The organism is Pseudomonas sp. UBT, assembly GCF_050915955.1.
Classification (GTDB): Bacteria; Pseudomonadota; Gammaproteobacteria; order Pseudomonadales; family Pseudomonadaceae; genus Aquipseudomonas; species Aquipseudomonas antarctica_A.
Window position 1 is genome coordinate 3,337,645 of sequence record NZ_CP168079.1, and the last position, 56,918, is coordinate 3,394,562.

Annotated in this window: 49 protein-coding genes, 8 tRNA genes and 1 pseudogene (2 of these 58 only partly in view); 24 read left to right on the forward strand and 34 right to left on the reverse strand. The window is 60.6% G+C overall.

The genetic code is table 11. The annotated features are described in order from the left end of the window. Nucleotides 1–1,492, forward strand: the 3' portion of a protein-coding gene (locus ACDZ94_RS15230) for an MFS transporter (RefSeq protein WP_432750397.1). The gene continues 20 nt to the left of window position 1, outside the view; the window shows 1,492 of its 1,512 coding nt (coding positions 21–1,512); its start codon lies beyond the left edge, outside the window; its stop codon occupies nt 1,490–1,492. Between the two features lie 79 nt (nt 1,493–1,571). On the opposite strand, the gene ACDZ94_RS15235 is transcribed toward ACDZ94_RS15230, so the two are convergent. The 4 genes from ACDZ94_RS15235 to ACDZ94_RS15250 form a co-directional block, all read right to left on the reverse strand. Next, a tRNA-Asp gene (locus ACDZ94_RS15235) sits at nt 1,572–1,648 on the reverse strand. Nucleotides 1,649–1,667: 19 nt separating this feature from the next. Further along, nucleotides 1,668–1,743: transfer RNA gene (locus ACDZ94_RS15240), tRNA-Val, on the reverse strand. A 176-nt stretch (nt 1,744–1,919) separates the two neighbouring features. Continuing rightward, nucleotides 1,920–1,996, reverse strand: a tRNA-Asp gene (locus ACDZ94_RS15245). 19 nt (nt 1,997–2,015) lie between these two features. Next, nucleotides 2,016–2,091, reverse strand: a tRNA-Val gene (locus ACDZ94_RS15250). Nucleotides 2,092–2,250: 159 nt separating this feature from the next. Here ACDZ94_RS15250 and rdgC point away from each other — a divergent pair. The 3 genes from rdgC to sugE all read left to right on the forward strand — a co-directional run bounded on the left by rdgC (nt 2,251) and on the right by sugE (nt 4,729). Beyond that, nucleotides 2,251–3,171: a recombination-associated protein RdgC gene (gene rdgC, locus ACDZ94_RS15255; RefSeq protein ID WP_003190130.1), complete on the forward strand. Its 921-nt coding sequence runs from the start codon at nt 2,251–2,253 to the stop codon at nt 3,169–3,171. Between the two features lie 171 nt (nt 3,172–3,342). Then, on the forward strand, nt 3,343–4,308 hold the full coding sequence (locus ACDZ94_RS15260; RefSeq protein ID WP_064451660.1) for a bile acid:sodium symporter family protein: 966 nt from the start codon (nt 3,343–3,345) through the stop codon (nt 4,306–4,308). Nucleotides 4,309–4,414: 106 nt separating this feature from the next. Continuing rightward, nucleotides 4,415–4,729, forward strand: a complete 315-nt coding sequence (gene sugE / locus ACDZ94_RS15265; protein WP_017136389.1) for a quaternary ammonium compound efflux SMR transporter SugE — start codon at nt 4,415–4,417, stop codon at nt 4,727–4,729. A 117-nt stretch (nt 4,730–4,846) separates the two neighbouring features. On the opposite strand, the gene ACDZ94_RS15270 is transcribed toward sugE, so the two are convergent. From ACDZ94_RS15270 to ACDZ94_RS15280, 3 genes are all read right to left on the reverse strand, one after another. Further along, a complete protein-coding gene (locus tag ACDZ94_RS15270; RefSeq protein WP_259762814.1) occupies nt 4,847–6,721 on the reverse strand; it encodes an MFS transporter in 1,875 nt (624 codons plus the stop codon). A 63-nt stretch (nt 6,722–6,784) separates the two neighbouring features. Beyond that, complete coding sequence (locus tag ACDZ94_RS15275) at nt 6,785–7,933, reverse strand: TDT family transporter (RefSeq protein ID WP_432750398.1); 1,149 nt, start codon at nt 7,931–7,933, stop codon at nt 6,785–6,787. A 114-nt stretch (nt 7,934–8,047) separates the two neighbouring features. Beyond that, nucleotides 8,048–9,235 (reverse strand): MFS transporter, encoded by a 1,188-nt coding sequence (locus ACDZ94_RS15280; protein WP_432750399.1) that lies wholly within the window; start codon nt 9,233–9,235, stop codon nt 8,048–8,050. A 91-nt stretch (nt 9,236–9,326) separates the two neighbouring features. Here ACDZ94_RS15280 and ACDZ94_RS15285 point away from each other — a divergent pair, with 91 nt between their 5' ends. After that, complete coding sequence (locus ACDZ94_RS15285; RefSeq protein WP_262667453.1) at nt 9,327–9,872, forward strand: TetR/AcrR family transcriptional regulator; 546 nt, start codon at nt 9,327–9,329, stop codon at nt 9,870–9,872. Nucleotides 9,873–10,007: 135 nt separating this feature from the next. Here ACDZ94_RS15285 and ACDZ94_RS15290 read toward each other — a convergent pair whose 3' ends face one another. From ACDZ94_RS15290 to ACDZ94_RS15305, 4 genes are all read right to left on the reverse strand, one after another. Further along, complete coding sequence (locus ACDZ94_RS15290; protein WP_064451655.1) at nt 10,008–10,787, reverse strand: ABC transporter permease; 780 nt, start codon at nt 10,785–10,787, stop codon at nt 10,008–10,010. Beyond that, on the reverse strand, nt 10,784–11,716 hold the full coding sequence (locus tag ACDZ94_RS15295) for an ABC transporter ATP-binding protein (RefSeq protein WP_064451654.1): 933 nt from the start codon (nt 11,714–11,716) through the stop codon (nt 10,784–10,786). Before ACDZ94_RS15295 ends, ACDZ94_RS15290 begins: the two co-directional genes overlap by 4 nt. Before the next feature lie 134 nt (nt 11,717–11,850). Next, entirely contained in the window at nt 11,851–12,468 is a 618-nt protein-coding gene (locus ACDZ94_RS15300; protein WP_221294332.1) for a glutathione S-transferase family protein, read from the reverse strand. A gap of 56 nt (nt 12,469–12,524) precedes the next feature. Beyond that, on the reverse strand, nt 12,525–13,184 hold the full coding sequence (locus ACDZ94_RS15305; protein WP_064451652.1) for a transglutaminase-like domain-containing protein: 660 nt from the start codon (nt 13,182–13,184) through the stop codon (nt 12,525–12,527). Nucleotides 13,185–13,374: 190 nt separating this feature from the next. On the opposite strand from ACDZ94_RS15305, the gene ACDZ94_RS15310 reads away from it, so the two are divergent. Further along, nucleotides 13,375–15,822, forward strand: coding sequence for an acyl-CoA dehydrogenase (locus ACDZ94_RS15310; RefSeq protein WP_432750400.1), 2,448 nt, complete (start codon nt 13,375–13,377; stop codon nt 15,820–15,822). Nucleotides 15,823–15,897: 75 nt separating this feature from the next. After that, nucleotides 15,898–16,305, forward strand: a complete 408-nt coding sequence (locus ACDZ94_RS15315) for a PA2817 family protein (RefSeq protein WP_432750401.1) — start codon at nt 15,898–15,900, stop codon at nt 16,303–16,305. A 127-nt stretch (nt 16,306–16,432) separates the two neighbouring features. Here the strand turns inward: ACDZ94_RS15315 and ACDZ94_RS15320 are convergent, their stop codons facing one another. Next, nucleotides 16,433–17,365, reverse strand: a complete 933-nt coding sequence (locus tag ACDZ94_RS15320) for a LysR family transcriptional regulator (RefSeq protein WP_064454891.1) — start codon at nt 17,363–17,365, stop codon at nt 16,433–16,435. A gap of 89 nt (nt 17,366–17,454) precedes the next feature. Between ACDZ94_RS15320 and ACDZ94_RS15325 the strand changes: the two genes are divergently transcribed. Beyond that, complete coding sequence (locus ACDZ94_RS15325) at nt 17,455–18,081, forward strand: alanyl-tRNA editing protein (protein WP_432750402.1); 627 nt, start codon at nt 17,455–17,457, stop codon at nt 18,079–18,081. Here the strand turns inward: ACDZ94_RS15325 and ACDZ94_RS15330 are convergent. Then, nucleotides 18,078–19,652: an alkaline phosphatase D family protein gene (locus ACDZ94_RS15330; protein WP_064451648.1), complete on the reverse strand. Its 1,575-nt coding sequence runs from the start codon at nt 19,650–19,652 to the stop codon at nt 18,078–18,080. The genes ACDZ94_RS15325 and ACDZ94_RS15330 overlap by 4 nt on opposite strands. Beyond that, a complete protein-coding gene (locus ACDZ94_RS15335) occupies nt 19,649–20,203 on the reverse strand; it encodes a GNAT family N-acetyltransferase (RefSeq protein ID WP_064451647.1) in 555 nt (184 codons plus the stop codon). The genes ACDZ94_RS15330 and ACDZ94_RS15335 overlap by 4 nt, the downstream gene beginning before the upstream one ends. Before the next feature lie 190 nt (nt 20,204–20,393). On the opposite strand from ACDZ94_RS15335, the gene ACDZ94_RS15340 reads away from it, so the two are divergent. The 6 genes from ACDZ94_RS15340 to ACDZ94_RS15365 all read left to right on the forward strand — a co-directional run bounded on the left by ACDZ94_RS15340 (nt 20,394) and on the right by ACDZ94_RS15365 (nt 27,804). Further along, nucleotides 20,394–20,801 (forward strand): ExbD/TolR family protein, encoded by a 408-nt coding sequence (locus ACDZ94_RS15340; RefSeq protein ID WP_064451646.1) that lies wholly within the window; start codon nt 20,394–20,396, stop codon nt 20,799–20,801. Between the two features lie 2 nt (nt 20,802–20,803). Then, complete coding sequence (locus ACDZ94_RS15345; RefSeq protein WP_407017581.1) at nt 20,804–21,538, forward strand: energy transducer TonB family protein; 735 nt, start codon at nt 20,804–20,806, stop codon at nt 21,536–21,538. Between the two features lie 24 nt (nt 21,539–21,562). Then, the gene (locus ACDZ94_RS15350; protein WP_064451644.1) at nt 21,563–23,845 is read left to right on the forward strand and encodes a TonB-dependent receptor; all 2,283 of its coding nucleotides are present in this window, start codon (nt 21,563–21,565) and stop codon (nt 23,843–23,845) included. A gap of 25 nt (nt 23,846–23,870) precedes the next feature. Further along, nucleotides 23,871–24,518 (forward strand): MotA/TolQ/ExbB proton channel family protein, encoded by a 648-nt coding sequence (locus ACDZ94_RS15355; protein WP_064451643.1) that lies wholly within the window; start codon nt 23,871–23,873, stop codon nt 24,516–24,518. A 55-nt stretch (nt 24,519–24,573) separates the two neighbouring features. Then, nucleotides 24,574–25,791: a phospholipase D-like domain-containing protein gene (locus ACDZ94_RS15360; protein ID WP_432750403.1), complete on the forward strand. Its 1,218-nt coding sequence runs from the start codon at nt 24,574–24,576 to the stop codon at nt 25,789–25,791. Between the two features lie 273 nt (nt 25,792–26,064). Further along, complete coding sequence (locus tag ACDZ94_RS15365; RefSeq protein WP_064451641.1) at nt 26,065–27,804, forward strand: dipeptidase; 1,740 nt, start codon at nt 26,065–26,067, stop codon at nt 27,802–27,804. A gap of 247 nt (nt 27,805–28,051) precedes the next feature. Here the strand turns inward: ACDZ94_RS15365 and gltS are convergent, their stop codons facing one another. The 5 genes from gltS to ACDZ94_RS15390 all read right to left on the reverse strand — a co-directional run bounded on the left by gltS (nt 28,052) and on the right by ACDZ94_RS15390 (nt 29,877). Beyond that, entirely contained in the window at nt 28,052–29,263 is a 1,212-nt protein-coding gene (gene gltS / locus ACDZ94_RS15370) for a sodium/glutamate symporter (RefSeq protein ID WP_064451640.1), read from the reverse strand. A 199-nt stretch (nt 29,264–29,462) separates the two neighbouring features. After that, nucleotides 29,463–29,538, reverse strand: a tRNA-Gly gene (locus tag ACDZ94_RS15375). 3 nt (nt 29,539–29,541) lie between these two features. Next, nucleotides 29,542–29,617: transfer RNA gene (locus ACDZ94_RS15380), tRNA-Glu, on the reverse strand. Nucleotides 29,618–29,722: 105 nt separating this feature from the next. After that, nucleotides 29,723–29,798: transfer RNA gene (locus ACDZ94_RS15385), tRNA-Gly, on the reverse strand. 3 nt (nt 29,799–29,801) lie between these two features. Further along, nucleotides 29,802–29,877: transfer RNA gene (locus tag ACDZ94_RS15390), tRNA-Glu, on the reverse strand. 358 nt (nt 29,878–30,235) lie between these two features. Here ACDZ94_RS15390 and ACDZ94_RS15395 point away from each other — a divergent pair. Together ACDZ94_RS15395 and ACDZ94_RS15400 are read left to right on the forward strand one after the other, a co-directional pair. Then, nucleotides 30,236–31,006 carry a hypothetical protein gene (locus ACDZ94_RS15395; protein ID WP_064451639.1) on the forward strand — a complete coding sequence of 257 codons (771 nt, stop codon included), beginning with the start codon at nt 30,236–30,238 and terminating at the stop codon, nt 31,004–31,006. A 116-nt stretch (nt 31,007–31,122) separates the two neighbouring features. Beyond that, nucleotides 31,123–31,935 (forward strand): alpha/beta fold hydrolase, encoded by an 813-nt coding sequence (locus ACDZ94_RS15400; protein ID WP_432750404.1) that lies wholly within the window; start codon nt 31,123–31,125, stop codon nt 31,933–31,935. Between the two features lie 39 nt (nt 31,936–31,974). Here ACDZ94_RS15400 and ACDZ94_RS15405 read toward each other — a convergent pair whose 3' ends face one another. The 4 genes and pseudogenes from ACDZ94_RS15405 to ACDZ94_RS15420 all read right to left on the reverse strand — a co-directional run bounded on the left by ACDZ94_RS15405 (nt 31,975) and on the right by ACDZ94_RS15420 (nt 36,434). After that, nucleotides 31,975–32,892 carry a methyl-accepting chemotaxis protein gene (locus ACDZ94_RS15405; RefSeq protein ID WP_432751506.1) on the reverse strand — a complete coding sequence of 306 codons (918 nt, stop codon included), beginning with the start codon at nt 32,890–32,892 and terminating at the stop codon, nt 31,975–31,977. After that, nucleotides 32,881–33,942, reverse strand: a pseudogene (locus ACDZ94_RS15410) (HAMP domain-containing protein); the annotation flags it as partial. The gene ACDZ94_RS15405 and the pseudogene ACDZ94_RS15410, both read right to left, overlap by 12 nt. A gap of 114 nt (nt 33,943–34,056) precedes the next feature. Then, nucleotides 34,057–35,469 (reverse strand): PLP-dependent aminotransferase family protein, encoded by a 1,413-nt coding sequence (locus ACDZ94_RS15415; protein WP_432750405.1) that lies wholly within the window; start codon nt 35,467–35,469, stop codon nt 34,057–34,059. Between the two features lie 203 nt (nt 35,470–35,672). Then, nucleotides 35,673–36,434 carry an SDR family oxidoreductase gene (locus ACDZ94_RS15420; RefSeq protein ID WP_432750406.1) on the reverse strand — a complete coding sequence of 254 codons (762 nt, stop codon included), beginning with the start codon at nt 36,432–36,434 and terminating at the stop codon, nt 35,673–35,675. A 229-nt stretch (nt 36,435–36,663) separates the two neighbouring features. Here ACDZ94_RS15420 and ACDZ94_RS15425 point away from each other — a divergent pair, with 229 nt between their 5' ends. Beyond that, on the forward strand, nt 36,664–37,671 hold the full coding sequence (locus ACDZ94_RS15425) for an NADP-dependent oxidoreductase (protein ID WP_064451634.1): 1,008 nt from the start codon (nt 36,664–36,666) through the stop codon (nt 37,669–37,671). A gap of 135 nt (nt 37,672–37,806) precedes the next feature. On the opposite strand, the gene pyrF is transcribed toward ACDZ94_RS15425, so the two are convergent. After that, on the reverse strand, nt 37,807–38,505 hold the full coding sequence (gene pyrF, locus ACDZ94_RS15430) for an orotidine-5'-phosphate decarboxylase (RefSeq protein WP_064451633.1): 699 nt from the start codon (nt 38,503–38,505) through the stop codon (nt 37,807–37,809). Nucleotides 38,506–38,765: 260 nt separating this feature from the next. On the opposite strand from pyrF, the gene ACDZ94_RS15435 reads away from it, so the two are divergent. Beyond that, nucleotides 38,766–39,530, forward strand: coding sequence for a response regulator (locus tag ACDZ94_RS15435; protein ID WP_064451632.1), 765 nt, complete (start codon nt 38,766–38,768; stop codon nt 39,528–39,530). Further along, on the forward strand, nt 39,530–40,564 hold the full coding sequence (locus ACDZ94_RS15440) for a sensor histidine kinase (RefSeq protein WP_064451631.1): 1,035 nt from the start codon (nt 39,530–39,532) through the stop codon (nt 40,562–40,564). The genes ACDZ94_RS15435 and ACDZ94_RS15440 overlap by 1 nt, the downstream gene beginning before the upstream one ends. A gap of 28 nt (nt 40,565–40,592) precedes the next feature. On the opposite strand, the gene ACDZ94_RS15445 is transcribed toward ACDZ94_RS15440, so the two are convergent. The 9 genes from ACDZ94_RS15445 to ACDZ94_RS15485 all read right to left on the reverse strand — a co-directional run bounded on the left by ACDZ94_RS15445 (nt 40,593) and on the right by ACDZ94_RS15485 (nt 48,451). Continuing rightward, nucleotides 40,593–41,654, reverse strand: coding sequence for an AI-2E family transporter (locus ACDZ94_RS15445; RefSeq protein ID WP_064451630.1), 1,062 nt, complete (start codon nt 41,652–41,654; stop codon nt 40,593–40,595). Between the two features lie 72 nt (nt 41,655–41,726). Continuing rightward, a complete protein-coding gene (locus tag ACDZ94_RS15450; protein ID WP_432750407.1) occupies nt 41,727–42,545 on the reverse strand; it encodes a DUF4892 domain-containing protein in 819 nt (272 codons plus the stop codon). 114 nt (nt 42,546–42,659) lie between these two features. Further along, nucleotides 42,660–43,514: an alpha/beta hydrolase gene (locus tag ACDZ94_RS15455; RefSeq protein WP_064451628.1), complete on the reverse strand. Its 855-nt coding sequence runs from the start codon at nt 43,512–43,514 to the stop codon at nt 42,660–42,662. Continuing rightward, nucleotides 43,511–44,314 (reverse strand): alpha/beta fold hydrolase, encoded by an 804-nt coding sequence (locus tag ACDZ94_RS15460; protein WP_064451627.1) that lies wholly within the window; start codon nt 44,312–44,314, stop codon nt 43,511–43,513. The genes ACDZ94_RS15455 and ACDZ94_RS15460 overlap by 4 nt, the downstream gene beginning before the upstream one ends. Nucleotides 44,315–44,411: 97 nt before the next feature. Further along, nucleotides 44,412–44,855, reverse strand: coding sequence for a hotdog fold thioesterase (locus ACDZ94_RS15465; RefSeq protein WP_221294323.1), 444 nt, complete (start codon nt 44,853–44,855; stop codon nt 44,412–44,414). A 30-nt stretch (nt 44,856–44,885) separates the two neighbouring features. Continuing rightward, a complete protein-coding gene (locus ACDZ94_RS15470) occupies nt 44,886–46,535 on the reverse strand; it encodes an AMP-binding protein (protein ID WP_432750408.1) in 1,650 nt (549 codons plus the stop codon). Nucleotides 46,536–46,621: 86 nt separating this feature from the next. Continuing rightward, entirely contained in the window at nt 46,622–47,071 is a 450-nt protein-coding gene (gene sixA / locus ACDZ94_RS15475) for a phosphohistidine phosphatase SixA (protein WP_064451624.1), read from the reverse strand. Further along, the gene (locus ACDZ94_RS15480) at nt 47,068–47,415 is read right to left on the reverse strand and encodes a DUF4389 domain-containing protein (protein WP_262667443.1); all 348 of its coding nucleotides are present in this window, start codon (nt 47,413–47,415) and stop codon (nt 47,068–47,070) included. Before ACDZ94_RS15480 ends, sixA begins: the two co-directional genes overlap by 4 nt. A 10-nt stretch (nt 47,416–47,425) precedes the next feature. Further along, nucleotides 47,426–48,451, reverse strand: coding sequence for an NAD(P)H-dependent glycerol-3-phosphate dehydrogenase (locus ACDZ94_RS15485; RefSeq protein WP_064451622.1), 1,026 nt, complete (start codon nt 48,449–48,451; stop codon nt 47,426–47,428). 195 nt (nt 48,452–48,646) lie between these two features. Here ACDZ94_RS15485 and ACDZ94_RS15490 point away from each other — a divergent pair, with 195 nt between their 5' ends. From ACDZ94_RS15490 to fabB, 5 genes are all read left to right on the forward strand, one after another. Further along, nucleotides 48,647–50,779: a TonB-dependent receptor plug domain-containing protein gene (locus tag ACDZ94_RS15490; protein ID WP_432750409.1), complete on the forward strand. Its 2,133-nt coding sequence runs from the start codon at nt 48,647–48,649 to the stop codon at nt 50,777–50,779. 1 nt (nt 50,780) lies between these two features. Beyond that, complete coding sequence (locus tag ACDZ94_RS15495; protein WP_432750410.1) at nt 50,781–51,710, forward strand: ABC transporter substrate-binding protein; 930 nt, start codon at nt 50,781–50,783, stop codon at nt 51,708–51,710. Then, nucleotides 51,707–53,608: an ATP-binding protein gene (locus ACDZ94_RS15500; protein ID WP_432750411.1), complete on the forward strand. Its 1,902-nt coding sequence runs from the start codon at nt 51,707–51,709 to the stop codon at nt 53,606–53,608. The genes ACDZ94_RS15495 and ACDZ94_RS15500 overlap by 4 nt, the downstream gene beginning before the upstream one ends. A 249-nt stretch (nt 53,609–53,857) precedes the next feature. After that, nucleotides 53,858–54,373, forward strand: coding sequence for a 3-hydroxyacyl-[acyl-carrier-protein] dehydratase FabA (gene fabA / locus ACDZ94_RS15505; protein ID WP_032859207.1), 516 nt, complete (start codon nt 53,858–53,860; stop codon nt 54,371–54,373). An 11-nt stretch (nt 54,374–54,384) separates the two neighbouring features. Continuing rightward, a complete protein-coding gene (fabB, locus tag ACDZ94_RS15510) occupies nt 54,385–55,605 on the forward strand; it encodes a beta-ketoacyl-ACP synthase I (protein WP_053255243.1) in 1,221 nt (406 codons plus the stop codon). A 798-nt stretch (nt 55,606–56,403) separates the two neighbouring features. On the opposite strand, the gene ACDZ94_RS15515 is transcribed toward fabB, so the two are convergent. Then, a protein-coding gene (locus tag ACDZ94_RS15515) for a methyl-accepting chemotaxis protein (protein WP_407017894.1) crosses the window boundary here: on the reverse strand, nt 56,404–56,918 show its 3' portion. 349 nt of this gene lie beyond the right edge of the window; only the last 515 of its 864 coding nucleotides appear in the window; its start codon lies off the right edge, out of view — the gene reads right to left on this strand; the stop codon is at nt 56,404–56,406.

Below are 56,918 nucleotides of genomic sequence, written 5' to 3' on the forward strand. Positions count from 1 at the left end.
CCATGGTCGCTATTCGATTCTGGCAGCCATTTGCCTGGCAGCCCTGGTGCTGCCCATGAGCTTTACCGGCGGCGCGGTGGCGACGCCGTTTATCGGCCAGGCATTTGCCGCCCACCCCACGCAACTGGTGTGGGTCACCAACGCGTTCATGCTCAGTTTCGGCAGTTTGTTGATGGCCGCCGGCACCCTCGCCGACCGCTATGGGCGCAAGCGCTTGTTCTTGTGGGGCATGGCGCTGTTTACCGTGGCCTCCCTGCTGCTGGCCGTGGCGCCGGGCATTCTTTGGCTGGATATAGTGCGCGGGGTGCAAGGCGTTGCGGCGGCCATTGCGTTGGCCAGTGGCTGTGCGGCGCTGGCACAGGTGTTTGATGGCCATGCCAGGACGCGTGCCTTCAGCCTGCTGGGCACTACTTTCGGCGCGGGCCTGGCGTTTGGCCCGCTGCTGTCGGGGCTGCTGATCGAACACTGGGGCTGGCGCGCGATTTTCCTGGGCACGGCATTGCTGGCGGGGCTCTCACTGCTGTTCGCCGTGCCCAACATGCGTGAGAGCCGCGACCCGCAGGCGCTGCACCTGGACGTGGCCGGCGTGCTGACCTTTTCGGCCATGCTGGTGAGCTTGACCACGGCGGTCATTCTGGCACCGGAACACGGTTGGGGCTCAGCAACTACCCGGTATCTGCTGGCGGCAGCAGCGGTGTTTTTGCTGGTATTTATTCGGGTTGAAAATCATACGAGCCAACCGATGCTCGACCTGCGGCTGTTTCGCTTTGGGCGCTTTATTGGTGTGCAGTTGCTGCCGATCGGCACCTGTTACTGCTATATCGTCCTGATCGTACTGTTACCGCTGCGGTTTATGGGTGTCGAAGGCGCCAGCGCATTTGAGGCGGGTTTAATGATGCTGGCGCTGTCCGCACCCATGCTGGTCGTACCGATTATTGCCGCAACGCTGACACGCTGGCTGTCGGCGGGCGTACTGTGCGCCGTTGGCCTGTTGATTGCGGCTGCGGGCTTGTACGGGTTGAGCCTGGCCAGGATCGGCCAGCCGTTGCAGACCGTCGCCGCACTGCTGGTCATCGGGATCGGCACGGGCTTGCCGTGGGGTTTGATGGATGGCCTGGCGATCAGTGTGGTACCCAAGGAGCGCGCGGGCATGGCGGCAGGCATTTTCAATACAACCCGAGTCGCCAGTGAAGGGGTGGCGCTGGCAATCACGGTTGCCCTGTTGAGCGCACTGGTTGCCCATCATCTGCCCGCAGGCACTGCGCAGGACGCGGCAGTGCTTGCCCAGCAGTTGGTCATGGGCGACGTCCGAGACGCCAGTGCAAACATCCCACTGGAATTGCTGCGCACGGCCTACCTTGCGGGCTTCAATACCTTGCTGCAATTGCTGGCAGGACTCACCCTATCTACAGCGGCGGTGGTCTTTGTGTTCCTGAGCCGACGCGAAGTTGCGCCAATAGTCGCGGCGCCGACCGTTGAGTCGCTGCGCTGAATCGCAGGCAAAAAAAAGCCCGCTCAATGAGCGGGCTTCTTGTGGTGACCTGGCGTTCAGTGTTCCAGATTACCGAATATGGCGCAGCGGACGGGACTCGAACCCGCGACCCCCGGCGTGACAGGCCGGTATTCTAACCGACTGAACTACCGCTGCGCGTAACACTTGAAGCGAATGGTGGGTGATGACGGGATCGAACCGCCGACATTCTGCTTGTAAGGCAGACGCTCTCCCAGCTGAGCTAATCACCCTTCGTTTCGGTGTGGGCGCATCATACAACAAAAAAACGTAATGTGTTGATTTAAATGCAATTTATTTAAAAAAACTTCATCTCGTGATTGTTTGCCGTATTTCGGACAAAAAAAACCCGCTCAATGAGCGGGCTTTCTGTGGTGACCTGGCGTTCAGTGTTCCAGGTTACCGAATATGGCGCAGCGGACGGGACTCGAACCCGCGACCCCCGGCGTGACAGGCCGGTATTCTAACCGACTGAACTACCGCTGCGCGTAACACTTGAAACGAATGGTGGGTGATGACGGGATCGAACCGCCGACATTCTGCTTGTAAGGCAGACGCTCTCCCAGCTGAGCTAATCACCCTTCGCTTCGGTGTGGCGCGCATTCTACGGAGCGACCCTAAGTCTGGCAAGCACTTTCTTAAATCTTTTTTTTGAGGCCTTCCAATGGCTTAGGCAGGGTTGGCCTCAGCCCTGATCAAGAGAATAATGCCCCCCTTTGTATAAAGGAGAGACTCACCCCATGTGGTTCAAGAACCTGCTTATCTATCGCCTGACCCAAGATCTGCCTGTTGATGCCGAGGCGTTGGAAGCGGCAATGGCCACCAAACTGGCGCGCCCTTGTGCAAGCCAGGAGTTGACCACTTACGGTTTCGTCGCGCCTTTCGGTAAAGGTGAAGACGCTCCCCTGGTTCACGTCAGCGGTGACTTCCTGCTGATCGCCGCGCGCAAGGAAGAACGCATCCTGCCAGGTAGCGTGGTGCGTGACGCACTGAAAGAGAAAGTCGAAGAGATCGAGGCCGAGCAAATGCGCAAGGTCTATAAAAAGGAACGGGACCAGATCAAGGATGAAATCATCCAGGCCTTCCTGCCGCGTGCGTTTATTCGTCGCTCGTCGACCTTCGCCGCCATCGCGCCGAAACAGGGCCTGATCCTGGTCAACTCGGCGAGCCCGAAACGCGCCGAAGACTTGCTGTCGACCCTGCGCGAAGTGATCGGCACCCTGCCGGTACGCCCGCTGACGGTTAAAACCGCACCGACTGCGATCATGACCGACTGGGTCACCACCCAGAAACCGGCCGATGACTTTTTCGTCCTCGACGAATGCGAACTGCGCGACACCCACGAAGATGGCGGCATTGTGCGCTGCAAGCGCCAGGACCTGACCAGCGAAGAAATCCAGTTGCACCTGACCACCGGCAAAGTCGTGACCCAATTGTCCCTGGCCTGGCAGGACAAGTTGTCCTTCATGCTCGACGACAAGATGACCGTCAAGCGCCTGAAGTTCGAAGACCTGCTGCAGGATCAGGCCGAACAGGACGGCGGCGACGAAGCCCTGGGCCAACTGGACGCCAGCTTTACCCTGATGATGCTGACGTTCGGCGAGTTCCTGCCGGCGTTGGTTGAGGCACTTGGCGGCGAAGAGACGCCACAAGGCATCTAAGCCATGTGAAGATCAAAATGTGGGAGCGGGCTTGCTCGCGAATGCGCAGTGTCAGTCACTTAATAGGCTGACTGATTCACCGCATTCGCGAGCAAGCCCGCTCCCACATTTGATTGGGTTTCCAAGCAAACATAAGCACTCCCGAACTTACCTGATAACAAGGACATCCCCATGCGTGCTCTCGCCGCCTTGAGTCGCTTTGTCGGCAATACCTTCGCCTACTGGGTGCTGGTTTTCGCGGTCCTCGCCTTCCTTGAGCCCAGCTGGTTCATTGGCCTCAAAGGCGCCATCGTGCCGCTGTTGGGCCTGGTGATGTTCGGCATGGGGCTGACCTTAAAACTTGAAGATTTCGCCGAGGTCGCCCGCCACCCGTGGCGCGTCGCACTCGGCGTAGTCGCGCACTTTGTGATCATGCCGGGCGTGGCCTGGTTGCTGTGCCAGGCGTTCCACCTGCCGCCGGAAATTGCCGTCGGCGTGATTCTGGTCGGCTGCTGCCCAAGCGGCACGTCGTCCAACGTGATGACCTGGCTGGCGCGGGGCGACCTGGCGCTGTCGGTGGCAATCGCCGCCGTCACCACCCTCCTCGCCCCGCTGCTCACACCGGCGTTGATCTGGCTGCTGGCGTCGGCCTGGCTGCCGGTGTCGTTCATGGAGTTGTTCTGGTCGATCCTGCAAGTGGTGCTGCTGCCGATCGTGCTCGGCGTGGTGGCGCAACGTGTGCTCGGCGAGCGGGTCCGCCATGCCGTGGAGGTGTTGCCGCTGGTGTCGGTGGTCAGCATCGTGATCATTGTCGCGGCGGTGGTTGCGGCGAGCCAGGCGAAGATCGCCGAGTCCGGCCTGCTGATCATGGCCGTGGTGATGTTGCACAACAGCTTTGGCTACCTGCTGGGCTACTTCACCGGTCGGTTGTTCAAGCTGCCATTGGCACAGCGCAAATCGCTGGCGCTGGAAGTGGGCATGCAGAACTCCGGGCTGGGCGCCGCACTGGCCAGCGCGCACTTTTCGCCGCTGGCGGCGGTGCCGAGTGCGCTGTTCAGCGTCTGGCACAATATTTCCGGGGCTTTGCTGTCGACTTACTTCCGCAGAATGAGCGAAAAGGAAGACCGTCGCGCTTTGCAGAACACGCCAAAAACTTGATCGCCTGATCAATATTCGGCACTCTACCGAGCTTCGCGGGGACGACCTCGCGACGCTTTCAAGCGCTAATTCCGGGGACGACCCCAGCTATAGTTTGGAGGTCATCATGTCCTGGATCATTCTGTTTTTTGCCGGGCTGTTTGAAGTCGGCTGGGCGGTCGGCCTGAAGTACACCGACGGTTTCAGCAAACCGCTGCCAACGGCTCTGACCATTGCCGCCATGGCCATCAGCCTCGGCCTGCTGGGGCTGGCCATGAAGGAACTGCCGCTGGGCACCGCCTATGCCATCTGGACGGGTGTGGGCGCGGTGGGCACGGTAATCGCCGGGATTATCCTGTTTGGGGAATCCATGGCGTTGTTTCGGTTGGCGAGTGTGGCGTTGATCATTTGCGGGTTGGTAGGCCTCAAGATCAGCGCCTGAGCCACTATCGCTTTCGCGAGCAAGCCCGCTCCCACACTCAACCGCGTTCGCTTGAACAACTCGGTCAACTGTGGGAGCGGGCTTGCTCGCGAAGGGGCCCTGACAGGCAACAAAAAACTACCTGACACTCCCCCGCAACACCCCTACTCGCTCCTGCAACTGCGCAGGCGTCGCCGCCTCCACCGCAACAGGCTCGCCCGCCACCAACGTGACATGCGACCAGATCCGATGAAAGAACCCCTTGTTCGGATCGCGACTGAAGAAACTCCCCCACAACCCCTGCAACGCCATCGGAATCACCGGCACCGGTGTCTCTTCGAGAATGCGCGTCACGCCACCACGGAAGTCATTCATCTCACCGTCGGCCGTCAATTTGCCTTCCGGAAAGATGCACACCAACTCCCCTTCTTTCAGGTACTGGGCAATCCGCATGAAAGCCTTTTCGTAGATCTGGATATCTTCGTTACGCCCGGCAATCGGAATCGCCCCGGCCGTACGGAAGATAAAGTTCAGCACCGGCAAACGGTAGATTTTGTAGTACATCACAAAGCGAATCGGCCGACGCACTGCGCCACCGATCAACAGCGCATCGACGAACGACACGTGGTTGCACACCAGCAAGGCTGCGCCTTCATCCGGAATCAGTTGCAGATTGCGATGCTCCACCCGGTACATGGAATGGCTGAGCAGCCAGATCATGAAACGCATGGTGAACTCGGGGACGATCCTGAAGATATAGGTGTTGACCGCAATGTTGAGCAGCGACACCACCAGGAACAGCTCCGGGATCGACAGCTTGGCCACACTCAGCAACAGGATCGACACGATGGCCGAGACCACCATGAACAGTGCGTTGAGAATATTGTTGGCCGCGATCACCCGCGCGCGCTCGTTCTCGGCGGTGCGCGACTGAATCAGCGCATACAGCGGCACGATATAAAAGCCGCCGAACACACCCAGCCCAAGGATATCGAACAGCACCCACCACGCCTGTCCGTAACCGAGCACCGCCAGCCAATCGTTCGCCTGGACGTTCTGCGGGAAGCCGCCGGAGTGCCACCACAGCAGCAGGCCAAACACGGTCAGACCAAATGAACCGAACGGCACCAGGCCGATTTCCACCTTGCGGCCTGAGAGCTTTTCGCAAAGCATCGAGCCCAGCGCGATACCCACCGAGAACACCGTAAGGATCAGCGTCACCACGGTTTCGTCGCCGTACAACCATTCCTTGGCGTAAGCCGGGATCTGTGTCAGGTAGATCGCGCCGACAAACCAGAACCACGAGTTGCCGACAATCGAGCGCGACACTGCCGGCGTCTGCCCCAGGCCCAAACGCAGGGTGGCCCAGGATTCGCTGAAAATATTCCAGTTCAGCCGCAGCTCTGGCGTAGACGCCGCCGCGCGCGGAATGCTGCGGCTGGCCAGATAACCCAGCACCGCCACACCGACAATCGCCGCCGCCACGATCGGCGCGTAATGGGTGGACGACATCATGATCCCGGCGCCAATGGTGCCGGCCAGGATTGCCAGGAACGTGCCCATTTCCACCAGGCCGTTACCGCCCACCAACTCATCGTCATGCAGGGCCTGGGGCATGATCGAGTACTTGACCGGGCCGAACAGCGCCGAGTGCGTGCCCATGGCAAACAGCGCCAGCAGCATCAGTTCCAGGTGATTGAACAGGAAGCCCGTGGCGCCTACGGCCATGATCACGATCTCACCGATCTTGATCGCACGGATCAATGCGTCCTTGTTGAATTTCTCGCCAAATTGCCCGGCCAGCGCCGAGAACAGGAAAAACGGCAGGATAAACAGCAGGGCGCACAGGTTGACCCAGATGGAGCGGTCACCGTCGAGGGTGAGTTTGTAGAGAATCGCCAGGATCAGCGACTGCTTGAAGATATTGTCGTTGAAGGCGCCCAGTAACTGGGTAACGAAAAACGGCAGGAAACGCCGTGTTCGCAGCAAGGTGAATTGTGAGGGGTGGCTCATCGTCCGTGTTCCTGCGTGGCCTGAAGGCTTGGATTGTCAGGCCACGACTTTACCTAATCTCGCTTACTTATTCCCTAGCCCCGCAATGCAAGGCGAAACAAAAAGCTCACCTTTATAGGCGCCCTGCACGGTGCGCTTGGCGACGATCAGCCACATCAGCGCCAATGCCACCACCAGCACAGTGCCAAACACACTGAAGAAACCCAGGTGCAATACGCTCGCAAGCTTCAGCGTGGCCAAGGCGTAAACCCCCAATGGGAAGGTAAAACCCCACCAGCCGAGGTTGAACGGAATGCCCGCACGCAGGTACCGCAGGGTAATCAACACGGCGATCAGCATCCACCACAAGCCGAAACCCCACAGGGTGATGCCCGCCACCAGGCCAAGGCCGTTGGCCATCTCGCCGACACCGGGCAAGCCGTTGGCCGCGAAGATCGCCGGTGCATCGCCGCCCAGCAGCAGCATGCCGAGGGCGCCGGTGCCGATGGGGCCAAGCGCCAACCAGCTCGACGCAGCCATATTTGCGTGGGGCAGTTTGTGCAGGGCCATGCGCAACATCAGGATGGTCAGGATGCTGAACGCCACTGGCAGGGAAAACGCCCACAACACGTAGCTGGTCACCAGCATCACCAGTTGCGAATGGGCGTCGACCAGGTGCGGCGCCAGCAGGCCACCGCTGGCTGCAGCGACTTCGGCCGCGACCACGGGCAACAGCCACACGGCCGTCATCTGGTCGATGCTGTGTTCCTGGCGGGTGAACATCATGAACGGGATCAGTACACCGCAAGCCAGGGCCATCGCCACATCCAACCACCACACCGCTTCAGCCAACGGTATGACATCGCTGCCCCAGCGTGGCAGGCCGAACAGCAGCAAGCCATTGAGAATCGTCGCCAGGCCCATCGGGATGGTGCCGAAGAACATCGAAACCGTGGAGTGCCCGAAAATCCGCCGCGCCTCGTTGAAGAACATCACCCAACGGGCGGCATACAAGAGGCTGAACAGGACAAACAGGCCAATGGTGAACATCCAAAGCCCTTCGGCAATGGCGTGCAAGCCGGGCACACTGAAGGGCAATTGGGCCAAGGCCAACGCCAGCACGCCGGTGCCCATGGTCGCGGCAAACCAGTTGGGGGTGAACTGGCGAATCACTTCCCGAGGACGGGTCAAGTGACTGAAGGGTTTATAGCTGATGCTATTGGAGCAGGTCATAATGGTAATCCTCTTCCTCGCATGAGGTTGAAACCATCATAGAACCTGAACGAATATCTATATAACGGGTAATATCTCTAACTGTTATCTGTTTTACCGATATAGCGATATTTCCTATACCGCAGTTCTGGCTCGCCCCGAATCCTGCAACATCAAACCGACCAGCGCACTGAGGGCCAGCACAATCAGCACGGCGCCGTAGCCATCGGTGGTGGCGATGAGGCCAAACACCCGGCTAAGGTTACCCGCCAACAGCGCCGGCACGCAGAACGCCAGGTAGCTCAATACGTAAAACGCAGACATCAAGCCCGCCCGTTCATGGGGCAGCGCCAACCCCACGATACTGCGCACACTGCCCATGAACCCGCCGCCGAAACCCAAGCCTGCGATGACACTGGCGACAAAAAACAGCCACAGACTGGCACTCTGCACGGCGACCAGCAGCAACGCCACACCCGCCGCCAACAAGACCGCCGACAGCCGCATGAGCTTGTCTGCCGCACGCGCGCGCAGGCTGTAAATCATTACCGCGCCACTCAGGGTTACGACTGCCACCAGTCCGCCGCCAATCAGGTGCGAGGTCGAACCGGTCGCAGCCCGCACAAGCGAAGGGGCCAGGGATGAAAAGAACCCGCCCAGCGACCACACCGCCACATTCAGCGGCATCGCCAGCCACAAGGCACGGCGCGCTTGCTCCGGCACATGCAGGGTCGGCGCCAACGACTTCAAGGCACCGGGTATGCGGCTGACGGTTTCGGGCAAGCGTAAAATGCAGACCGCCTGAAGAGCCATCAACCCCAGCAGTGTGAAGTAAACCAATTGAGTCGGGCGTGGTGCGAACTCCACGAGCAAGCCGCTGCCAAGGCCGCCACTGGCCATGCCCAGGAGTGGCGCCAGGCTATTGAGCATTGGGCCGCGCAAACGGTCGGTGTCCAGCAGCGTGGCACTCAGCACCGCCGTTGCCGTGCCTGTCGCGAAACCTTGCAACGCGCGGGCGGCAATCAAGTAGGCGGTGCTGTCAGCGTTGATAAACAGCAGCATCGCCAGCATATTCAGGATCAGTGCGACGAAGATCACCGGCTTGCGCCCCAGGTAATCCGACAGCGAACCCACGGTCAACAACGCCGCTAACAGGCTCACCGCGTAAACGCCGAAAATCACCGTCAGCATGGCCGCGGAGAAATGCAGGCTGTCCTGGTAAACCTGATACAGCGGAGTAGGCGCGCTGGACGCAGCGAGGAAGGTCAACATCGTGATGACCAGGAACGCCAGGCTGGAACGTTGAGACATGACGCTAGACATAAGCACACTCCGCTAAAGCTAATATTTTGCTTTTGCGGAGTGTGCTACTGGCAAGCGCTTAAAGCAAATTCTTTGTGTTAAGGTTTTACGCATGGCGATAAAAGAAGGCCTCCGCCCGGGAGGCCGTAGTGCCCGGGTACAAGAATCAGTGCATAACGCCGCGCGCGAACTGCTGGAGGCCCATGAGCGTTCCAGCGTTACCGTGCCGATGATTGCTGCGCGCGCGGGCGTGACGCCCTCGACGATCTACCGGCGCTGGGGCGACTTGTCCGCCCTGCTCGCCGACGTGGCCTTGGAACGCCTGCGCCCGGACAGCGAGCCCGCCAACACCGGCACCCTTCGCGGTGACCTGCACGCCTGGGCCGAGCAATACCTGGATGAAATGAGCTCAGAACCGGGTCGCAACATGATGCGTGACGTGCAGTGCAGCGTGACCCCGGGGTACTGCGTCAGCATCCTGAGCGGGCAGTTGCAGACGATTGTCGATCGCTACCAAGGCGCCACACCACCGCCGCCGAGCGTGGACCATCTGATCAACCTGCTGGCGGCGCCGACGGTGTTTCGCATTCTGTTCTCAACCGCACCGTTGACGGTACAAGAGCTGCACGCGCTGATTGAGTTGGCACTGAACGCCTGAAGATCCTGCACAAAACCCAATGTGGGAGGGGGCTTGCTCCCGATGAGGGTGGACCAGTCACTGAATAGGTTGACTGACCCACTGCCATCGGGAGCAAGCCCCCTCCCACATTTTTTATCCGTGTGTGATCGCAGCTTACGTACGCATCCCGCGCCCGCTCACCAGCAACCGCGCACAACTGACATACAGCACCACGGTGGCCACCAGCATGAAGGTGATCGCCACGCTGATCTTGATATCCGATACGCCCAGGATGCCGTAACGGAAGGCGTTGACCATGTGCAACACCGGGTTGGCCAGCGACACGGTCTGCCAGAACGGCGGCAGCAAGGTGATGGAGTAGAACACCCCGCCCAGATAGGTCAGCGGCGTCAGCACGAACGTCGGGATAATCGAAATATCATCGAAATTGCGCGCAAATACGGCGTTGATAAACCCCAGCAGCGAGAAGATCGTCGCCGTCAGTACGACCACCAGCAGGGTGACCCCAAGGTGATGCACCTGCAGGTGGGTGAAGAACAATGACAGCAAGGTCACGATCACGCCGACCATCAAGCCACGCAGCACGCCACCCAGGGTGTAGCCGATCAGAATGGTGTGGGGCGAGACCGGCGACACCATCAGTTCTTCGATGGAGCGCTGGAACTTGCTGCCGAAGAAACTGGAGACCACATTGCCGTAGGAGTTGGTGATCACCGACATCATGATCAGGCCCGGCACGATGTACTCCATGTACGTGAAGCCACCCATGTCGCCGATCTGGCGGCCGATCAGGTTACCGAAGATCACGAAGTACAGGACCATGGTGATCGCCGGCGGCAGCAGCGTCTGCGGCCAGATCCGGGTAAAGCGCTTCACCTCGCGGTAAACGATGGTCTGCAGCGCGACAATGTTGGGTTGCAGTTCGGAACTCATACCGCCACCTTCGCCAGATTTTTCTCCACCAGGGACACGAACAACTCCTCAAGGCGATTGGTTTTATTACGCAGGCTCAGCACTTCAATGTTCTGGGCCGCCAACTGGGTGAACAGCGCAGTGATGCCCATGGCCTTGTCCACCTGGACTTCCAGGGTGTGGTCGTCCACCAGGCGGCTCGGGTAGCCGAGCAGTTGCGGCGCCACCGACAGGTTGTTTTTCAGGTCAAGCAGGAAGGTTTCCACATGCAACTGGCCCAGCAGGTTACGCATGCTGGTGTTCTCGACGATGGTGCCGTGGTCGATGATGCCGATGTTGCGGCACAGTTGCTCAGCCTCTTCCAGATAATGGGTGGTGAGGATGATGGTGATGCCCTTCTCGTTCAGCTCGGTGAGGAAGGCCCACATCGATCGACGCAGTTCAATGTCCACGCCCGCGGTCGGCTCATCGAGGATCAGCAGGCGCGGCTCGTGCACCAGCGCGCGGGCGATCATCAGGCGGCGCTTCATGCCGCCGGACAGCGAGCGCGAAGGCACGTCACGCTTGTCCCACAGGCCCAGCTGAGTGAGGTACTGCTCGGCGCGTTCCTTGGCGATTTTAGCCGGGATGCCGTAGTAGCCGGCCTGAGTTACAACGATGTCGAAGGTCTTTTCGAACTGGTTGAAGTTGAACTCCTGGGGCACCACGCCGATGGAACGTTTGAGCGCCGCCGGGGATTTGTCCAGGTCATGCCCAAAGATATTCACCGTGCCGCTGGTCTTGTTGACCAGGGTCGAGAGGATACCAATGGTGGTGGATTTGCCGGCACCGTTGGGGCCGAGCAAGGCGAAAAAGTCACCTTCGGCAACGTCCAGATCGATACCACTCAGGGCCTGGAAACCGTTGCCGTAGGTTTTGGTTAGCTGCCGGATGGACAGAGCGGAACTCATATCGGAATACGCACCAAAGAAGGGAATAGAAAGAATAGATGAGGGCGCGGCCCAGGTAGTTCAACGGCGGCGCATGACAGGCATGGTGCTTGCCTGCGCCGCACAAGTACAGTCACCCGTATTAATAGTAGGTATTAAGTCAACGCAGTCATCACGGCTTTGCGGTAGGCCGGGCGTTCCTTAAGGCGCTGGTACCAGGCCTCTAGATGGGGCATTGCAGGCCGCTCGATGGGCATTTCAAACCAGGCGTAGATAAAGCTGCCCAAGGGGATGTCGCCCATGCCGATCGCATTGCCCGACAGGTAAGGTTGCGTCGCCAGCGTTTTGTCCACGGTGCTCAAGGCATCGATACAGGCCTGGCGCCCGGCATTGATGCTGTCCCAGTTCTGCTTTTCTGCGGGAGTGCGCAGGATGCCCCAGAACACGGCCTTGAACGGCTCAGCGAGGGTCGAAGTGGTCCAGTCCATCCATTTTTCGGCATTGGCCCGCGCTTTCAGGTCGCTCGGGTACCAGCTCGACGCCTGCTTGGCGCAGAGGTAACGCACGATGGTGTTGGACTCCCACAGCACAAAGTCGCCATCTTCGATCATCGGCACCCGGCCATTGGGGTTCAACGCTCGGTATTGCGGCGTGTCGACCACACCAAAAGCCCCGCCCGCATCAATCGCTTCATAGTCCAGGCCGAGTTCCTCGGCGCACCAGAGTGCTTTCCTGACGTTTGATGAATTTTTACGACCCCAGATTTTCAGCATGACCGCGCCTTATCGTGAATGAACATGGCTTGATGAACGCAGCAGCATACGCCGCTTCACGCGCGGCTTAAATCGGAGTGCATGTCAGCCAACACGATCGGCATATCCTCGGCAAACAGGTGCGGGTAACACTGCTGAATATGAGCGAAGAAAAACGCCTCGGGCACGTCGGAAAACTGCCCGTGGTCCAGCACATATTCCATCGAGCGCTGCCCCTGGCGATTGAACGCGTGAAACACGCTGTCGTTGATGCCATCGAATTCCAGCGGTGGTACATCGAAGACGTCGCACAGTTGCTGATTAAACGCCGGCGTGGCCTTGACCCAACGGCCGCGCAGGTAGAACTCTGTATAGCCGTGCATGGCGAACACATCACTTTTGAGCAACGCGATCAGGCGTGGCGTCGACAGGTGATTGCGCACGTCCGCCAGACCGATGCGCGCCGGTATACCGCAGTGACGGGCACAGGCGGCAAGCAAGGTGGCCTTGGGCACACAGTAACTTTCACCGGCCGCCAAGGCGAAGCTGGCGCGCAAGGTGCCTGGGTCGCGGCTGAAGGTGTAAGGGTTGTAGCGAATCGCCTCACGTACGGCGTAATAAAGACTGACTGCCTGGTCACGTAAATCCGCACTGGGACCACGGTGTTTTTCGGCGAACTCCACCACCGCAGGGTGGTCACTATCGATGAAGCGGCTGGGATTCAGGTACGTATCCATGAGCTTTATCTCCGAAGGAAGCCTGGAGTGTAACGACAGGTCTGCCGTGGAGATAACGACGATTCGGCCAAATGTCGGCGCCTGGTGATGGTGCTCCCAGTACAACTCGTTACACCCTGATCACCGCGCTTTTTCGGATGCCGACTAAGCTCCATGGTGGTTTCGCCCCTGGTTTCACGGAGGATTGAATATGCTGTTGTTGTGGATACTGGTTCTGGTGGTCGGCATTGCCTACCTGGCACACCGCCGCACCGCGCCCCTGCCCGCCCTGGGCGTGGTCGCCGTTTACCTGCTGGCGATGGGCGCCTGGAGCCACGCACCGGGTTGGCTGCTGCTGATCTTCTGGGTGTTGATCGCCGTCGTCGCGGCGCCCTTGCTGTTGCCCGACCTGCGCCGCCAATACTTCACCAAGCCGCTGTTCAGCTGGTTTCAGAAAGTCCTGCCGCCGATGTCCGAGACCGAGCGCGACGCGATTGATGCCGGCACCGTGTGGTGGGACGGCGAACTGTTCAGCGGTCGCCCCGACTGGGACAAGTTGCTGGCCTACCCCAAGGCGCAACTGACCGAAGAAGAGCAGGCATTCATCGACGGCCCCACCGAAGAACTCTGTGCGATGGTCAGCGACTGGGAAATCGGCCAGGCCATGGACCTGCCGCCCGCCGCCTGGGAACACATCAAGACCCATGGTTTCTTTGCGCTGATCATTCCCAAGGAATACGGCGGCAAGGGCTTCTCTGCCTATGCCCACTCCCAGGTCGCGATGAAACTCGCCACCCGCAGCGGCGACCTGGCATCCACTGTCATGGTGCCCAACTCCCTCGGCCCGGCCGAACTGCTGCTGCATTACGGCACCGATGAGCAACGCAACCACTACCTGCCCCGCCTGGCCCGTGGCGATGATATCCCGTGCTTTGCGCTGACAGGCCCACTGGCCGGCTCCGACGCCGGCGCCATGCCCGACACCGGCGTGATCTGCAAAGGTGAATGGGAAGACCAGGAAACCCTCGGCCTGCGCCTGAACTGGGAAAAACGCTACATCACCCTCGGCCCGGTGGCGACGTTGCTCGGCCTGGCCTTCAAGGCCCATGACCCGGATCACCTACTGGGCGACAAAGAAGACCTGGGCATCAGCCTGGCGCTGATCCCGACCGACACCCCCGGCGTGGAGATCGGCCGTCGTCACCTGCCCCTGGGCGCCGCTTTCATGAACGGCCCCAACTCGGGCAAAGACGTGTTCATCCCCCTGGAATTCCTCATCGGTGGCCAGGAAATGCTCGGCAAGGGCTGGATGATGTTGATGAATTGCCTGTCGGTAGGCCGTTCGATCTCCCTGCCCGCCGTCGGCACCGGCGCTGCCAAGTTCACCAGCCTGGTGACGGGGCAATATGCCCAGGTGCGTGAACAGTTCAACGTACCGCTGTCGGCCTTCGAAGGTATTCAGGAAGCCCTTGCGCGCATCGGCGGCAACGCCTGGCTGATGGACAGTGCGCGCATGCTTACCGCCAACGCCGTGGACCTGGGGGAGAAACCCTCGGTGCTGTCGGCGATCCTCAAGTACCACCTCACCGAACGCGGCCGCGAGTGCATCAGCCACGCCATGGATGTACACGGCGGCAAGGGCATCATCATGGGCCCGAACAACTACCTGGGTCGCAACTGGCAAGGCGCGCCGATCTTCATCACCGTGGAAGGCGCGAATATTCTCTCGCGCAACCTGATGATCTTTGGTCAGGGCGCGATTCGCTGCCATCCGTTCGTGCTCAAGGAAATGGCCCTGGCCGGTCGTGAAGACCATGACCAGGCGCTGAAGGAGTTCGATGGCCTGCTGATGCAACATATCGGTTTTGCCGTGAGCAATGCCGCCAGCACGCTGGTGCTGAACCTGGGCGTTGGCCACTTTGAGAAAGCCCCGGGCAACCGCTTGAGCCAGGGATACTTCCGCGCGCTGAACCGTCAGGCCGCAGCATTCGCCCTGCTCGCCGACCTGAGCATGATGTTGCTGGGCGGTGAATTGAAACGACGCGAACGCCTGTCGGCGCGCCTGGGCGATGTACTGAGCCATATGTACCTGGCGTCGGCGGCGCTCAAGCGTTATCACGACCTGGATTCGCCGGACCATCTGGAGCCGCTGTTCGCGTGGGCCATGGAAGAAAGCCTCGGCGAGTCGGAGCGTGCGCTGGATGAACTGCTGAGCAACTTCCCGAACAAGGTGCTCGGCTGCCTGCTGAGGGTTATCGTGTTCCCGTTCGGGCGTCGTCATACCGGGCCGTCCGATGCACTGGACGCCGAAGTGGCTGCGGTGATCGGTCGCGCCAAAGGCGACCCGACCCTCGAGGAGTTGCTGGCCGGCTGCTATCGCCCGCAATCGGCGGAAGATCCTGTCGGCGCCCTGCAACATGCCTACGACCTGCTTGGCGCCAGCCATCCGCTGCAGAAAAAACTGCATGCCGCGTTGAAAAGCGGCCAGGTCAAACCGACTGCCGGCGAGCATGCCATCGATGCTGCCCTGCATGCCGGGGTGCTGCAACCGGCCGAAGCGCAAACCCTGCGCGATGCCGAAGCAGCGCGGCGCAAGGTGATCGACGTGGATGATTTCAGCAAGGAAGAGCTGACCCAGGCTGAGGGTAAGGTCCGCTGATACCAGCGGTCATATAAAAAAGGGCGCGAGAGGCATATACTCTCGCGCCCGTTTTTGCTTTAGAGGACTTATCTCGTGTCCAACGTCGTTGCCGATCATCTCGTCTTGCTCGACCACTTGCGCAGCATCCTGGTTGCCGTCGGCGAAGCCGAACAGGTGCCCGAGGAAAGCCACACTTTGTTCATGGAGCGTTTCGACGAGTTGCGCGCCCTGCTGCCGATCGATCCGATCGAAAGCCAATACCTGGGCCAGGACCTGATGAGCCAGGTCATCCTGCGCTACCCGCAAATTGCCCACCTGGTGCCGCGCGACCTGCTGTGGTTCTTCGGAGGTGACTGCCTGCACTTCATGCCGGACGACGAACTGGACCTTTATCAGGCCCTGGAAGAACGTCGCTTTGAAGCCGGACAGAACGACGAACCGTTCGACTGGAACCAGGAAAAGCAACTGTTGGCGATGCCGCAAGATCAGAGCACCCACTGATCTCGGCTGACACACTGTTTTTCTGTGGACGCTGGCTTGCCTGCGATGCAGGCGACTCGGTCGGTCATTCAAACCGAGGCGATGTCATCGCAGGCAAGCCAGCTCCCACACAAGCCAGCACCCGCCACTACCGTCGGCGCAATGTCGGCTCACGCGCCATACACTCCACCAGATAATCAATAAACACCCGTAGCTTCGGCGGCAGATACCGTGTGGGCGAATGCAGCAACCACGCCTCGCCATGGTAGGACGCAATAAAATCCCACTCCGGTAATACCTGCACCAAACGGCCCTCTTCCAAAGCATGGCGCGCGGTGAAATACGGCAAACTGCCAACCCCCACATGCTGCAACACCGCATCCAGCCGCACCCCGGTGTGGTTCGCCGCATACCGCCCGCGCACGCCCACCGTCACCGCCTTGCCACCCTGGCGGAATTTCCAGCGAGAATCGCCCGGTGTTTCACCGAGGTAGATGCAACTGTGCTCCAGCAAGTCATGGGGATGGCCTGGCGTGCCATGCTCGGCCAGGTACTGCGGCGTCGCACACAGCAAGTGTTCAATGGGCAACAACTGGCGGCCGACCAATCCGGGCGGTGGGCTATCGGTGATGCGGATGCTCAGGTCGACATTGTCGTCGATCAGGTCCACATGCCGATCCTCAAGGATCAGCTGTACATCGACCTTGGGATAGCGCCGCAAGAACTCCGGCATATGCGGGTGCACCACAAACCGCCCGACGGCCTTGGGTACGCTGACCCGCACCAGGCCCTCGGCTTCATGGGTGAACTGGCCGCTGACTTCCATCACCGAACGCGCCGCGTTGACCATCTCCTGGCAGCGTTTGAATACCTCTTCACCGCCCTCGCTCAAGCGTAACTTGCGTGTGGTGCGTTGCAGCAAGCGCGTGGCCAGGGCTTGCTCCAGGCGCGAGATACTGCGACTTACCGCCGAGGGTGAAACGCTCAGTTGCCGCGCGGCTTCGGAAAAGCTGCCGGTTTCCACCACTTTGACGAAAATCGCCATTTCACCCAGCAACGGCAAAGGAAGATTGATGCTCATCACGCACAGGTCCATTGATATTTGAATGGATTATCACTCATCAGCGCACTATTTATACTGCCCGCAGAACCTTGATGCGGATGTAGATAATGACCGAGCGCCTGTTTTTTACCCACGACCACCTGACGGCCGAGCTTGAAGTGCTGAGTTGTACCCCGCACGAAGGCCAGTTTGCCGTCACGTTGCAATCAACGATTTTTCATCCTCAAGGTGGCGGGCAACCGTTTGACACCGGCTGGCTCGGCGACAGCCAGGTCGTGCGTGTCACCCAGGAAGCCGACCGCGTGGTGCATTATGTCAGCCAGCCCGTGGAACTCGGCCCGATCACCGCGCGGGTCGATGCGCAACGCCGCTCCCTTTACACGCGCCTGCACTCCGCTGGGCACTTGATTGGCAATGCCGGTGAAAGCCTGGGCTGGATGCCGATCAAGGCTCATCACTGGCCGGGCGAATGCAAAATCACCTTTATCCGCGGGCAAGCGGCGCAGGCCATAGACGCCGAGACGCTCCAGGCTCAAATCAACCAATGGATCGCCGCTGACTACCCGCGCCACATGGTCCTGGCAGACGGCACCCGTGAAGTGGGCTTTGGCGAATTGCCCGCCTACGCCTGTGGCGGTACACATGTGCAGGCCTTGAGCGAGTTGGGCCAGGTGACGATCCTCGGCCTGTCGGAGAAAAAAGGCGCGCTGTCAGTGCGCTATAGCCTGGATTAAAGCGCAATCGCCCCCGGCCGACCCGGCTCCACCACAAACGACTTAAGCGTCGACACGGTGGCCTGTGGGTCACGCGGGTCGGTAATCACGCGAAAGTGGGTCAGCATGCTCGAAGCCTCCAGCTCCACCGACACATAGCCGCGTTGTCGACTGTCGAAGAACTTTACATGCGGGTTGAGCGGCAGGATCTGGCTGAACGCCTCAAAGGGCGGGCCATCGGAGGTCACTGAGCTGCCGACGAATTCGGTGGCCACAATCTGCGAGTCCGGGTTGTTGGCGTCGGCATGCAGGTCGGTGGTCCAGAACGAATGGATATCACCGCCCCAGAACACCGGGTTCTTCACCTGATGACGCTCGATGGACGCCAGCATGCGTGAGCGGTTCGCCATGTAGCCGTCCCAGCCGTCTGTCCAGTGGCCCATCTGGTGGCTGGTCAAATCGCGCTGGATCAGTGGCGCTACCAGCAAGTCCTGAGCGATCACATTCCACTGCGCCTTCGACTGCGCAAACCCCTGGTCAAGCCAGGTTTCCTGCTGCCAGCCGAGCATCGTGCGACGGGGGTCGCGCAGGTCGGCGCAAGTGTTGGCAGCAATGTGCCCCTGATGACTGCCATTGGCCTGGATGCAGGGTTGTTCGGAGCGGTACTGTCGGCCATCCAACACATGGAAACGCGCCAGCCGGCCGTAGTCCAGGCGTCGGTAAACGCGCATGTCCGGACCTTTGGGCAGGCTGCTGGCGCGCAGCGGCATGTGTTCGTAAAAGGCCTGGTACGCCGCAGCCCGTTGCTGGAGAAATTGCGTTACTGGAATCTTCGGGTCCTGGGACCAACGGTTGGCGTAGTCGTTCTGCACCTCGTGATCATCCCAGGTCGCCACGCTCGGCGCTGCGGCGTGCAGGGCCTGCAAGTCCGGGTCGGTTTTGTACAGCGCATAACGGTTGCGGTAGTCGCTCAAGCTCACGGCATTACCGCTGCCATGGGGGCGAATGATCTTGCCTGAGTCCGCAGCAAGGGAACTGTCGTAGATGTAGTCGCCAAGGAAAAACACCAGGTCGGGTTGCTCCGCCGCCAAGTGGCGATAAGCACTGAAGTAACCGCGTTCCCAATGCGAGCAGGAGACAAACCCCAGCCGTGCCGACGCCATGGCCTGCAGCGGCGGCGTCGTGCGCGCCTGGCCCACCGCGCTCTGTGCGCCGAGGCCTTCGAACTGGTACCAATACGGCCTGCCCGCCTCCAGCCCCGCCACCTCGACATGCACCGAATGGGCGAAATGTTCGGTTGCCATGACCTCACCCTGTTTCACGATGCGCTGCATCGCCGCATCGCTGGCCACCCGCCAACGCACCGGCACGGCGCGGCTCAAGCCACCCCGCCCATCCGCTGCGTTAAACCACGGTGCCAGGCGCGTCCAGATCACAAAACCATCCGGCAGCGGGTCACCGGATGCCACGCCAAGGGTAAACGGATAATCAACCCCGGCACTGCGCGCAAAGGGGCTGAGAATCGAAAACGCGGTGGCGATGGCAAGACCACTGAGTACCCGCCGCCGATCATGGTCCACTGCACCAGTCACACTCGGCGCTCCCAGTCACCGCGTACGGTGGCGAAGCCGAGTAAGTCCTCATACACGCCGTTCTTGAGAAACGCTTGGCGCATACAGCCCTCATAACGCAGGCCGATTTTCTCCATGACCCGCGCCGATTCCTTATTGCGGCCAAAACACTGGCTGCCCACCCGCTGCAACCCCAGTTCGGCAAACCCGAAATCCATCACCGCGCTCGCCGCTTCAGCCGCATAACCCTGGTTGCGACAGTGCGCCGCCACCCAGCCACCCAACTGCCCATAGTGATGACGAGGGTTAAGTCGCAGGCTGACGATGCCGATCAACACACCGGTTTCACGTACATGCATACCCAGGCTCAACAACTCACCCGCGCGGTATTTTTCCGCATTCCCGGCAATAAAACCCTGCGCCGTTTCCAGGGTGTAGGGCGACGGGATATTCGCCGTGTTGTCGGCGATTTTCGGCCCGTTGGCGAGGTGGAACAGTGTCTCCGCCTGGTCCATTTCCAGCGCCCGCAATAGGAGTCGCGGTGTGGATATATGAGGCAATGCAGTGAACATACGAGCGGGCTCTCGAGATAAATTCTTCAAGCATGTACGCCCTTCGTGTCAATTTCATTACGTCATAAAACTGCAAGGTTAAACGCCTGTAAGACGCGTCCTAGAGCCTTTAAAACGTAAATTAATGTTAACCATTCGGTCATTTTTGACTGTTAGCGTGTCGCCCCTAATTCAATTACGGGGTAACAGAATGAGAACCTGGGATGAGCCCAAGAAACGCAAGGCGCACATTGAGTTGATCCCAATGATCGACGTGATGATGTTCCTCCTGGTGTTTTTCGTACTGGTGAGCTTGAACGTGATTCCGGCACTCGGCATGAAGACTCAATTGCCCAGCGCGAGCAGCTCACAACAACTCAAGCCGCAGAACAAATTCATCCTGACCCTGGGTCTGGAAGGCCAGTTGCAGCTCGACGGCAAGGACCTCGCGGTCGACGCTCTGGTGCCGGCACTGAAGGCGGCAGAAAAGCCTGATACCAAATCGACAATTATCGTCAACAGCGACAAAGGTGTGGAGGTTTCGCGCCTGGTGGAAGTCATGGACACCCTGCGCCTGGGTGGCTTTACCTCCGTGTCCATCGCCACGCGTAAGTCCTGATCATGTATGTACTGTTTCGTACGCGTCGGCTGCTGGGCAGTGTCCCGGCCCTGATCGCCCTGGTGCTGATTGCACTGGGTATCCAGTCCCAACCCCTGAAAATCCAGCCGCAGTACGACGAGTCGGCGGTTGAACTGGCCTTGGTCGAGCCGGAGCCCGAAGTGGTCCCCGAACCCGTGGTGGAGCAAGAGCCGCCACCGCCGGTCATCGAGGATGAAGAGGCCGAACCGGCCCCGCCGCCGCCACCGCCCAAGCCATTGCCAAAACCTGAACCCAAGCCCAAGCCGATCCCCAAGCCCAAGCCCGTCGTTGCTGCCAAGCCAACACCCACGCCGACGCCGGCACCTGCGGTTGCGGCGAAGCCGGTACAGGCTGCCGTCGCACCGACGCCTGCCCCGCCCGCCCCGCCGGCGCCGCCCAAAGTGGATGGCCTGGCGCTGGAAGGCGGCTACCTCAAGGGGTTGCGCAACGAACTGGACACTTACAAGCAATACCCCACCGGGCGCCAGGCGTCCCTCGAACGCCCCAGTGGCGAGGTGGTGGTCTGGTTGATGGTGGATCGACAAGGCCGCGTCCTGGACGCCGGGATTCAGACCCCGGCGCCCAGCATGCTGCTCAATCGGGCCGCTACCAATAGCCTGCGCCGCATCAAGCAGGTCAAACCGTTCCCCGAACAAGCCTTCGGTGGACGTAACGAGCAACGCTTCACCGCCACCTTCAACTACAGCGTGCAATAAGCACCCGACACCAGGACGACAGTGATGAGGTTCACCCGCATTCATCTGGCACTCGTTGCCGCTACGAGCATGACCCACGGAGTGGTCATGGCAGATACCAGCGACAGTGACGTCGGCACAATTGGAGTACAGGGCAAGGCAACCGCGGGGGGCGGTTACATGGTCCAGGAAGAGAGCGCCAAGGGCCGCTCGACCATCACCAAGGAAGCGTTGGACAAACAGACTGCCACCGGCAACGCCATCGACAAGCTCAAGTACACGCCAGGGCTGAACATCTCCAGCGAGGACAACACCGGCCTTTCGGGCTTTCGCTTCACCATGCGCGGGATGAACTCCGACCAGGTGGGTATGTCGGTCGATGGCATGCCGATCAACGACTCCGGCAACTACGCGCTGTATTCCAACCTGCTGGGCGACCCGGAAAACATCGACCAGATTTTTGTCACCCAGGGCTCATCGGAAGCCGACGGCCCGCACATCGGCTCCAGCGGCGGCAACATCGGTATCGTGACGATTCGTCCGACCAAGGAAACCGGAGCCTTCGTCAAACAGGTGGTGGGCAGCAACGCCACCCGCAAGACGTTTGCCCGACTCAACACCGGTGAAGTCAACGGCCTGAGCAACTGGCTGTCGGCCTCCCATACCGAAGGCCAGATGTGGCGCGGCTCGGGTGCCGTACGGGCTGACAAGGTGGAGTGGAACAGCTTCTTCGACGCCGGCAACGGCAACACGGCCAACCTGATCCTCAAATACCACGAGCAAGACAACAACAGTTACAGCCAGTTGACCAAGGCGCAGTTCCAGCAATACGGCCGCAAATACGACCCGTACCCGGCGACGCCGGCGGTGGGCTCCAACGGCAAAGTCAGCAGCTACTACGACCTGGCGCAGAACCCGTTCCAGACCTTTACCGCCGTCCTCAACACCCAATACAAGTTGCGCGACAACCTGTCCCTCTCGGTGATCCCGTATTACTACTACGGCAACGGCAGCGGCGTAGGCTCCTCCGCCTATGCGCTGAACAGCAGCTCGAACAAGGGTGGCGTTTTCGACCTCGGCAACCTGCCGACGGCGGCTCAATACAACGCCGACGGCTCCGCCACCACAGGCGTCTACTACCGTCCTTCGCGCACTCAGACCTGGCGCCCGGGCATCACCACCAAACTGAACTGGGACCTGGGCGACCACAGCCTGCAATTCGGCTACTGGTACGAACGCGCCCGCCAAAGCCAGACCCAACCGTTCATTGCCCTCAAGAACAGCGGCAAGCCAAGCGACACCTGGCCGGACGGCAGTTCCGTGGTCGATGCGAACGGCAACACCGTACAAGGTCGCGACCGCTACACCGTGACGCCTGCGCAAAAAGTCTGGACCCAGGACACCTGGTACATCAACTCGGACTGGACGCTGATCGCTGGCATTGCCTACATGAACGTCGAGCGTGAAGGCACCAACCACGGCAGCCTCACCGAACAACCGGGCAAAGCCAACCAGACCTACAACAAGTTGCTGCCCAACGCCGGCCTCAAATACCAGCTCGACGAGCGTGACCAGTTGTTCTACAGCCTGTCGCGCAACATGCGTATTCCGCAGAACTACGTGCTGTACGACAAAGGCGTCGGCTCCCTTGACGCCAAGCCGGAACTGAGCTGGAACCAGGAACTGGGCTGGCGCTACACCGGCGAAGACACCACCCTCGCCGCCACCCTGTTCTATATGCAGTTCAAGAATCGCCAGCTCACCTCCCTGGACAGCAACGGTGATTCGGCCGACATCAACGCCGGCACCGTCATCAACAAAGGCCTGGAACTGGAGTGGAGCGGCAAGCTGCCCAACCACTTCAACTACTACACGTCCTACACCTACACCAGCTCCAAGCAGCAGGATGACCTGACCGTCTTCAACGCCGGCAAGCCCATCGTGCTGCCCACCAGCGGCAAGCAGTTCGCCAACGTGCCGACCAACATGCTGGCGGCCAACCTCGGCTATGACGACGGGCGCTTCTACGGCACGTTCGGCGGCAAGTTCACCAGCAAGCTCTACGGCGACCTGACCAACGACGAAGCCATTTCCGCGCGCACCATTTTCAACCTCGGCGCCGGTATCTACCTGCCGGTCGACAAGAAAGTGGTCAAGGACGCAACCCTGCGCCTGAACGTCGACAACCTGTTCGACAAGAAGTACCTAGACGGCGTGTACACCACCAAGACCAACTCGGCGACCTACAGCGGTTTCCGCGATGGCGACCCGGCTTACATCGTGGGCCTGGACCGTACCGTCACGGTTTCCCTGGAAGCGAATTTCTGATTATTCACCTGAGAGGACAACACTCATGGACATGGACCTGCTTCACCAAATCACCTTTTATGTGATGTATGCCGCGATGGCGATTGCGATTTTCATCACCATCGAACGTGGCATCTACTTCGCCTACGTACGCCGCCAGGCGCGGGCCTTGACCGAAGCGCTGGGCGCCAGCGTGCACAGCGAACGCGACCTGCCACAAGCGCTGACCCGTCGTGACAGCCTGCCGCTGAACATGGTGCTGCCGATCCTGGCGCAGAAGGCGTCCCATGGTTCGCGCAAAGACCTGGACGACGAAATCGAAACCCAGTACCTGAAGACCCGCGCACCGCTGTCGCGCAGCCTGTGGATCATCGAAACCATCACCACCGCCGCGCCGTTGCTGGGCCTGTTGGGCACCATCCTTGGCATCATCGACACCTTCAAGGCACTGGCCAGTGCCGGCGTGTCCGACCCAGGCCAGATTTCCGGTGGTATCGGCACGGCCTTGTTCGCCACGGGCTTGGGTATCGCCATCGCACTGTTCTGCGTGGTGTTCCACAACTTCTTCCAGGACAGCCTGGAGCGCATCAACGACCAGCTGAAAATCCTGCTGATCCGCGCCGCCACCGGGGCCCGTGTACAGGGCGAAGTGCCGCACCTGGTGCCGACCCCGTTGCACACCCGCACCGCATGACCTGCAGGGCGGGCGCAGCAGGCGCCCGCCCTTCTTTTTGCCTGCCGAGACTCCTATGTCCCTATCGCTGAAGTTGCGTATCGCAGGCCTCACCGGCCTACTCCTCAGTCCGCTTGCCCAAGCGGACTTTTCGATTCCCGGGTTTGAACTGGTGCACACCGTGCCGGTGGACACCGCATTGGGCACCGCCGATTTGCGCCAGCCTGGCCCGGTGTGGATCGAGTTGTTTGACGGTGCGAAAAGCACCCTTGATATCGGCCAGTTCTACGCGGCCGACCATCCCGGCTCGGTGATGGACAAGGTCATCGAACACCTGGAAGCTGCCGGCAAACGCGGGGTGAAAATTCGCTTTTTGCTCGAAGAAAAAGGCATTCGGCTGTCGGAAGCGTCCACCCTGGAACGCTTGCGGGCGATCCCCAACCTGACCTTCCGCGTGCTGTCGTACGGGCAACTGAGCGGTGGGATCATCCACGCCAAATACATGGTGGTGGACGGCAAGCAGGCGTTTGTCGGCAGCCAGAACTTCGATTGGCGCTCGCTGGAACATATCCACGAGACCGGGCTGCGCATCAGCGATGCCACCGTGGTCAGCCAGGTTCAGGCGATCTTCAATCAGGACTGGCAAGCCCAGGCCGCCCTGGCAGATAAACAACCGGTGCCACTGCCTGCCGCAAGCCAGGCACCTGCGCGCACCGGCAACTATCTGGTGGCCAGCCCGCAACGCTACAACCCGCCGGGCGTGGGCGATTCACAGCTGGAACTGCCGCGCCTGCTGAGCGAAGCCAAGAAAGAAGTGCGTGTGCAACTGCTCGACTACGCGCCGCTGTCCTACGGACCGGACAGGACCCGTCCGTACTACGCGGTGATCGACAACGCCGTACGTGCTGCGGCAGCGCGAGGGGTGGCGGTCAAGCTGATGGTGTCCAACTGGAACACCGACAAGCTGGAACTGCCCTACCTCAAAAGCCTGGCCGTGCTGCCCAATGTAGAGATCAAAATCGTCACCCTGCCCGAGGCCAAGCAAGGGTTTATCCCTTATGCGCGGGTGATCCACAGCAAGACGATGGAAATCGACGGGCAAGTTGCATGGGTCGGCACCAGCAACTGGCTGGGCGGGTACCTGGATAACTCGCGCAACCTGGAAGTGGTGATGCACGACACGGCGATGGCCAAGCGTGTAGGAGAGCTGCATGAACAGTTGTGGGACGGGCCCTATGCCAAGCCATTGGAGGTAGCGGCACAGTATCCGGACCCTCATCCTGGCAAGCCTTGATGTGAAACGTGCGTCAACACCCGCCACACCCCTGTGGGAGCGGGCTTGCCTGCGATAGCGATGCACCCGTCACCGCCGGCTTCGACTGACACACCGCCTTCGCGAGCACGCCCGCGCCCACATTTGGATCTCTACAGTCCCGGCATTTAAGTACGACATTTCCCACACCAAGGTCTCCCTCTCCCGACCTTGGTGATGGTAGTGTGTGGAAATGTTTCTGACTTATTGATCAGAAACTCCTTACTTACTACCTGCAAAGGAATGCCTCCAGCAATGCACTTTCCCCTTAAAAAACTGGTTGCCGCCACCCTGTTCGCCGCCAGCCTCTCGGCCGTCGCCACACCGGCATTTGCCAACATCACCGCCGAACAGAGCGCGACAATTCTGAAGAGTTTCAACGAAACATCGGTCACCGATTTTCGTGGTTTCCTCGGCACCCTGGCCAAGGGCGACCTGGCGAAAACCGATGACGTCGGGCCGGCCATCAATGCCTTCCTGGCCAATAAAACCCTGACCGCCGACCAGCAAAATGAAATCAATCGCCTGCTGGGTATTTACACGCGAGTGAAATACGGCAAAGCAGCCCTCGAAACCCTGCGCGAGCTGGTGGAAATCCCGACCTTCAACGTCGACGGCCTGCCGCAGTACAAGAACCCGGAATTCCTCAAGATCGCCGACAAGATTCAGAGCCTGGCCAAGGCCTTCAACCTGAACTTCCGGAACATCGACAACCGCGTGTACGAAATCTCCCTGGAAGGCAGCGGCGATGAAGTGGTCGGCATTCACGCCCACGCTGACGTGGTACCGGTGACGCCGGAAAACTGGGTGCTCAAGGACGGCACCAAACTCGACCCGTTCAAGGTCACGCTGATCGGCGATCGTATGTATGGTCGCGGCACTGAAGATGACAAAAACGGCATCGTAGTGGCCATGTATGCAATGAAGGTCATCAAGGAAGAGAAGCTGCCGCTGGCGCGCAACTTCAAGCTGCTGGTGGACACCACCGAGGAAACGTCCGGCGACGCGATTCCTTACTACTTCGAACATAACCCAACGCCCAAATACAACCTGGCGCTGGACGGCGGCTACCCGGTGGTGATTGCCGAGAAAGGCTACGGCACCGTCATGGCGACGTTCCCGGTGCGCAAGGGTGAAGGCAAAGGCGCGGAAATCATCGCGATGACCGGCGGCATGGCCACCAATCAGATTCCGTCGGTGTCGGTGGCCACCCTGGTCAGCGACACGCCCGCAGAACTTGCCGCCAGCCTGCAAAAAGCCGGCGCGGAATACGCCAAGCGTAATGGCGGCGACTTTGAGGTCAACGCCAAGGTCGATGGCAAGCAGGTCAAACTGACGGTCACCGGCGTGTCCGCTCACTCGTCCGAACCGCAATCGGGCGTCAACCCGGTTGCACGCATGTTGGAGTTGATCCACAGCATCGACGGCAAGATCGCCCTCAAGCACAACCACATCACTGATGCCGCACGTTACGCCGCTGACAACTGGGGCCTGGATTACCTGGGTGGCAAACTGGGCGTTGGCTTCTCCGATGCGTTCATGGGGCCGCTGACCACCTCGCTGACCTTTGTCGGTCTGGATGACAAAGCCTTCAAGCTGGCGGTGAACCTGCGCGTACCAAAGGGCAAATCCCCGGCCGTGCTCAAGGCCGAAATTGCCGACAAACTCAGCGCCTGGGACAAGCAAACCAACGTGGCCGTGAACTTCACCTACTCGGTCGCCGAGCCGATGTACCGCAACCCTGAAGGTGAATGGGTGAAGGCCTTGTTGGCCGTGGCCAGCGAAAACCTGGGCATGGAACACAAGTTCGGCACTTCGGCCGGCGCCACCTCCGTGCATGAACTGCCCAATGGCGTGCAATTCGGCCTGGCGCGGCCGGAGGTCAAATACACCGGGCATACGGACGGTGAATTCAAGACGGTCGACCAGTTCCTGCTGGACCTGCAGATTGTCACTGAAATGATGGGACGTGTCGGGCAATTGCCGAAGCTCTGATTGGCAAAGCACCGGCTGTCGCCGTCATCACAACAACGCCGATCATCACTGATCGGCGTTGTTGTTATTGCGGCCCTGTAAACGACCCAAAAGGCATTCAGTACAGTGCAGGGCCTACTGCATCGGCTCGTTCACGGGTTTTCCTGTGGGGTTCAAGCACTGCAATGCCAGCGGGCGCGGGTCACCGTCGAGCAGGAGCGGTTCTTAATCCTCACCCAACTTCTGGGTGAAGCGAGAGGTCGCGGACTCATCCCACCACATCGAACAACGGCAGCGCCAGGTACAGCTTGATCACCACCGCATTGGTGATATCGATAAAGAACGCACCCACCATCGGCACGACCAGAAAGGCGATTGGCGACGGGCCGAAGCGTTGCGTCACCGCCTGCATATTGGCAATCGCAGTGGGCGTGGCGCCCAAACCGAAGCCGCAGTGCCCTGCCGCCAGCACCGCTGCGTCGTAGTGACTGCCCATGACCCGGAACGTCACAAAAATCGCAAACAGGGCCATCATCAACGCCTGTGCCGCCAACAGGATGAAAATCGGCAGCGCCAGCGCCGCCAGGTCCCAGAGTTTGAGCGACATCAAGGCCATCGCCAGGAACAACGACAGGCTGACATTACCCAGCACCGACACTTCACGCTCAAACACTTGGTGCCAGCCCAGCGCCGACAAGCCGTTGCGCACTACCACTGCAACGAACAGCACACACACAAAAGTCGGCAGCTCGAATGCCGTACCTTGAATCAAACCACTCAAAAACGTACCGACCTGCAGACTGATCGCCAGGAGCGCAAGCGTCTCAATAAAGGAGAACGGGGTAATCAAGCGCTCCTGATCGGGCTGCTCAAAGCCTTGCGGCAGGCGCGGTTGAGAATGCTCAACACCCGGCACGCGTACACGCTTGATCAGCAAGCGCGCGACCGGGCCACCAATCAAGCCACCCAGTACCAAGCCAAACGTCGCCGACGCGATCGCCAACTCAGACGCGGACGCCACGCCATACTTCTCACTGAACACTCCCGCCCATGCGGCTCCGGTGCCGTGCCCACCCGACAACGTGACAGAGCCGGCAAGCAAGCCCATGAGCGGGTCGAGCCCGAGCGCCGTGGCCAGGGCGATGCCCATGGCGTTCTGCACAACCAGCAGGGCAGTCACGACCAACAGGAAGAGACCCAACACCCGTCCGCCTTTTTTCAGGCTGGCAAAGTCCGCATTCAGGCCAATGGTGGCAAAAAACGCCAACATTAATGGCGCTTGCAATGACGCATCGAATCGAACCTCGACCCCCGTCAGTGCGCGCAACAACACAAGCAACGCGGCAATCAACAGGCCACCGGCGACCGGCTCCGGAATACTGTAGGCACGTAAAAAGCCGATTCGGGCCACCAGCCAGCGCCCCAGTAACAGCACCAGCGAGGCGGCGACCAAGGTTGAATAGAAATCGAGTTGGAACATCCGGGCAGCTCTCTGAAGTGAACACGCAGAACGGGCTGGCCAGAGTAGAGACAACGGAACAGGTACACACCCACCCGATATCAAATACAGATTATTCCTACGCGCTTCACTACACGCCCTACACACGATGTGTTTCCGTGGATAAAAATCAACACACACAAAAACGCCGATCATCACTGATCGGCGTTTTCGTTAAATATGGAGCGGGAAACGAGACTCGAACTCGCGACCCCGACCTTGGCAAGGTCGTGCTCTACCAACTGAGCTATTCCCGCAAATGGCGTCCCCTAGGGGACTCGAACCCCTGTTACCGCCGTGAAAGGGCGGTGTCCTAGGCCACTAGACGAAGGGGACACGCTACTGAAACACATGGTGTGTATTTCAGTGCCCAGAGGCCTCATCCGAAGACTTGGTCCTGGTTTCACTCAGTGCCGCCCGAAAGCCACACTGCTTGTAAATTGGAGCGGGAAACGAGACTCGAACTCGCGACCCCGACCTTGGCAAGGTCGTGCTCTACCAACTGAGCTATTCCCGCATATGGCGTCCCCTAGGGGACTCGAACCCCTGTTACCGCCGTGAAAGGGCGGTGTCCTAGGCCACTAGACGAAGGGGACACACGTACAACATTCACTCCCTACCGCATTTCGCTGTGTGCTTTACGCTGTAAGTGGCGCGCATTCTATGGATGGATTGAAAGGTCGTCAACCCCCAAGGATAAATTTATTTAAATCAATGACTTCGCCCTGCTTTCCAGGCCTTTGCGGGCAATCTGCCCGTCCGGGCTTTGACGCCTATATTCTGGCGCCCGACAAGGCGCTATAGTTCGCCTCAGCAAATGATGGCAATGTGCATCTATCCAGCGCGCCTTTACCTATATAGAAGAAACTACCTGGGCAACTGGTCGAACAATCCTATCCGCCGGATGGCCCAGTCACTACACTCCACAACAAACCCTATAAAGAGGTCACACCGGTGACACCACTCATGATCACCCTGCTGGTAGTAGCCGGGATCGTAATACTGATCGCCATTGGCTACATGAACCACATGGTGGAAAACAACAAACTGGAAAAGAAACGCACCGAGATCGAACTCAACGATCGGCTGCGTCGTTGCGGTGAAATTACCGAGACCTTCCCCGGCCAGTTGATGACTCCGAAGCTCAAGCTGTTGCTGACCCGCCTGGAGCTCAACGTCAACCAGCGTCTGTTGAACCTCAACAAGTCCAGCGCGCCGCTCAAGGCCCGTATCGCTGAGTTGAATGCGCTGATCGGCCAGGGCGAATCGATTCCGGTGGCCAACCCGCCGGCGCCGATCCAGACCGAAGCCAAGGCCAAGGATGTGCGTTTCCTGTTGGAAGCCCTCCACGGTCAAGTCACCCGTGCCGCCCAGGACGGATTCCTGCCGACCAACGAGGCCAAGCACTGGATCAAGGAAATTCGCCATATTCTCGTGCTGCTGCACATCGAGTTCTTCAACAACCTCGGCCAGCACGCCCTGCAACAAGGCCAGCCTGGCCAGGCACGCCTGGCGTTCGAGCGTGGCGTACAGTACCTGCGCAAACAGCCGGAGCCGGTACTCTATAGCGCGCAGTTGCAATTGCTGGAGAATCAACTGGCCCGCGCCAACTCTACGGTGCTGACCAACAGCGCGCCCGCCGAGGATGAAGTCAACGAGTTGACCGAAGGCCTGAAAGTAGTCGATGCCGACGCAGAGTGGAAAAAGAAAGCCATCTACGACTGATCGCCCTGCCTCGCATGTGGCGAGCTACTCGCCACATGCCATCACTTTGCATCTATCCGCACGGCCCCGACTAGCGTAAAAAAGTGCCCCTCACTCCGTGAAGTTAGAGGCCTGCTATGCCTGTTGCCGTGATTGATGGACAACCGCTGCACTATGTCGACCAGGGCACCGGCCCGGTCGTCCTCCTTGGCTCGAGCTACCTGTGGGACCGCGACATGTGGGCACCGCAGATTGAAGCCTTGTCGCAACAATACCGCGTCATCGTCCCCGAGCTGTGGGGCCACGATGAGTCAGGCCCGCTACCGGCCCAGACCCACTCCCTGGATGACCTGGCGCGCCAGGCCCTGGCCCTGCTGGACCAACTGGACATTGCACAGGTCAACCTGGTGGGCCTGTCGGTCGGTGGCATGTGGGGCGCACGCCTGGCATTACGGGCGCCTGAGCGCATCAACAGCCTGATATTGATGGACACCTACCTGGGCGCCGAGCCCGAGACCACGCGTCAGTACTATTTCTCGCTGTTCAAGATGATCGAAGACGCTGGCGCCATCCCGGAGCCGTTGCTGGATGTGGTCGCCCCGATCTTCTTCCGACCGGGGATCGATCGTGAGTCGGCGCTGTATCAGGATTTCCGCAAGGCCCTGAAGGCGTTTACCAAGGAGCGGCTGCTGCAGAGCATCGTGCCCCTGGGGCGCCTGATCTTCAGCCGCGCCGACGTATTGGATCAACTGCCACAGCTGGACGCAGAGACCACCCTGGTGATGTGCGGCGAACAGGACAAGCCTCGTCCACCCGCCGAATCCCAGGAAATGGCCGAGCTGATCGGCTGCAGCCTGATCCTGATTCCAGAGGCCGGGCATATCTCTGCCCGGGAAAATCCGGACTTCGTCAGCGAAGCGCTGCTGACCTTCCTCGCCAACAACGCCTGATCGCTCCTGCGCCCTTTGATCGCGGCCAACACGGCACGATCAAAGGCGGAAGTGCCCCACCATGCCCTTGAGCTCAGCCCCCAATTGCGCCAGTTGAATGCTCGACGCGGCGTTACCTTGCATGCTCAACGCCGATTGATCGGCGCTCGCGCGAATGCTGGTGACGCTGCGATTGATCTCCTCAGCCACCGAGCTTTGTTCTTCGGCCGCCGCCGCAATCTGCTGGTTCATCTGTTGGATCAATGACACTGCGGCGGCGATGCTGCCCAACGCACTCTCGGTCTCCAGGGCATCACTGACGGCCAGCTTCACCAATTCGCCACTCTGCTGAATCTGCTGTACCGATGACTGCGCCGCACTGCGCAAGGTGCTGACCAGCCGCTCGATCTCCTCGGTCGACTGCTGAGTGCGCTTGGCCAGCGCCCTCACCTCATCAGCCACCACCGCAAAGCCTCGGCCTTGCTCGCCTGCGCGGGCGGCTTCGATGGCGGCGTTGAGCGCAAGCAGATTGGTCTGCTCGGCCACGCTTTTGATCACGCTCAACACGGTGCCGATGTTCTGGATTTCCGCACTCAGGCTCTCGATACTGGCGCTGGCACTGGTGCTCGACGTTGCAAGCAATTCAATGCGCTGCAGGCTCTGGCGCACCACATGCTGACCGCTTTCGACCTTGTCATCGGCGGTCTGCGCGGCTTGCGCGGCCTCTTCGGCGTTGCGCGCCACGTCATGCACCGTGGCCGTCATCTGGTTCATCGCCGTGGCGACTTGCTCGGTCTCTTCCTTCTGGCTGCTGACTTCAACATTGGTTTGCTCGGTGACGCTGGACAGGGAATGCGCCGAGCTGGCCAATTGCTCAATCCCCGCCTGCAAGCCGCTGACCATCTGGCTCAGGCCATTGCCCATCTGCTGCATCGCCTGCATCAACTGGCCGATCTCATCACGACGGCTGACTTCCATCCGCCCACTCAGGTCCCCGGCGGCAATCTGCTGGGCCACGGTGATCACACTGCGCAGGGGCGCGACGATCAACCGGGTGATCACCCACGCCGCAATCAACCCCACCAACAGTGCCAGGGCTGAGGAACCGATGATCAGCAACGCGCTTTTTTTCAACTGCGCCTGCATCGACTGATCTTCGGCGGCGTACGCCTGGTTGACCCGGCTGACCACTTGATCGGCGCGGTCATGCAACTGCTTGTAGACGACTTTTTCCTGAGCCAGCAACCCGGTGTATTCGCCGAGTTTTTCGCTGAACGCGGCAATATGCCCGGACACTTCGTTGAGCACGGTCTGGTAACCCGCATCCTTGACCGACGTTTTCAACTGTTCGACCTGAGCCAGCGCCTGGTCGGCCTGCTCGATCCTGCCTTGCTCGGCATTGTCGGCATCCGCCTTGCGGCTCTGATCCAGGCGCACCCGCGCTTCATTCATGGCTTGCAGCATCAACCGCGACACCTGGCTGACCTGCCCCGCCTGCGCGATAAACTCGGCGCCGTCCTTACCCTGGCTTTCCTTGAGGCCATAGGCCCCATCATCGGCCAAACCGGCCTGCAATACGTCGAGGTTATTGGCCACACTGGACACCGACCAACTGGCCATCTCGAGGGCCAGGTCCTTGGTCTGGGTCAACTCGACAAACTCATCGAACGCCTTGCGATAGGCGGCCAACGCCTGCTCAACATCGCTCATCACCGGTACATTGGCGGCGGACTGGGCTTTTAACGTGGCCGCCAGGGCCGCCAGCGCATCGACGCTTTCATGCAGGGCGTCGACAGCTTTGGGGTCAACGTGCAACGCATAGTCCTGCTCGATCAAGCGCACCTTGAGCAAGCCACTGTTGAGCGAAGACATCGCCTTGAGGCCTTCAAACCGCTGCCCCACAGTTTGCAGGGACCACACGCCAATGGCCGCTACCAGCGCGGTCAGCAGCAGCACCAGGGTGAAGCCCAAGCCTAGTTTTTTCGCCATACCGAGGTTGGCAAAACGTCGTTGCACGGCCGAAATCATTGCACTTGAATCCTCTTGCAATGGCAGATGCCATCAAGCCTGGTTTCCATGCTGGGAGATTCGCAACGACGAGCTACCGGCACAAGACGTTGGCGCCACAATAATGGCAAAAAGCTACATGCTCGTCGTTTTCAGAATGGTCGAGGTCGATCTTGCAGGCCCCATGGCGCGGAACAACGCCAGCGCGCGCTGATCATCAGCATAGGCCACATTGATGCGCAGCCAGTCACTTGCTTCACCTTTTGGATTAAACAGCGCACCGGGCGACAACAAGACGCCGAGTCGCCGGGCACAGACCTGCAACCGTGAAGGATCGCCCACACCAGGCCGCGCCCACACAAACATACCGCCGGCAGGCACAACAAACACTTCCCACTCCTCATCCTCCAGCACCTGCAGGGTCGCGGCCATCTGCGTGTTCAAGCGCTTGCGCAGGCGCTGCACCCACTTGCGGTAAGTGCCATTGGCCAGCAACGTGGCAACGACCGCTTCGGCAAAACGCGAGGTGCCGATGCCGGTCAGCGTCTTGAGGCTGGCCATTTGCGCAATGATCGCCGCGCCGGCACTGACGTAACCCACGCGCAACGCACTGCTGAGGGTCTTGGAAAAGCTCGAGACATAGATCACCCGGTCATCGTGGGGCAACGCCGACAGCCGCGTGCAACTGGCGTGCTGCAAGTCGCCATAGACGTCCTCTTCAATGATCAGGAAGTCTTCGCTACGCGCCAGTTGCAGCAAACGCTCGGCTATCGCACGGCACAGGCTGGTACCGGTGGGGTTGTGGTACAGGCAATTGATGAACAGGCACCGGGGGCGATGGCTTTGCAGCAGCGTCTCGAGCACCGGGATATCCGGGCCACCCACGGTGCGCGGGACTTCCAGCAACGTGACGCCGTGGCGCTCCAACTGCCGATAGAGGTTGGCATAGCCCGGCGTCTCGACCACTACCGTGTCGCCGGCCTTGAGCAGTGTGCGTATCAACAGGTCCTGGGCGTGGCCGGCGCCGTGGGTCGTAAGGATGCAATCGAGGCGAGTGGCGACTTTTATCTGGGTCAGCCGCTTGAGCAGTTGCTCACGCAACGCCGGCAGCCCCAGTGGCGTGCTGTAGTTGAAGAGGCCGGCGGTGTCGGTACGGCTGATTTCGCGTACCGCGTAGCAGAGGTCGTCGCTTTCACGCCACGCGTCCGGCAACCAGCCGCATCCCAGTTTCAATTCGCCCAACGGGCCTTCGACGAAGGCGCCCCACGCCAGTTCCGCCCCCTCGTACCAGTGGCTTTCAAGGGAAACAGGCGGCTGGGCCACCACAAATCCCGAGCCCTGCCTTGAGGCCAATAACCCCTGGGCCACCATTCGCTCGAATGCCTCGATCACGCTGGACTGGCTAAGCAGGTTATCGAGGGCCACTTGCCGGATGGACGGCAAGCGCGTGCCGGGGCTCGCGCCGCTTTTGCGTATCCATTGCGCCACCGCGCTGACGATTTGCTGCACCACCGGTACAAGGGCTTGTCGATCGATCCCTAAATCCATGAGCCACTCACTTCAACTGTCTGTTATTCAACCCCAAACAGTTAAGCACAGAAGCCCGCTCATGCCGGTCGCCAACCTTTATTAAAGTATTGATTTTATTGACTTATTTACCTGCTGATACACATTCTGACGAGGCCTTGTGCCAGCCATGGAAACGCCCCACAGCGTCCCTGGCCTTTTCGAAGAGTGCGCGACCTTGAGTCCTAGATAGCCGTCGCGCCGCCATCCACCGCCAACGCTTGGCCAGTGGTAAATGCGGCCCCATCACTGCACAGGTACAGCACAGCGCTGGCGATTTCCTCAACTTTGCCAATACGCCCGACCGGGTGCATGGCGGCGGCAAATTCTGCCTTGCGCGGGTCAGCTTCATAGGCACGACGGAACATGTCAGTGTCGATCACCGCAGGGCAGACTGCGTTCACGCGAATTTTTTTCTTCGCGTACTCAATGGCTGCCGACTTGGTCAGACCGATCACGGCATGCTTGGACGCGGCATAGATGCTCATCTTCGGTGCAGCACCCAACCCCGCCACCGACGCAGCGTTGACGATCGCCCCGCCGCCCTGGGCCAGCAACAGCGGTAACTGATACTTCATGCACAACCACACGCCCTTGACGTTGACGCCCATGATTGCATCGAACTCGTCCAGTGTGCCGTCGGCCAACTTGCCCTTCTCGATCTCGATCCCGGCGTTGTTGAAGGCATAGTCAAGGCGCCCATAAGCGGCGACGGTCTGCGCCATCAATTGCTGCACATCCGCGTCCAGGGTGACGTTGCAGCGCACGAACAGCGCCTCGCCACCCGACTGTTGGATCAACGCAACCGTGCCCTCGCCGCCCGCCACGTCCAGGTCGGCGACCACAACCTTCAAGCCTTCTGCGGCGAACGCCAGCGCGGTAGCGCGGCCAATACCGGCGGCGGCGCCGGTCACCAGGGCGACCTGGCCGGAAAACGTCATGCTCATGGGGGATGTCCTATGGAAGAAATAGCCGTGAGACGAGTCTAGCCAACGGCGCGGCGGGCGCGTCAGCACTATCAGAAGGCCGGTGGGTGCTGCATGAATCGCAGTGATAAGACCGCACGACTCACTATCATCCAAGTCTATCGGCAGGCATTCGCCCCCCTCTAATAACCTTGCCCCCAGACCGTTCAGGGTCTATCACTCAAGGTCCACTTCTTGAAGAGCTCTTGCCATGACTGCCCAGACCAACCGCCAGTTCCTGCTCGCCAAACGCCCGGTCGGGGCGGCCACGCGGGAAACCTTCACCTACCAGGAAGTGCCAGTCGGCACGCCTGGAGACGGGCAAGTGCTGGTGCACAACGAATACCTGTCGCTGGACCCGGCCATGCGTGGCTGGATGAATGAGGGCAAGTCGTACATTCCGCCGGTAGGCATTGGTGAAGTAATGCGGGCGTTGGGCGTAGGCAAGGTGATTGCTTCGAACAATCCGAAATTTTCGGTCGGCGATTATGTAAATGGCGCGCTGGGCGTACAGGATTATTTCCTTGGCGAGCCACGGGGTTTCTACAAGGTCGACCCTAAACTCGCCCCCCTGCCCCGTTACCTGTCAGCCCTCGGCATGACGGGCATGACCGCCTACTTCGCCCTGCTCGATACCGGCGCCCCCAAGGCCGGCGAAACCGTGGTGATTTCCGGCGCCGCCGGTGCGGTCGGCAGCATTGCCGGGCAGATTGCCAAGATCAAAGGCTGCCGCGTGGTGGGCATCGCCGGGGGCGCCGACAAGTGCAAGTTCCTGGTGGATGAACTGGGCTTCGACGCAGCCATCGACTACAAAAACGAAGACGTACCCGCCGCCCTCAAGCGCGAATGCCCCAAAGGCGTGGACGTGTATTTCGATAACGTCGGCGGCGATATTCTCGACGCTGTGCTCAGCCGTCTGGCATTGAAGGCGCGCGTGGTGATCTGCGGTGCGATCAGCCAGTACAACAATAAAGAAGCCGTGAAAGGCCCGGCCAATTATTTGTCGTTGCTGGTCAATCGCGCGCGCATGGAAGGCTTTGTGGTGATGGACCATGCCGCGAACTTTGCTGCGGCTGGGCAGGAAATGGCCGGCTGGATGGCGCAGGGCAAGCTCAAGAGCAAGGAAGACATTGTCGAGGGGCTGGAGACGTTCCCGGAGACGTTGATGAAGCTGTTCAACGGCGAGAACTTTGGGAAGTTGGTGTTGAAGGTCAGCTGACAGACCACGAAACCGGGTGTGGGCAGGTCAATGTGGGAGCTGGCTTGCCTGCGATAGCCTCAACTCAATATCACTGTAGGACCGAGTTGCCTGCATCGCGGGCAAGCCCGGCTCCCACAGTTGACCGCAAACCGGTCAGGCGATTTCGGCAACCACTGCCGCCAGCGCCTTCGCCGGGTCCGCCGCCTGGCTGATCGGGCGACCGATCACCAGGTAGTCAGAACCTGCATCCAGTGCCTGGCGCGGCGTCAGAATACGACGCTGGTCGTCCTGCGCACTGCCCGCCGGACGAATCCCCGGGGTCACCAGTTGCAGCGACGGGTGAGCCGTCTTCAAAGCCTTGGCTTCCAGTGCCGAGCACACCAGACCATCAAGGCCGGCCTTCTGCGCCAGGGCCGCCAGGCGCAATACTTGCTCCTGAGGCTCGATATCCAGGCCGATACCGGCCAGGTCTTCGCGCTCCATGCTGGTCAGCACGGTGACACCAATCAACAGCGGTTTGGGGCCGCTGCGCTGCTCCAGCACTTCGCGGCAGGCGGTCATCATGCGCAGGCCGCCGGAGCAGTGCACATTGACCATCCACACGCCCATTTCGGCAGCGGCCTTGACCGCCATGGCCGTGGTGTTGGGGATGTCATGGAATTTCAGGTCGAGGAATACTTCGAAGCCTTTGTCACGCAACGTGCCGACGATTTCCGCGGCGCAACTGGTGAACAGTTCCTTGCCGACTTTGACCCGGCAAAGCTTCGGGTCCAACTGGTCAGCCAGCTTCAGTGCGGCGTCACGAGTGGGGTAATCCAGGGCGACGATGATAGGAGTCTGGCAGACGGACATTGGAATGGGCTCTCAGGCAAGTCGAAATCGGCGCGGATTGTAGCGCAAGCAGCGCCGTTGCGGGATCCGATGATCGGTAAATACTGTTCAACCACGCTACAGCCGCCATTCAGGTCAATTGTGTCAGAACTGATACATTCACGACATGCCCCCAACACGCGCCGCCTCTAGCCTCGCGCACATGACCGCCCGTCCAGCACTTACAGCCGTGGAGCTGGGCGCCTATGCTGACAGCAACAACCCAGGCAGATGATCGCACTATGCATACCCCTACCGTCTCTGTAAACGAAGAGCAAAAAGGCGCGGTGCTCGCCGAAGACAAGCGCTGGAATACCCGTGCGCTGATCGTCGACGACGATGTACCGATTCGTGAGCTGCTGATCGATTACCTGGCGCGCTTCAATATTTTCGCCGTCGGCGTGACCGACGGCGCCGCCATGCGCCTGGCCATGCAAGCCGAAACCTTTGATGTGGTGGTGCTCGACCTGATGCTGCCGGGCGAAGACGGCCTGTCGCTGTGCCGCTGGCTGCGCACTGAGTCGGACATCCCGATCCTGATGCTCACCGCCCGTTGCGAGCCTACCGATCGCATTATCGGCCTGGAACTGGGCGCCGATGACTACATGTCCAAACCGTTCGAACCCCGTGAACTGGTAGCACGCATCCAGACCATCCTGCGCCGAGTGCGCGATGACCGCACCGAACAACGGGCCAACATCCGGTTCGACAACTGGCGCCTCAACAGCGTATTGCGCCAACTGGTGGCCGACGACGGGCTGGTCGTGCCGCTGTCCAACGCCGAGTTTCGGCTGTTGTGGGTGTTTATCGAACGTCCACGTCGCGTGCTGAGCCGCGAACAGTTGCTGGATGCCGCCCGTGGTCGTTCCATCGAAGCGTTTGACCGCAGCATCGACCTGCTGGTCTCGCGCCTGCGCCAAAAGCTGGGGGATGACCCCAAAGCACCGCAATTGATCAAGACCGTACGTGGCGAAGGCTACCTGTTCGACGCTCGAGACATCGGCTGATGCGCGCCACCTTCAATACGCTGTTCGGAAGGCTGTTCGGCGTACTGCTGGTGGCCATTGTGCTGGCCCATGTGCTGGCGTTCTTTTGGTTTCACCACTATGGCCCGCCGCCGCCACCGCCTCAGGAAACCTTTGTCGAGCAGCCGGACGGCACCATGACGCCGCTGCCCCGGCATCATCGCCCGTGGTTTGGTGGCCCCGTGGTGCCGCTGACGTTTCAGTTTATCTCGCTGATCATCGCCGCCTGGTACGGCGCCAAACTGTTGAGCCGGCCGATCCAGCGCCTGAGCGCCGCCGCCGAGCGCTTAAGCCTCGACCTCGACAGCCCGCCGCTCAACGAGTCCGGGCCGCGTGAGGCACGCCAGGCTGCATCGACGTTCAACCTGATGCAAAAGCGCATCCGCGAACAGGTCAGCCAGCGCGCGCGCATGCTCGGCGCCGTCTCCCATGACCTGCGCACCCCGCTGTCACGCCTAAAGCTGCGCCTGGAACAGATCGAAGACACCAAGCTGCAAGGCCAGATGCGCCAGGACCTGGACGACATGATCGGCATGCTCGATTCCACCCTGAGCTACCTGCACGAACAACGCACCAGCGAAACCCGGCATTGGCTCGACGTACAGGCGTTGGTGGAGTCTCTGAGTGAAAACGCCCAAGACCAAGGCGCCGACGTGCAATTTTCCGGCACCTGCGTGCCTTTGCAGGTGCAGCCGATGGCCCTGCGTTCATGCCTCAATAACCTGATCGATAACGCCCTGCGCTATGCCGGTACGGCGCGCATAGAACTGACCGACAGCCGCGAAGCCCTGGTCATCCGTGTCATCGACCACGGGCCCGGGATTGCAGCGGATAAACGTGAGGCGGTGTTCGAGCCGTTCTTTCGTCTGGAAGGCTCACGCAACCGCAACTCCGGTGGCGTCGGCCTCGGCATGACGATTTCCAAGGAAGCGGTGGAACGCCTCGGCGGCCGCCTGAGCCTGGAGGAAACCCCAGGCGGCGGCTTGACGGCGGTGATGTGGCTGCCCCGCGCTTAAGAGCGCCACATTAGCCCTCACCCAGTCTTTACAGTGGCTTGTCTTCGCGGCGAACTTGGGCCTGGGTCGCACTCCAATCGGTCAACAGGCTGTAGGCCACCGCCAGCAACGTCGGGCCGATAAACAGGCCAATAAAGCCAAAGGCGATCAACCCGCCGAACACGCCCAACAGCACGATCACCAGCGGCAAGTTGCCGCCTCGGCTGATCAGGTACGGCTTGAGTACGTTGTCCACGCCGCTGATGATGAACGTGCCCCATACACCGAGGAAAACTGCGTAAGTGTAATCGCCCTTCCAGGCCAGCCAGGCCGTGGCCGGTATCCACACCAGCGGCGGCCCCATGGGGATCAGGCTGAGCAGGAAGGTGACGATGCCCAGCACCAGCGCGCCCGGCACGCCGGCGATCAGGAAACCGATCAGCGCCAGCAGGGCCTGGGCGGCCGCCGTACCGATCACACCGTTGACCACGCGCTGCACGGTACCGGCCACCAGTTCGATGTAGTAACCGGCGCGCTCGCCGATCAAACGCTCCAGCAAGCGATGCACGAACAGCGCCAGGCGTGGCCCGTCGCGGTAGAAAAAGAACACGAACACCAGGCTCAGGGTCAGTTCGAGGATGCCGCCACCAATCTGCGCACTGCGCGCCAGCAGCCAATTGCCGACCTGCCCCAGGTACGGCTTGATGCTGACCATCAGCGCCGCGCCCTGCTGGTCGATGCTGTCCCACGTCGCCACTAAACGCTCGCCGACAAAGGGTATCGAGCCCAGCCAGGTGGGCGCGGCAGGCAAGCCATCGACCTGGATATCCTTGATCAGGCCCACGGCGTCACGCACATGGTCTGCCAGGTTGAACCCCAGCCACACCAGCGGCACCGCCACCAGCAACATCCAGCATAAGGTCAGGATGCCTGCCGCCAGAGATTCCCGGCCGCCCAGCCAGCGAGTCAGCAAACGCATCAGCGGCCAGCTGGCAAACGCCAGCACCGCGCCCCAGAACAGCGCCGACCAGAATGGCGCCATCACCCAGAAGCTGGCACCAAACAACACCAGCAGCAGGATTTGCACCAGTAGGCGATCGTTATTGAGCATCGGGTATCTCGAGAAGAAGGCTGTAGGAAGAGAGCTTAGGCGAGCGGCGCGGGTCCGCTCGCCTGATAACGGTCAGCGTATCAGATGCAGGTGCAAACCCTTAGCGTCGCCGGTGCCGGTTTCCATGCGGGCGGCGCGTACGCCGCTGTCGATCAAGCCTTGGCGCCAGGCTTCGGCCGTCGGCCCGGTCAAACTGACGCGCAAGGTGGCGTCAAGGTTCAAGCCGCGCGAAATCAGGGTCAACCAGGTGGCATCAGGCTCGGCGCCCAGCGCCGGAAAATCCAGCTCGCCCGTACTTTTCAACTCACGCAGCAAGGTCGCGGAGGTGGGCAGCAAGTCCCCCAGCGGCGCGCTGGCATCGAGTTGCTCCACATGCAGATAAGCGCGACGGTTGCCGCGGGTGATGCCGTACAACGCCACCAGGGAGTTGTCCTGCGGTGCGGCCAGGCGCAACAGCAGGTATTCCTGCTGGCCATCGGCGCCGACCAGCTTGGCGTTGCCGAATACTTCATTGGCCCACAGGCTGCTTTCGCCGCAATCGCGGGCCTGGCACCAGAACAACAGCTGCGCGCCCTTGGCCTGCAACGCTTCGCGCGTCTCGGTAAACGCGGCGCTGGAAGTATGCTCGGCGGGCAGTTCATAGGTGATGGCAGTGGCTTGACCGCGCGCCGTGGCCTGGCCCTCATAGCGCAGCTGGCCGCTGATCTTGCGGATCGCACCCATGGGGTAGATGCGTTCCTTTTCTTCTGCGGGGCGGTAATCGACGATTTGCGCATCGATCTGGCGGGACACGGCCGGTAAATCCTGGCTACCCGGCACGTCGGCGGCGAACACCAAGGGGCTGAAACAGCACAGCCCGAAGGCACGGATACATCCTTTACGCAGGCTCATCGGATCAATAAGCCCTGGCCATCGGAGGTTGCTGCTGGTTTAAGATCGGTGTTCACATCATTCATGGTCGACTCCCTTTCAATCCGCCCAGCCTCGGCAGTTGACCCCGCCAAGTCAAGGCGTGGAGAAGAACCGATTGAAACAGTCTGCAACAAGGATCGCGCCAGGCTCATCATTAAGGTGTAAATGATGGCCTCCCGGCAGCGTGTTCACCGTAAAGGGTAGCTGAGAAAGCAATTCGGGATGTTTCGCCAGCATGCCATCAGCGGCGACCACCAACTGCGTAGGACACGCCACACGCCGCACGAAAGCCATCGCCTGTTCATCGGTCAGGCGCATCGGCGAGGCCAGGGTCAGACGGCTGTCCGTACGCCAGGTATAACCGCCCGGCACCGGCATCAAACCGCGCTGGGCCAGCAGTTCGGCGGCTTCACGGCTGACTGCCACAACGCCTTTCATCCGTGCTTCAACCGCCCGATCAAGGGTGCTGTAAACCGGCTTGCGTTTGTTCTGCAGGCTCAATTGCGCCTGCAGCGCCATGCCCAGCCGCTCCGCCGCGTTCTCGCCAGCGGCGGTCGGCGGGATTACACCGTCGATCAAACCCAGGTGCGTCACACGCTCCGGCAAAGCGCCCGCCAACACCAACGACACGATAGCGCCGAGGGAGTGGCCAAGTAATGCAAAACGTTTCCAGCCCAGTTGTTCGGCGACTTGCAGCACGTCAAAGACATAATCCCACAAGGCATAACCCGCCCCGGCAGGACGATGCGCCGAGTGCCCATGGCCGGCCATGTCCAACGCGACGATGCGCAAGCCCTGCAGCTTCGGCGCCAGCCGCGCAAAGCTGTTGGCGTTGTCCAGCCAGCCATGCAGGGCGATCACCGGCAAGCCGTCTTCGGGACCAAACAGGTGCGCTGCCAACTCGATGTGCGGCAGGCTCAGGCGCACTTCCTCGACCGGCGCACTCATGCGCAACTGCGCTCGCGGGCTTGCCAACGGGAGAACAGGTTCTTGATCAAGGTCGCAGTGTCCTGAGGGCGTTCAAGGGGGAACATATGGCCACCGGGCATGGTGAGCATTTCGCCCATGGGCAGGCGGTCGACGCCGCTGGCATGGTGCCGCATCACCACCCGGCTCTGGCGCCCGCGCACCACCGCCAGCGGCACCTTCAATTGGCGAACCTGGCCGGGACTGGTGTGTGGCACGCCGCGGTAGATGCTGATTTCGGTGGCGGGGTCAAAGCGCAGGCGCAGGCGATCGCCCACTTGTTGCAGGCCATGTTGCAGGTAGGCGTCAAAGCATTCCGGGTCGAAGCCGCGAAACAGGGTCTTGCCGGCGAAGTAACTGCGCGCGGCGTCGAGATCGGTGAACTCTTCACGCCGGCCCAAGGTGCGCCCGGCGGGTGTCAGGCGGTCGATAAAACCAAAGCGCTTGGCGGCGCGGATTACCCAGCGGTCGGCGCGGGTCAGCACCGGCGAATCCAGCATCACCACACCGCGATACAGCTGTGGGCAGCGCATGGCCGCGTGCAAATGCAACACGCCGCCCAGGGAGTGGCCCACGCCCCACACCGGCTCCGGCTGCAGCTCCAGGTGGTGGATCAACTCATCCACCAGGTTCTGCCAGTTGTCGTCCACCGGAAACCTGGGGTCGTGGCCGTGCTGCGGCAGGTGAGCCACTGCATATTCCGGGGCCAGGGCGGCAAACAACTTGCCGTAAGTGGCCGAAGGGAATCCATTGGCGTGGGCAAAAAACACGTGCTGCGACATACAAAATCCATCAACAAAAACAGGAGTTGATTGTCACCATGCCTGGCCTTTACAGCAATGACTGTAACCGCCAGGAATGATGACACTCACGCCACGCCTATCGTGCTGGCGGGTTCTCGCCCAAAGGCACCACGGCCATGGTCAGGCGCGATACACAGCTGGCCTTGCCATCGTCGCTGGTCAGGCGAATATCCCAGACTTGAGTGGTACGACCGATATGAATCGCCCGCGCCACTGCCGTCACCCGACCGCTGCGCACACCACGCAAGTGGTTGGCATTGACCTCAAGGCCCACGCAATAGAACTTGCTGGCATCAATACACAGATAAGCCGCCATGGAGCCGACGCTTTCCGCCAACACCACCGAAGCACCGCCGTGCAACAGGCCGTAAGGCTGATGAGTGCGATGGTCGACCACCATGCTGGCGGTCAGTGACTCGTCGTCGAAACGTTCGAAACGAATATCCAGCAATTCACCGATGGTGTTTTTCTGGATGGCGTTGAGTTGCTCGATATCGGGTTGGGTGCGCCACAGGCTCATGCAATTGTCCTTATTGGTTTTATTACGTGCCTAATCCTGCCACAGAATGGATTCGGTGCGCTCGCTCCAGGCCTGGAACTGTGCGCCGTAGGTCGATTCGATCACCGCGCGTTTGATCTTCAGGGTCGGCGTCAGAAAGCCGTTTTCCACCGCCCAACTGTCTTTCACCACCACCAGTTGGCGCAGACGTTCGTGTTTGTCCAGGCTCAGGTTGACGTGTTCCAGCCAGCGCTCGAGGCTACTGTGCAGTGCTTGTCGGTCCTGGCCCGCAGCCGACAGCACGCACAAGCCCATCGGCGCGGTCAGGCCATCTCCGACCACGCACACCTGTTCGATCCGCGCGTGTTCGGCCAGGCGGTTTTCGATCGGCGCAGGGGCGACGTATTTGCCCTTGCTGGTCTTGAAGATTTCCTTGAGTCGCCCGGTCAGGCGCAAGCGGCCATCGGTGTCCTGCTCGCCCTTGTCGCCGGTGCGCAGGAAGCCGTCATCGGTCAGGGTCTCAGCGGTTTTCTGCGGGTCCTTGAAGTAGCCGAGCATGGTCGCGCCGCTGCGCACTTGCACTTCTCCTGACGCGTCGATGCGCACTTCAACACCGGGGCACGGCCGGCCGATCCAGCCGAGTGTCTGCTGGCCGGGGCGACACACGTGCGAATAGCCGCAACTTTCGGTCATGCCATACACCTCCAACACGTCCAGCCCCAGGCGCTGATACCAACGCAGCAAGCCCTCGGGAACAGGCGCCGCACCGGACAACGCAATGCGCAGCGCATCCAGGCCCAAACCCGCCAGGACTTTATGGCCGACGCGTTTGCCGATAAACGGCAGGCGCAGCAGGGTGTCGAGGCGCTGTTGCGGGATCTTGCTGTAGACGCCCATTTGAAATTTGGTCCAGATGCGCGGCACACCAAACAGCGCCGTCGGCCGTGCCCGGCGCAAGTCTGTAAGAAAAGTATCCAGGCTCTCCGCGAAAAACACCGTTTGCCCGGTGTAGATCGAGGCCAGTTCGACAAACATCCGCTCCGCTACATGGCACAACGGCAGGTAGGACAGCAGCCGATCGCCCTCCCCCAACCCAAATAATTGAGTGCCTTGCGTGGCGGCAAAACCCAGGGCGCCGAAGGTCTGCATCACGCCTTTGGGCAAGCCGGTGGTGCCGGAGGTGTAGACGATGGTGGCCAGGCTTGAGGCAGCGGGCGTGGGGTTGTCCTGGATCGGTGAACAGGCTTGCAGGTCTGACCAGCTGAAATCAAAGTCACCGGCCGGGCACAGTGGCAGGCTGATCGTCGGCAGACCGGCCGGGATACCGGCGACCATCGCCGGCCAGTCGTCCAACTTGCCGATCAACGCCAGCGCCGCCTCGGAATGCGTCAACACATGGGCGACCGAGTCGGCAGTGAGGTTGGGGTACAACGGCACGGAGACATGCCCGGCCATCCAGATTGCCAGGTCGGCAATGATCCAGTGCGCGCAGTTTTTCGAGATCAGGGCAATGTGCGAGCCCTGGGGCAACTCCCGGGCACGCAGCCACTGCGCAGCGCAACGGGCCTGGTGACCGACCTCGCCCCAGGTGAGGGTCTGCACCGCCCCGCCGCCGATGGGTTGCACGAGAAAGGGCTTGCGCGGGTGCCGCGCTTCACGTTCGTAGAAGACCTGCAACGGCAAACGAAAAGCGACAGGCATGGGACGCGCTCCTTTGTGATCCGATGATAGCCAACCAAGCACTTGCTTGGTTGACTATATAGCACACAAAACAGCGATGACTTTTCCTACGGGTTCTTCACACCCACCAGGCTCATCAGCCCTGCCAGCGGAAAATCCCCCTCCAACTCCGCCAGGCTGGCGGTGTGCATCGGTTGTGGCTGACGCAGATGGCCATGCTGCAAAAAGCTGATCAGGCTGCCTACCAATGGCTGGTGACTGACCAGCAGCACGTTGTCATCAGTGTCGAGCTTGTCCAGCACCTGCAGCGGGTTGCTCTCCGGCGTCAGCCACGGCACCGTGCGGATTTGCGGCTCGAAGCCCAACGCGTCACGCACCAGATGGGCAGTCTGCTGGGCGCGTACATACGGGCTGGCGATGATGGCACTGATCGGCTGGCCGATCAGGTGCGCGGCACTGCGCAACACTTCGCCACGGCCATGCTCGGTGAGGTTGCGCTCGGCGTCGGTGCGCGCGTGCCCTTCGGCTTCACCGTGACGCAAAATCCACAGCTTCACAGCTTTGGCTCTTCATCACGCACCGGGTGCGGCGCCGGCGGTACGCTGTGGGCGGCTTCGCCCTCCGGTGCGCGCGGGGTCGGCCAGTCGGCGAACGGCCAGGGTTTTTGTTCAGTATGGAAGCTGCCAAAACGGCCGATCTGCGCCAGGAACTGGCTGAGACTGTCGCCAAAGTTCATCAGGCCCAGGTTCGGCGCGCCGTAGATCAGGCGATAGACCAACTGCACCACCACCAGCGCACCGAGCAGGAACTGCGCCACTTGCCACACCAGCGCAAAGACCAGCATCCACAGGATACGCAGGAGGATGGACTCGTATTGGGGGGCTGCTTTCGGATCGTTCATAGCGCGTTCCTCAGTTGAAACCACTGGTGGAAATGAAGTCGACATCGGTTTTCGGTTCAGCGCGCATCAGCAACTCGATGACCTGATTCAAGGTGCGCCCTTCGAACAGGATCGCGTGCAGCCCGGCGACCAGCGGCATGTACACGCCGACTTCCTGAGCCTTGGCCTTCAACACTTTAAGCGTGTTGACGCCCTCGGCGACCTCACCCAGGCGGGTGACCGCGTCTTCCAGGCTCAGGCCCTGGCCCAGCGCGAAACCGACCTGGTAGTTGCGGCTTTTCGGCGACGAGCAGGTCACGATCAAGTCGCCCACGCCCGCCAGCCCCAGGAACGTCATCGGGTTGGCGCCCTGATTGACTGCAAAGCGGGTCATTTCGGCCAAGGCGCGGGTGATCAGCATGCTCTTGGTGTTTTCACCCATGCCCAAGGCCACCGCCATGCCGGCAATGATCGCGTAGACGTTTTTCAGTGCTCCGCCCAACTCCACGCCAAAACGATCGCTGCTGGCATACACGCGGAACGTGCGGCCATGCAGCACCGCCTGGACGCGCTCGCACAGCGCTTCGTCTTCACTGGCGACCACGGTGGCCGTCAGTGCGTGCTCGGCGACTTCCCGTGCCAGGTTCGGCCCGGACAGCACGCCAATGCGCGCCTGGGGAGCGATCTCGGCAAGGATTTCGCTCATCAGCTTGAACGTGTGCGCCTCGATGCCCTTGGTCAGGCTGACCAGCAGCTTGCCCGCCAGGCGCTCGGCGTGGGGCGCCAGCACCGAGCGCAAAGCGCTGGACGGCAGCGCGACGAAGCACAGGTCGCAGTCAGTGAGCGTTGCCAACAGGTCCGTGACCGGCTCGACCGCCGGATGAATCTTGATGCCTTTAAGGTAACGGGGGTTTTCCCGATGGACGCGGATGGCCTCGGCCTGCTCGGGATCGCGCATCCACTGGCGCACCGCATGGCCGTTTTCAGCCAGCAGATTAGCCACGGCGGTACCAAAACTTCCGCCTCCCAGGACCGCAATTGGGCGCTGTTCAGTCATATGCAATCCGTTAATCCATACCAGTGGCGATGGCGGCATTATACGGGGCGACTTGCTGGCGGCCAGCCCCCGCGTCAATTCAAGCGCATGTCGGAAAATGCCACACTTGTGTGAAGTAATTGCAAGGTCCACGACTGGCAAATGGCCCCACCTCAGTTAACATGGGCGGCTATTCGTAATTATCAAGGCCGTGCCGTGTATCTGGGCCCTCCTCCTCGCTCATCTCTGTTGTGGATGCTGCCGTTGACACTGTCGTGCAGTGCAACGGCGCTGGCTGATGACCTGTTCCTCGACAGCCAGCCGCTGCCGCAGGTGCTGACGGCCACACGCCTCAAGCAATCGGCGGCGGCCGTGCCCGGCAGCATGACAGTGATCGACAGCGAGCTGATCAAGGCCAGCGGCGCACGGGACATCGCCGAGCTGCTGCGGCTGGTGCCGGGGATGATGGTCGGCTACACCACCGGCAATCAGGCGGCAGTGAACTACCACGGCACCAGCGCCAGCGATGCACGGCGCATGCAAGTGTTGATCGACGGGCGTTCGGTGTATCGCGCGGGCCTGGCGACGGTGGACTGGAGCGATATTCCGGTCGCCATGGAGGATATCGAGCGCATCGAGGTATTCCGTGGCCCCAACACCGTCAGTTACGGCGCTAATGCACTCATGGCGGTGGTCAACATCCTCACGCGCTCACCGGCCAACAGCCACGGCTCGCGGGTCAAAGTCATCCGTGGCGAGCGCGGGATCAACGACTTCTACGCCAGCCAGGGCGTTGGTTGGGACACCGGCGACTTGCGCCTTTCGATGTCGGGGCAACAGGACGATGGTTTTGACAGCGACGCGGTCGGTGCTGACCGTCGTGACGGTCGGCGCCTCAACCGTTTCAGCCTCGCCGTCAGCCAGACACTGAACGCGCAGCAGAGCATCGACTGGCAATTTGACGCCAAGGAAGGGACCAATCAGCGCCCTTATACCTACGCGCCGGTATTCGCCGGGATTACCGAAGGCGGTACTAATTCCGATGTCGTCGCCAAGGACTATGCCGGGTCAATGCGCTGGAACGTTGAGTTCAACCCCGAGCACAGTTTGTACATTCAGGGCTCGGCCCAGCAATGGGACCGTCAGCAAGTCTGGAAGGCCTGTGACGCCAAGGTGTCGTTCAGCCCGGAATTGACCCGGCTATGGCAGTTGAACCCCAACTATGCCGAACAACTGGCCCGTCATATGTACCGCTACACACCAGGCAGCCCGCCACCTGGCAGCAGCGCCGAGCAGGCGCTGGCCTATGAAGTGCTAAAACAATGGGGCAACGACGGCAAAAACCCGGTCTGCGGCGACATCGACCAAAGCACTCGCGAAAGCCGCTACGACCTGGAGATTCAGGACACCCTGAGCCTGTCCGACAGCCTGCGCCTGGTCAGCGGCATGAACTACCGCTACGACCGCGCCGATTCCGACACTTACTTCAACGGCACCCTGGACGACACCACCTGGCGCTTGTTCGGCCACCTGGAATGGCGCGCCAGCGAACACTGGCTGCTGCAAGGCGGCGCCATGTACGAAGACACCTACTTAAGTGGCAACTCGCTGACGCCACGGGTGGCGGTCAATTACCTGATCAACCCGCGTCACGGCTTGCGGGCGGTGTACTCCGAGGCAATTCGCTCGCCGGACATGTTCGAGAACAACGTCAACTGGAGCTACCGCGTCACCAATCTGAGTTCCCCGGCCTACGGGCAGAATTCCGGGCAATATTTTGTGGTAACGCGAGGCCCGGGCAACCTCGATAAAGAGTTGATGCGCTCGCGAGAGCTGGGCTACAACGGTTTCTTTGCCGACCTCGGGCTCAATGTCGACGTGAAACTGTTCTATGACGAAATCACCGACATGATCAGTTCGCCGCTGCGCAATAACCAGTACATTGCCAGCAATGCCAACAGCGCGCGGTTTACCGGTGCCGAGTCGCAATTTGACTGGCGCATGAGCAGCGCCGACCGTCTGCGGCTCACCTATGCTTACGTCGATGCCACCTCCAGCAACCCGCTGGACAAGGCACAAACGGCCCGCAACAGTGGCTCGGCCGGTTGGTTGCGCGAATGGGGCCACGGCTGGTCCAGTGCGCTGTTCTACTATGGCGACGATGCACTCAACCAATATCGCTTCGAACGGGTCGACCTGCGGGTGGCCAAGCGCATTGCCTTGGGCAAAGCCAATGTGGAGCTGGCCGGCATGTTGCAACAACGCCTCGATAACCAGCCCACGACCTGGGCCGACAACAATTACGACAGTCGCCACGTCCTCTACTTCAGCGCGGAGTTAGAGTTCTGACATGGGCGATCAGTCACGGATGACCCTCCATTTCTTATCCAGGCTCTGGCGGCGTGGTGTGCTGCTGGCGTGCCTGCTGCTGGGCGCGCCAGCGTGGGGTGCGGACATCCTGCTGACTGCCGCCGAAGACGGTGCCGGCGTACAAGTCTTTGCCCAGGCCCTCGCCCGGCAGCGCCCCGAAGACCATGTGACCTTTACCCCGCTCAAAGACCTGCCCGCTCCGAGCCAGTTGCCTGCCAGCACCCGCCTGATCCTGCTGGACCTGCCCGGTCTCGACTGGCGCCTGCAGGACACTCAGGGTCCGCCGACCCTGGTGTTGCGCATCAGCCGCCTACAAGCTCGCCAACGCCTGGGCAACGCTCAGCCGGCGAAAATCAGCCTGCTGTGGAGCGACCCGCCACTGGCACGCCAGTTGAACCTGATTGCCAACATCCTGCCCCAGGCTCGACGCATCGGCGTGCTCTACGGCGCCGACAGTGAATTCCTGCTGCGCGAATTGGCCCAATACGCCGCGCCCATGGGGCTGGAGATCGTGCCGCAGCTCTGGGACAACATCAGTGACAGCCGCCCGCTGCAAAACCTGCTCAAGAACAGCGATGTGCTGCTCGGCCTTGACGACCCACGGCTGTACAACCCGAAAACCGTGAAGAACCTGTTGCTCAGCAGCTACTCCCAGCAACTGCCCCTGGTGGGCCCCAACGCCGGGTTCGTCAAGGCGGGCAGCCTGGCCAGCACCTACAGCGACCAGGCCGACTGGCTCGATGTGCTCGATCGGCTGCTGGACCACTCGCCGGCCAGTTGGCCGCGCACCTTGTACCCGGAACACTTCAAAGTCGTGGGCAACCCGCAAGTCGCGCGCTCACTGGGGATCGAACAGGTTGACGAAGCCGCCGTCGCCGCCCGATTGGCCGAAGGAGAAAAACGTCCATGACCTTGCGTCGTCGTTGGGACATCAACACCCGCACCCAGCTCATCACGCTGGGCCCGGCGCTGTTGCTGACCTTGCTGTTGATCAGCTTCTTTACGTTCGTACGTATCCAGGACCTGCGCCAGGAACTCGACCATACCGGCCAACTGATCGCCAACCAGTTGGCCCCGGCCACCGAGTACGGGGTTATTTCTGGCAACAACGACGTGCTCGAAAGCTTGCTGCGGGCAACCCTGGCCACGCCTCATGTACGCTTCCTGGAGATTCAGGACAGCAGCGAAAACATTCTGGTGTATGTCGAACAGCCGTCGGAAAAACACGACCGTTCGCTGTCGGTGAAAGTGTTCCAGGCACCCATCCGCCTGCAACATATCCAGCTGGGCAATGATTTTTTCCAGGACAACCTTATTGAGCCCAGGACGCGGCGCCCGGATTACCTGGGCCGGGTGATCGTCGGCATGTCCAACGATGCGTTCAGCCAGCGCCAACAGGAAATTCTGTTCAAGGCCGGCATCCTCGCCCTGTTTGCCCTGCTCTTCACCTTCCTGCTGGCACGGCGCCTCGCCGCCAGCCTGTCGCAGCCGATCAGCGCCATGGGCCATGCGGTGAAGGCCATCCAGCAAGGCGACTACAAGACGCCGCTGCCGATCGTCGATGACTCGGAGCTGGGCGACTTGTCGCGTCATATCAACAACCTCGCCGAAGGCCTCAACCAGGCCAGCCGCGAGCAGCATCAGGCCATGGCCCAACTGATCCAGACCCGCGAAGAGGCCGAGCGGGCGAACAATGCCAAGTCGGACTTCCTGGCGATGATGAGCCACGAGCTGCGCACGCCCATGAACGGCGTGCTGGGTATGTTGCAGTTGCTGGAAACCACCGAGATGACCGAGGAGCAGACCGAGTACGCCGCACTGGCGTCAGAGTCCACGGAGCATTTGCTCAAGGTGATTAACGACATCCTCGACTTCTCGCGCATCGAACGCGCCGCACTCGAGCTGGAAAATATCCCGTTCAACCTCGCAGACTTGATCAGCAGTTGCGCGCAGGCCTTCCAGCACAGCGCCCAGCAGCGCGGGTTAACACTGGAGTTGCCGATTCCGCCGGGCATGGACTCACTGCGGGTGCAGGGCGACCCGACGCGTATCCGGCAGATCCTGGTGAACCTGATCGGCAACGCGCTCAAGTTCACTGAACACGGCACCGTGACCGTCGAACCCCATTGGCAAACCCTCGACCATGAACTGGTGTGGTTCACCTGCACCGTGCGCGACAGCGGCATCGGGATTTCCGCTGAACGCCTGGAGTTGATGTTCGACGCGTTCCAGCAGGCCGACAGCTCCATTTCAAGACGTTACGGCGGCACCGGCCTGGGCCTGCCCATTGCCCGTACGCTGGCTGAACGCATGGGCGGCACACTGCGCGCCCAAAGCGAAGAAGGCCGTGGCTCGGTGTTTACCCTGGAAATTCCACTGGCCATCGACCAGCACAGCCTGCCTGCGATCGCGCAGGACCGCGAAGGCAAAACCGGCGCAGGCGACGGTCGCCATGTGTTGCTGGTGGAAGACAACCCGGTCAATCGCACCGTGGTCGAAGCCATGCTGCGCAGCCTGGGGTTTGAAGTGAGCCTGGCCACCGATGGCGCCGAGGCAATCCGAAGCGCCGAGAGCCTGATATTTACGGCAATCCTGATGGACTGCCGCTTGCCATTGATCGACGGCTACGAAGCCACGAGGCAGATTCGCCAGCTGCCAGGCTGCGCCGACCTGCCGATCATCGCCCTGACGGCCAACGCTTTGCAGGGTGATCGCGAAGCTTGCCTGGCAGCGGGAATGAACGATTACCTGGCTAAGCCGTTCAAACGCACGGATTTGCAGCAAATCCTGCAGCGCTGGGTGCAATAGCGCCGCGCCATCAACCAACTGCGACTGGCGTGAAAGACGAAAGTGCGGCAGTCTTAGGCACCCAAACGGGCCGATAAACAGGCTCGGTTTAAAATTTCAGTGAACAAGTGTACATTGAGTGCCTTGACGCTGTGACTTTCACTACAACGCAATAGTCTATGTGTAGGCTGCCGATATGAGGCATGAACGCTTCATTCGGTTCGGGAAGATTTGCCCTACCCTGCCGCATGGGATTATTGAGGAGCTCGCATGACCAAACAAAACGCCTTTACTCGGGAAGACCTGCTGCGCTGCAGTCGCGGTGAGCTGTTCGGCCCAGGTAACGCGCAACTGCCCGCCCCGAACATGCTGATGGTGGATCGCATCACCCATATCAGCGAAGAAGGTGGCAAGTACGGCAAAGGTGAATTGGTCGCCGAGCTGGATATCACCCCTGACCTGTGGTTCTTCGCGTGCCATTTCGAAGGTGACCCTGTCATGCCGGGCTGCCTGGGCCTCGACGCCATGTGGCAACTGGTTGGCTTCTACCTGGGCTGGCAAGGCCTGCCGGGCCGCGGTCGTGCCCTGGGTTCGGGCGAAGTGAAGTTCTTTGGCCAAGTCTTGCCGACCGCCAAGAAAGTCACTTACAACATTCACATCAAGCGCGTCCTCAAGGGCAAGCTGAACCTGGCCATCGCCGACGGTTCGGTGACTGTCGACGGTCGCGAGATCTATACTGCCGAAGGCCTTCGGGTCGGCGTATTCACTTCCACTGACAACTTTTAAGGGTTATCCGCATGCGCCGCGTCGTTATCACTGGTCTGGGCATCGTTTCTTGCCTGGGCAATGACAAAGAGACCGTCACCGCTAACCTGCGTGCAAGTCGCCCTGGCATCCGCTTTAACCCGGAATATGCCGAAATGGGTCTGCGTAGCCAGGTTTCCGGCTCCATCGACCTGCCCCTCGAAGAACTGATCGATCGCAAGATCTATCGCTTCGTCGGCCACGCTGCCGCTTACGCTTACCTGGCCATGAAAGACGCCATTGCCGATTCCGGCCTGAGCGAAGACCAGGTATCGAACGTACGCACCGGCCTGATCGCCGGCTCCGGCGGCGCATCCACCCTGAACCAGATGGAAGCGCTGGACATCCTGCGCGAAAAAGGCGTGAAACGCGTTGGCCCGTACCGTGTAACGCGGACCATGGGCAGCACTGTTTCGGCCTGCCTGGCCACGCCGTTCCAGATCAAGGGTGTGAACTACTCGATCTCCTCCGCCTGCGCCACCAGTGCTCACTGCATCGGTACTGCGGTTGAGCAGATCCAACTGGGCAAACAAGACATCGTGTTCGCCGGTGGCGGTGAAGAAGAGCATTGGAGCCAGTCGTTCCTGTTCGATGCCATGGGCGCCCTGTCCACCCAGTACAACGAAACCCCGGAAAAGGCCTCCCGCGCCTACGACGCCAAGCGTGACGGTTTCGTCATCGCCGGCGGTGGCGGCATGGTCGTGGTCGAGGAGCTGGAACACGCCCTGGCCCGTGGTGCGAAGATCTACGCGGAAATCGTCGGCTACGGCGCCACTTCCGACGGCTACGACATGGTTGCGCCAAGCGGTGAAGGCGCCATCCGTTGCATGCAGATGGCCATGTCCACCGTTGACACCCCAATCGACTACCTGAACACCCACGGCACGTCGACTCCGGTCGGCGACGCCAAGGAAATGGAAGGTGTGCGTGCGGTATTCGGCGACAAGGCTCCGGCCATCAGCTCTACCAAGAGCCTGTCCGGTCACTCCCTGGGCGCCGCCGGCGTTCACGAAGCGATCTACTGCCTGCTGATGATGGAAGGCAACTTCATGGCCGGTTCGGCCAACATCGAAGAGATCGACCCGGTCGTTGCCGATATGCCGATCCTGACCAAGACCGTTGAAAACGTCAAAATCGACACCGTGATGAGCAACAGCTTCGGCTTCGGTGGCACCAACGCCACCCTGGTACTGAAACGCTGGCAGGGCAAGTAAGCCCCGCAGGTGGATCATGTAAAAAAGCCCCGACTGGTTCGGGGCTTTTTTATGGGCAACTGAAAAGGTGAGACCGAGTCGCCCGCATTGCAGCATAGGTATCTACCTATCTTTTTTTACGGGTTGAGTGCTGTGGTTGTCGGGGGGCGCTGAGTACATATCCGTTGTTTGGGTTACGGCTGACATGGGTTCCGGCATCACGAAGCGGGCCGCCGCGACGGGCCGTCCCTGCCCCGTCGCGGCTAAACCGGCGTCCTGCCGGTTTACCCGCTCCGTAATACCTCCGTTCGGCCAGCGTGGTTAACGGGGCGCCTAAGATCAAAATCAACAGCAGATCAAAATCAAAAGCAGAGCACGGCGGCCTGGTAGCCGACCTGATCTTGGAAGCTGAACCCCATCAAATGTGGGAGCGGGCTTGCTCGCGAAAGCGGTGTGTCAGTTACAAATAAGTTGACTGACACACCGCATTCGCGAGCAAGTCGAATCGTCGCACCGCCGCTCCCACATTTGGAACTCATTTCATCCGGTAAAAGTGGTGTTGCTGTGCTGTTGCCCTGCTTTTGCTTCAACCACTCAGGTCGGCTACCAGGCCGCCGTGCTCTGCTGTTGATCTGCTGTTGATCTTGATCTGACAGGCCCCGTTAACCTCGATGGCCGAACGCAGGCTCAAAGCAACACAAAGAGTTGCGTAGATACCCATGCGTACCGCAGGCAAGCCAGCGCCCACATGCTGAATTGTGAACACAGTCAAATGTGGGGGCCAGCTTGCCTGCGATTGAATAACCGCGGTCTTGCGCCCTACACCGAAAACCGCGCCACCATCGTGTTCAGATCCACCGCCAACCGCGACAGCTCCTGGCTCGCCGCACTGGTCTGATTGGCGCCGGTCGACGTCTGATGCGCCAGATCACGAATATTCATCAAGTTGCGATCCACTTCCCGCGCCACCGCCGCCTGCTGCTCCGAGGCACTGGCAATCACCAGGTTGCGCTCGTTGATCAGGGTAAATGCCGACGCAATTTCTTCCAGCGCCGTGCCCGCCGACTTGGCGATATCCAGCGTGGAGCGCGCCCGGGTATTGCTCTGCTGCATCGAACTGACGGCCTGATCGGTGCCCTGCTGAATGCCGCTGATCATCAGCTCAATTTCCTGGGTCGACTGTTGCGTGCGATGGGCCAAGGCCCGCACCTCATCCGCCACCACGGCAAAACCGCGCCCGGCATCCCCGGCCCGCGCCGCTTCGATCGCGGCATTCAGCGCCAGCAGGTTAGTCTGTTCGGCAATCGAGCGAATCACGTCCAGCACCTTGCTGA

Excerpts from the sequence above, each read along its gene's own strand:
- rdgC (WP_003190130.1), top strand. The coding sequence starts at position 2,251 with ATGTGGTTCAAGAACCTGCTTATCTATCGCCTGACCCAAGATCTGCCT.
- ACDZ94_RS15260 (WP_064451660.1), top strand. The coding sequence starts at position 3,343 with ATGCGTGCTCTCGCCGCCTTGAGTCGCTTTGTCGGCAATACCTTCGCC.
- sugE (WP_017136389.1), top strand. The coding sequence starts at position 4,415 with ATGTCCTGGATCATTCTGTTTTTTGCCGGGCTGTTTGAAGTCGGCTGG.
- ACDZ94_RS15270 (WP_259762814.1), bottom strand. The coding sequence starts at position 6,721 with ATGAGCCACCCCTCACAATTCACCTTGCTGCGAACACGGCGTTTCCTG.
- ACDZ94_RS15275 (WP_432750398.1), bottom strand. The coding sequence starts at position 7,933 with ATGACCTGCTCCAATAGCATCAGCTATAAACCCTTCAGTCACTTGACC.
- ACDZ94_RS15280 (WP_432750399.1), bottom strand. The coding sequence starts at position 9,235 with ATGTCTAGCGTCATGTCTCAACGTTCCAGCCTGGCGTTCCTGGTCATC.
- ACDZ94_RS15285 (WP_262667453.1), top strand. The coding sequence starts at position 9,327 with ATGGCGATAAAAGAAGGCCTCCGCCCGGGAGGCCGTAGTGCCCGGGTA.
- ACDZ94_RS15290 (WP_064451655.1), bottom strand. The coding sequence starts at position 10,787 with ATGAGTTCCGAACTGCAACCCAACATTGTCGCGCTGCAGACCATCGTT.
- ACDZ94_RS15295 (WP_064451654.1), bottom strand. The coding sequence starts at position 11,716 with ATGAGTTCCGCTCTGTCCATCCGGCAGCTAACCAAAACCTACGGCAAC.
- ACDZ94_RS15300 (WP_221294332.1), bottom strand. The coding sequence starts at position 12,468 with ATGCTGAAAATCTGGGGTCGTAAAAATTCATCAAACGTCAGGAAAGCA.
- ACDZ94_RS15305 (WP_064451652.1), bottom strand. The coding sequence starts at position 13,184 with ATGGATACGTACCTGAATCCCAGCCGCTTCATCGATAGTGACCACCCT.
- ACDZ94_RS15310 (WP_432750400.1), top strand. The coding sequence starts at position 13,375 with ATGCTGTTGTTGTGGATACTGGTTCTGGTGGTCGGCATTGCCTACCTG.
- ACDZ94_RS15320 (WP_064454891.1), bottom strand. The coding sequence starts at position 17,365 with ATGAGCATCAATCTTCCTTTGCCGTTGCTGGGTGAAATGGCGATTTTC.
- ACDZ94_RS15325 (WP_432750402.1), top strand. The coding sequence starts at position 17,455 with ATGACCGAGCGCCTGTTTTTTACCCACGACCACCTGACGGCCGAGCTT.
- ACDZ94_RS15335 (WP_064451647.1), bottom strand. The coding sequence starts at position 20,203 with ATGTTCACTGCATTGCCTCATATATCCACACCGCGACTCCTATTGCGG.
- ACDZ94_RS15340 (WP_064451646.1), top strand. The coding sequence starts at position 20,394 with ATGAGAACCTGGGATGAGCCCAAGAAACGCAAGGCGCACATTGAGTTG.
- ACDZ94_RS15345 (WP_407017581.1), top strand. The coding sequence starts at position 20,804 with ATGTATGTACTGTTTCGTACGCGTCGGCTGCTGGGCAGTGTCCCGGCC.
- ACDZ94_RS15350 (WP_064451644.1), top strand. The coding sequence starts at position 21,563 with ATGAGGTTCACCCGCATTCATCTGGCACTCGTTGCCGCTACGAGCATG.
- ACDZ94_RS15355 (WP_064451643.1), top strand. The coding sequence starts at position 23,871 with ATGGACATGGACCTGCTTCACCAAATCACCTTTTATGTGATGTATGCC.
- ACDZ94_RS15360 (WP_432750403.1), top strand. The coding sequence starts at position 24,574 with ATGTCCCTATCGCTGAAGTTGCGTATCGCAGGCCTCACCGGCCTACTC.
- ACDZ94_RS15365 (WP_064451641.1), top strand. The coding sequence starts at position 26,065 with ATGCACTTTCCCCTTAAAAAACTGGTTGCCGCCACCCTGTTCGCCGCC.
- gltS (WP_064451640.1), bottom strand. The coding sequence starts at position 29,263 with ATGTTCCAACTCGATTTCTATTCAACCTTGGTCGCCGCCTCGCTGGTG.
- ACDZ94_RS15400 (WP_432750404.1), top strand. The coding sequence starts at position 31,123 with ATGCCTGTTGCCGTGATTGATGGACAACCGCTGCACTATGTCGACCAG.
- ACDZ94_RS15405 (WP_432751506.1), bottom strand. The coding sequence starts at position 32,892 with ATGGAAGTCAGCCGTCGTGATGAGATCGGCCAGTTGATGCAGGCGATG.
- ACDZ94_RS15415 (WP_432750405.1), bottom strand. The coding sequence starts at position 35,469 with ATGGATTTAGGGATCGATCGACAAGCCCTTGTACCGGTGGTGCAGCAA.
- ACDZ94_RS15420 (WP_432750406.1), bottom strand. The coding sequence starts at position 36,434 with ATGAGCATGACGTTTTCCGGCCAGGTCGCCCTGGTGACCGGCGCCGCC.
- ACDZ94_RS15425 (WP_064451634.1), top strand. The coding sequence starts at position 36,664 with ATGACTGCCCAGACCAACCGCCAGTTCCTGCTCGCCAAACGCCCGGTC.
- pyrF (WP_064451633.1), bottom strand. The coding sequence starts at position 38,505 with ATGTCCGTCTGCCAGACTCCTATCATCGTCGCCCTGGATTACCCCACT.
- ACDZ94_RS15435 (WP_064451632.1), top strand. The coding sequence starts at position 38,766 with ATGCATACCCCTACCGTCTCTGTAAACGAAGAGCAAAAAGGCGCGGTG.
- ACDZ94_RS15440 (WP_064451631.1), top strand. The coding sequence starts at position 39,530 with ATGCGCGCCACCTTCAATACGCTGTTCGGAAGGCTGTTCGGCGTACTG.
- ACDZ94_RS15445 (WP_064451630.1), bottom strand. The coding sequence starts at position 41,654 with ATGCTCAATAACGATCGCCTACTGGTGCAAATCCTGCTGCTGGTGTTG.
- ACDZ94_RS15450 (WP_432750407.1), bottom strand. The coding sequence starts at position 42,545 with ATGAGCCTGCGTAAAGGATGTATCCGTGCCTTCGGGCTGTGCTGTTTC.
- ACDZ94_RS15455 (WP_064451628.1), bottom strand. The coding sequence starts at position 43,514 with ATGAGTGCGCCGGTCGAGGAAGTGCGCCTGAGCCTGCCGCACATCGAG.
- ACDZ94_RS15460 (WP_064451627.1), bottom strand. The coding sequence starts at position 44,314 with ATGTCGCAGCACGTGTTTTTTGCCCACGCCAATGGATTCCCTTCGGCC.
- ACDZ94_RS15465 (WP_221294323.1), bottom strand. The coding sequence starts at position 44,855 with ATGAGCCTGTGGCGCACCCAACCCGATATCGAGCAACTCAACGCCATC.
- ACDZ94_RS15470 (WP_432750408.1), bottom strand. The coding sequence starts at position 46,535 with ATGCCTGTCGCTTTTCGTTTGCCGTTGCAGGTCTTCTACGAACGTGAA.
- ACDZ94_RS15480 (WP_262667443.1), bottom strand. The coding sequence starts at position 47,415 with ATGAACGATCCGAAAGCAGCCCCCCAATACGAGTCCATCCTCCTGCGT.
- ACDZ94_RS15485 (WP_064451622.1), bottom strand. The coding sequence starts at position 48,451 with ATGACTGAACAGCGCCCAATTGCGGTCCTGGGAGGCGGAAGTTTTGGT.
- ACDZ94_RS15495 (WP_432750410.1), top strand. The coding sequence starts at position 50,781 with ATGGGCGATCAGTCACGGATGACCCTCCATTTCTTATCCAGGCTCTGG.
- ACDZ94_RS15500 (WP_432750411.1), top strand. The coding sequence starts at position 51,707 with ATGACCTTGCGTCGTCGTTGGGACATCAACACCCGCACCCAGCTCATC.
- fabA (WP_032859207.1), top strand. The coding sequence starts at position 53,858 with ATGACCAAACAAAACGCCTTTACTCGGGAAGACCTGCTGCGCTGCAGT.
- fabB (WP_053255243.1), top strand. The coding sequence starts at position 54,385 with ATGCGCCGCGTCGTTATCACTGGTCTGGGCATCGTTTCTTGCCTGGGC.